Origin of the sequence: Microcoleus sp. Aus8_D2 (assembly GCF_036702665.1) — a bacterium.
GTDB lineage: Bacteria > Cyanobacteriota > Cyanobacteriia > Cyanobacteriales > Microcoleaceae > Microcoleus.
The window spans coordinates 1-57,671 of the sequence record NZ_JAUBUN010000017.1 but is presented as its reverse complement, the minus strand read 5'-3'; the positions used below and the strand labels follow the sequence as shown (position 1 = coordinate 57,671).

Below are 57,671 nucleotides of genomic sequence, written 5' to 3'. Positions count from 1 at the left end.
TTATGCCATTAGGTTGGTTTTGATAAGCCGTAGCCACTACTAGCACCGAGTGCCGATCGAAAGGATCGTTGGCTCCTAACGATTCTACTACCACCGGTTTGAGGGTGGCTAGAGCTTCCTTGATATGAGGTGCTGATGTCAGCGAGATTTCCACTCCCAACATGGGTAAAAATGGTTTTTGGCAGTATTCGGCAGCTACTTTAACTTGCTGGCTAAAACTTGGATAGGGACAAATGGTGCAGCGGCTGACACCTAATGTTTGTCCCAGAGAGTTAACTGTTTGCTGCCAAATGGTATCGAGATCCAAAGTTCGACGAATCTTTCTGCCAATTTGGAGCAAAAGTTTTTGCGATTGAGCTGATATTTGCTGATTCATAGCAACCCTTTTACTACTAGACTGGCAAAAGTCTAACACTCCACCAACACAGCAGAAATTTACTTAATTTGCCAGGTGCAAACTGTCCAAATAGGGGCTTGCGTAATTACACTTGAATGTTGCCACACCCTGTAAAAAAATACTAGGTATTTTTAGTATCTTTACAATATATTTAGAATTCTCACATAAAATTGAATGCGTCAAGTATTTTTAATACAACTTTACATTAGGGGCTGTGGAAGTTAAATCAGTCCTATGGGGGGTTTATTCGCAGGTGCGATCCCCAGGAGACAGATCGAGACGATCTGTTATCCTACCCTCCTCATACCATTGATGCGAATTTTGCGTGGGCTAGGAAGCGGTGGGCGCGATCGGTCTCAGACCAAAACACCGAAGAAGGGATATTGGGTGCGGATAAAGTAAAAATCGATACTGCGGTGGACGATCGAACTATGTTTGGAGGGAAATTATAAAATATGGATTACTTTTATTCACTAATTGGTACTCAGGGATACACTGCTCCCGACATTATTAAGCGAGTAATATACAGATTTGTCATGTCATAATTGGTCATTGGTAATTGGTCAGTGAATTGGTAAGACAACTGGCAATACACCAAAGTTGAGAACAGCTATAGCTGTTTTTTACCTCTTGCTTCTTGCTTATTCCCTCCTTTGGGTGCGGGGAAAAGTTTTGCTTCTTGCTGATTTGCTCTGACTTGTTACCTCGAACTTCCGCTCTCAGCATCCATCCGTTAAATCCGTCAAATCCCTGAAACTGGTTCGTGCCGGCGAGCCAATACGCTTGGGATAAGCTGTATTGCATTTAGTTTGGATATTTGGGGCCGCCAGGATACCGACCCCACAAGAGTTTTTCTCAAATTAGCCTGTGTTTGGGGCGGGCAGGATGCCCACCCCACAAGAGTTTTTCTCAAATTAGCCTGTGTTTGGGGCGGGCAAGATGCCCACCCCACAAAAGTTTTAATAAAATGAGGGTTCCTCTCTTCGGACAACCCAGAACTGAACCATATTGCCCGATTACCAATGACCAATGACCACCCTTCGACTTCGCTCTGGGTAAAATGACCCATGACCCATGACCCATGACCCATGACCCATGACCTATGACCTATGACCGATGATTAATTTTTAAAGAGCGGTTCTTGATAAAGCGGCACAGTAAAAGTAACAGTAGATCCGAGTCCTTCCCCCATACTGTAAAAATTTACTGTACCCCCCATTGCTTCAATCAGTTTTTGAGAAATAGCCAATCCCAAACCGGTACCGCCGTATTGCCTGGTACGCTCGCCGTCTACCTGAAAAAATGACTCAAATAATTTATCTTGTTTGTCCAGAGAAACCCCAATGCCCGTATCAGCAACTCGGATTTTCACTATTCCGGGTAACTCCTGGTTGTTAACAGTGACTTTTTTCTTAATAACTTCGGCACTGATGCGAATTCCTCCTTCCCCGGTAAATTTAATCGCATTTCCCGTGAGGTTCAAAATTACCTGAAGCAGGCGTTGGTAGTTGCCGTACAACATAATCTCGTCCTCGGCAGCGGGTGTTTTGATTTGAAATTGCAATCGCTTTTGCTGCACTTGAACTCGCGTAAAATTCTCAACTTGCTGCAAAAGTTCGCCGAGTTTGACGGGAGCGAAGTCTAACTCCATTTTGCCAGCTTCAATTTTAGCGATCTCCAAAATATCGTTAATCACATTCAACAAGTGTAATGCCGATCGATAAGCTTCTTCGATAAATTGGTGCGCTTCTTCGGGGTCATCTGCCATGCCGTCCATAACCAGTTTCAGGAAGCCGAGGATGCCGTTGAGGGGCGTGCGGAGTTCGTGGGAAGTATTGGCAAGAAATTGACTTTTAAGTTGGGAAAGAGCGACGGCTTCGGCGCGGGCTTGTTCTAATTCTTGGTACAGTGTAGCGTGGGCGATCGCGCTGCCGACTTGAGCAACTAACTCGCGGGCGAATTCGAGTTCGACAGGACTCCATTTCGGGGAATTGCCGCAGCGGTGCAAACTGATTAGTGCATTGGGTTGGTCTTCATAGGAGGTAGCTGCTACGAGTACGGAATGGCGATCGAAGCGATCGGCGATGGGGGAGGCGTAATCGATTGCTACGGGTTTTAAGGTGGCTAAAGTTTGAATCCACCCCGGCTGTTCGGCTGCGCGCAGTTCTAATCCCAGCATCGAAGAGTAAGCTTCTTGGCGGTACTCAGCTACTACTTTAAAAGTTTTCGATTGGAGACTTTCAATTTGAGCAGCAGAAAGCGGGGGCGATCGATCGCTGGCAATTGACTGTTGCAATTCGGCTGCTGGGGCTGGAGAATTTGGTTGATTTTCCGAGGTAGTGAAGGGGGAGGATTCGAGGTTGTCGCTGTCTTTTTTGGAGGAACAGATGATGCAGCGGCTCGCGTTCAAAACTTCACCCAAACTGTTGACTGTTTGCTGCCAAATTGTCTCTAAGTCGAGGGTTCTGTGCAGGTTTTGAGCGATTTGGGAGATGATTTTGCGATCGATTTCCGAGTAGGGAGTGAGGGCTCTACCGATGAGGCTGGCTGGATACAGGATTTGTTGGCTAGCGTCTGAGGAAGATGGCAAAGCTGGATATGGCATGAATTCTGGGGAATCTGCCGGCAATTCTGCGGGTTTGTCAGACAGCAGCCTGCCCATAACTAAGACTTTTGTAGCTTTGCCGTTTGAGTCGATCGCCGGAGTGACTGTCAAGTCGAAGAGAAAATATTGTCCGGCGTGGCAAAATGGATAGCTGAACCGTTGCGGTACGAGGGTTTCGAGCGCCCGCCGCAGCCGATGGAGATAAGGCGCAGGGGCGATCGGTTGCAGGGTTTCCCTGAGAGGGCGATCGACAATTTGCTCTGCTTTAAGGTTATAGTGCTCGGCTTTTTGCCAGTAAAAAGATAGGTATCGACCCCTGGCGTCTTGGGTAAATACTAATTCTGCCCCTAACTCTTGAAAAAAGGCTGTAGAGGCGAGGCTCGATCGCCGGAAATCGGTGTTAGAGTCCATCAGAGTTGGGGATGAAAGTAGTTCTGATTTATTAATTTTATGTTTTTCTAGCAGATGTTGAAGTCAGAAGGCTTTAGTTATCGTCGCGAAATCGGGCTTTAGTTATCCTCGCGAGATCGGCACTCGACCGCAGGGGGAAATGGCCATTAAGAACCTTCTCACCGTCGGGCGCGGTTGCTATAATTCTCAACTCAAGACTCAAAATTGTTTTGGGCTTCGACCGTTAATTTGTGAGCGATCGCAGAAAGAAGAAGTCCTGCAGGTCGGCGGAAGAAGGAATAAACAATATCAGAGTTCATGTTTCAGTAATTAAGAGCTTCCTAACTTTCGGGCGCGGTTGCTATCTTAATTAACTAAAAAGTTGTCGCCTCTTTAATTAATAATTTCACAGCTCAAAACTCACTCTTCACAACTTTTTTACGCTTCTGCCATTGCGTTTTGAGTTATTAATGAACTAAAAAAAATCTGAATTCTTTAATTCACAACTTAACTCAAAACCCACAACTATTTGTTGTCAGCCGTTTTGGGTAATTAACAAAGCAAAATTAAGATTTAGGAATTAGTAGTCTGCACTGATTAACGATCTCGTTTGAAAATTTAGCCAAAATTTGAGGCTGCGAACAATTCAAGTCGAGGACTGCCGATCGCATTTTGTCCGTCACAATAGAAGAGTTCCGAGGTTTTAAGTTAGCCCAGTTCGCTCCGAACAACCTGTAGCTTTCGCCCTGAAATCTGCCGGAACTCGAAGCCGGAGCTCGCGCGATCGAAATTTCACACCCATAAATTTCATAGCCAGCAGATTGGCGCGTCTCCGGCTTTGACAGGAGAGAACCTCAGTCGTTCCACTCGCCACGGGGCGGGACTGGGGGGGTGCGGCGCAAACTCATAGCCTGATCGTCTTCGCGACGCTCGCCTCTGAGCCACTGCTTGATTGCTGTTTCAATGACTTTGCTGGGGTCATTTGTCAAGTGCTTAATTTGGTCTAGCAGTTCAGAATCGATATGGATAGACAGTTCCACTTTTTCTGACGAACTGTGGGAGGGTATACTTGACTCGCTCATAGTTAAAAAATCCTAGTTTTAATTCTTTAGTTTCAATTCCTTCTAGGAATTTACGCCTTTTTGTTTTGAAGGAAGTGTGTTGAAGGAAGTGATGGCCTACCTCTAGTAGAGATGCACAGCGGATGAAAACCTATATTTTTTACACCCTTACCGTCCCGCTTCCGTCATTTGACCAAATTATCTGCTTCTTGTCAAGCGCTAGCAACTTCTCACCAATATTTTTAAGTTGGCGATCGCCCTCTATAGAACAACCTGACCCCAAAAATCGATACCGTGCCACGTACAAGCGTCGTGAGCCGCCCAAAATTTGAGATCCGAGTTCCTGCTCCCAAATTCACGGAGCTGCAAGAAGTAAATCTCAAATCGTTCTCCTCTAGCGTGACTCTCCTCTAGCGCTCGCTAAACGTCTCGCCGAACGTCTCACGCCGAAGTCTCAAATCTCAAATCGAAAAATGGAAAAATGGAAAATCGACTGACTGGGCTGGGGGTGGAGGACGGATGCTGGCGATCGGGAATATTCCCTACCGTTCAACAGCTTTTTGTACAGTAACAGAGAGAAAAGTTTTTTCCTGGGAGGGCGTCTTGGAGCAACAGGGGATAATCAAGATAGCATAAATACAATGGCTATGTCAACCCATAGCCGAGAAAAAATTAAATTGTATCTAAGTCTCTAAATGACTATAAATGACTGTAGATTGAATGAAGTTTTATAATACAACAAAAGTCAATCTTTTGCCGATAGGTTTTATGACAAACGTTCCTGTATCTCGCATTCGTAATTTTTCGATTATTGCTCACATCGACCACGGAAAATCCACTTTGGCCGATCGCCTGTTGCAGGCGACTGGAACTGTGCAAGCACGGGAGATGAAGGAGCAGTTTTTAGACAATATGGATATCGAACGCGAACGTGGCATTACGATCAAGCTGCAAGCGGCTCGGATGAATTACACTGCCAAGGACGGTCAGGAGTACGTGCTGAACCTGATCGACACTCCCGGACACGTTGACTTCTCCTACGAGGTTTCGCGATCGCTCGCTGCTTGCGAAGGGGCGCTGCTGGTGGTAGACGCATCTCAAGGCGTGGAAGCACAAACCTTGGCAAATGTCTACCTTGCCTTGGGAAACAATTTGGAAATTATTCCGGTTCTAAATAAAATTGACCTACCGGGAGCGGAACCGGAACGGGTAAAAGGGGAAATTGAAGAAATTATCGGTCTGGACTGTAGCGGGGCGATTGAGGCTTCGGCTAAGGAAGGAATTGGTATTGATGAGATTTTGGAGGCGATCGTCGAATTGGTGCCGCCGCCGCAGGATACTGTTGACAAACCGCTGCGGGCGCTAATTTTTGACAGTTATTACGATGCTTATCGCGGGGTAATTGTGTATTTCCGGGTGATGGACGGAAGTGTTAAAAAGGGCGATCGGGTGTTGTTGATGGTTTCGGGGAAGGAATATGTCATTGATGAATTGGGCATCCTGTCACCGACACAAGTACAAGTAGATGAATTGCACGCGGGGGAAGTTGGTTATCTAGGCGCGGCAATTAAGGCGGTAGCTGATGCTCGCGTCGGGGATACGATTACTTTGGTCAAAAAGCCTGCACCAGAGCCTTGGCCTGGTTATACGGAGGCTAAGCCGATGGTTTTTTGTGGCTTATTCCCGATCGATGCCGACCAATTTCCCGACTTGCGGGAAGCTTTGGAAAAACTGGAACTCAACGATGCGGCGCTTTCCTACGAACCGGAAACTTCTAGCGCGATGGGATTTGGTTTCCGCTGCGGTTTCTTGGGTTTGCTGCACATGGAAATTGTGCAGGAAAGACTGGAAAGAGAATACAATTTGGATTTGATTGTTACGGCTCCTTCTGTGGTTTATCAAGTCACAACAATCAAGGGAGAAGTGTTAACAATTGACAATCCGAGCCACTTGCCAGATCCTCAGTATCGGGAGAAGATTGAGGAACCTTACGTGCGGGTAGAAATGCTGTCGCCGGAAACTTATGTGGGCGCGCTGATGGAGTTATCTCAAAGTCGGCGGGGCATTTTTATGGATATGAAGTATCTGAGTCAGGGGCGGACTACCTTGGTTTACGAGTTACCTTTGGCGGAGGTGGTGACGGACTTTTTCGATCAGATGAAATCGCGATCGCGCGGTTATGCGAGTATGGAGTATCACATCATCGGTTATCGCGAAAATCCGTTGGTGAAATTGGACATTTTAATTAATGGCGATCCGGTTGATGCTTTGGCGATGATCGTGCACCGGGATAAGGCTTACAATGTGGGGCGCGGCTTGACGGAGAAACTGAAGGAGTTGATTCCCCGCCACCAGTTTAAGGTGCCGATTCAAGCGACTATTGGCGCTAAGGTGATTGCTTCGGAACATATTCCGGCTTTGCGGAAAGATGTGTTGGCGAAGTGTTACGGCGGCGATATTTCGCGGAAGAAGAAGTTGCTACAAAAGCAGGCGAAGGGTAAGAAGCGGATGAAGTCTGTTGGTACTGTGGATGTGCCGCAGGAGGCTTTTATGGCTGTGCTGAAGCTCGATCGCGATTCGTAATTTGTGTGTTGGGGCGATCGCACTTTTTACCGAAGGGCGATCGCACTTTCAGCTAATAAATGATTGCAGATTACTCATCATCATCCTCATCATCCGGGCCAAATAAGTCGCTAGCCTTACTACCCAAAAGTCCAAAAATCGCACCCACGCCCATATTCCAAGTCGTATTGCAACTCTCAAAAATCCGAACTTGTTGGGGAGATAGACTATCCTTAGTACCAAGCGATACACACACGCCTCCAGAAAGTAAGGTAAAACAAATCACGCTGAAGAAGACTTGCTGGAAAACTGGGGGAATTTGAGGAGGAGTATTTTTAGGACTCATTTGAGTAGATTTGGGTTTAGCGGGTGTGATATTAGATTTAGTTTTCACCGTGGCTACCTTTGATTGAATATGTTTTAATCTTAAAGACTCAAAGCTGGAAAGTCAGCCTGTGTATAGGTTTCAGTTACTATGAGTTTGGTATGCGTTTGGGATGTGTTTGGTTGGCGATGCTCGCTATAATACTTAAAAGGTTTGTAATTTGGCTATGGCGTCGCTCAAAGCATCCGAGGCAGGAATCGAAAAAATAAATATACGTTTTACAGACAAAGGCTGGAGTCGCCAAGACTTAGCCGATCGAGTTGTAATAGGGGAGGGCAAAAAGTCCAAGGAAGGGATTGATATTCAAGTTATTCATAAGTTTTTTACCCAGAAGAGTGTCAGCAGCCAGTATTTTGTGGGAATTTGCAAGGCTTTAGAGTTGGATTGGCAGGAAATTCGAGAACCCAATGGAACGCCACCGCCCCCAATACTACCAAATCACAATCCCATCCCAGAAATAGAACAGCCAAATATCAAATACGATAATCCCTTTCGTCCGACAAGTGGCAAAATAGACGATCGCCGCTTTTTCTTTGGCAGACAGCGGGAAATTCGGCGGGTATTCGAGACTCTGAATAGTGGCAGTAGTGTAGCAATTGTTGGCGAAAGAGCGATCGGCAAAAGTTCTCTGCTACAAGCCATTTACCAACAAGCACCAAATCAACTCCGTCCTCCGCGCCAACCCATTTACCTCAACTTGCAAGATGTTTATGATGAAGATGATTTTTACTGTGCTTTGTGCAGCGAAGTCAATATAGATATAGCGAAGGGATATTTACTAAAACGGGCTTTAGAATCGCACCGACTGCTGTTGCTTTTAGATGAAGTTGAGAAAATGAACTGGAATGGATTTACTAACCAAATACGCGGTCAATTGCGGGGTTTAGCGGAGGGAACAAACGCACCTTTGCGTCTAGTTGTCGCCGCCTGCACCTCTCTCGATACGCTGTTTCCTGACAGTCAAGACCAAAATATGACATCTCCTTTCAAAGGAATTTGCATTGAGGAAACTCTGAAGCGATGGGATGATGAAATCAGTCGCAAATTTATTGCAAGCCGCCTCCAGGCTGATTGGTTAACACCTGTTGCCCAACCCGTGAGTTTTACAGAGGATGAAATTGCGAGTTTAATTGCTGAAAGTGGTGGCTATCCTCAGAAATTGATGCAGTTGTGCTATCAAACTTACGATCGCTATCTTTGCGATCGATCCAATATTTTGTAGGGGCAGGTTCACCAACAATAATTGTCGCCAACCAACAATTCTGATAAACCTGCCCCCACCCAACGACAAATCCCAATCTACCAATAACCAAATATCCAGTAGGGGCAGGTTCACCAACAATAATTGCCACCAACCAACAAATCTGATAAACCTGCCCCCACCCAACGATAAATCCCAATCTACCAATAACCAAATATCCAGTAGGGGCAGGTTCGCCAACAATAATTGCCACCAACCGACAATTATCATAAACCTGCCCCCACCCAACGACAAATCCCAATCTACCAATAACCAAATATCCAGTAGGGGCAGGTTCGCCAACAATAATTGCCATTAACCAACAAATCTCATAAACCTGCCCTCACTCACCCAACGACAAATCCCTATCTACCTTCTTTTCAAACACTGAACGGTATTCGAGCATAATACATAGGCCGGGGCGGGTTTTTGAAATTGTCGATTTTTGGCAATGATTGTTGGTGAACCCGCCCCTACGGAAATAACGCTCGATCGACCTGAAATAATCAGTTACAAAATCAGTTGCCGAACTTCCTTCTGCTATATAACCAATCCTAAATTTTATTTATCTCCACCTATTTTATGAATCAAAACCATCACCCCGTTCCTCGATTAGATTTAGCTCCCAAACTGAAGCGTCCTCTTTCTTTGTCGAATCCTTTAGATTACCTGCGATTGTTATATTGGGTGTTTTTCTTTCCTCAAGCTGTGCGGTGGTATGAGTTTATTTTTGGGGGTGAATCTAATTTAAAAGATGCCAAAACGTGGCGAGAAAGGTGGGATTGGTTGCGTCAAAATCCAGTCCAGCGTCAGTTAATTTTGCAAGCTTTGATATTAATACTTGCTATCACTCTAGGTTTTAATATATTTTTTTTAGGCCTCAGTATTCCTATTAATTGGTGGGTTGTAGTGTTAGGCGTAGGGTTCCCTGTTGCCTATGGCGTGGGGTTGGCCGTGGAGTTCGGCGTAGCATCCGGTGTGGCATTCGGCATGGCGTTCGGCATGGTTTTGGGCATGACCTACGGCGCGGCCTCCGGCATAGCGTCCAGCGTGGCGTCCGGCCTGGGGTTAGGCCTGGCATTAGGTATTAGCTTGGGCGTGAGGTCAGGTGTGGGAGTGGGCGTGGCGTCTGCTGTAGGGATGGGTGCGGGGTTGGGTGTGGGTTTGGGCGTATTGTCCGGTGTGGGTTCCGGCGTGAGGTTTGGCGTGGCGTTGGGCTTGGGGTTAGGATTGGCGTCAGTCGTGGCGATCGCACGTCCTGAAAATTGGCTGTTCGCTTTACCGTCTATCCTACTCCAGCGCCAACAGCAAAATAGACAATTTCCTCACATTACCCCGCTTCCCCTTCCTTACCTGTCTGCTCAAATAGCTAATTGGCTGAGGCGGGATTGGGAAACAGGATTGCACAACATTGACGAACTACTAAAATTTACTCTTCAGTTTATCCCGGTTATTAAAGCTGTAAATTGCGTACTAGCAGAGACACCAAAAGACCAAATCATCTATCGCCTCGCTCAATTATCAGAAAATCCTTATGATTGGAATTTAGTGCGTTTTGCCTCAGCTTCTCTTAGTCAAAAAATGAAGTTAGAAGCAGTGGCAGGTTTTTTCAGCTTCATACCTTGGAAACAACAAATTCAAGCTCGTTTTCAAACAGAAATTCGTTTAAATACTCCTGCCCGTGCCTCTGCCGCTGGTTTCTGGTATCTCCACGAACAGGAACCAGACAAAGCTACAGCAGCTTTTGCTGTAGTCCGAGATTTGCTTTATGGAGAGGAGATGTTTGCCTTAGCGCAAATTCTCACAAGTTGTCACCAAACAGCAGAACTAGCCGAGATTGCCGCCTTGAAACTGCCACCTTCCCCAAATCCACCTCTGCTTCGCGGGACTACTTGGGAAGCAATTGCCTCTCTGCGTCGGGTAATAGTCGATGTTCAACTTATCCAGAATAGTGTATCTCTTTTTGCCCGTTCTCTTGCCAGCAACCGAGCATTAGGTCAGCTTAAAACTATCTTAAATCAAGCTGGAGTTATACCTATATCTGAACGAAATTTAATTGTCAAAATAGTCAAAAAATGGTTAGAGATATTACTGCAATTCACAGTTGAAATAGGAGATATTTCAATTACTCAACCTGTCAGCAACCCCTATACCATAGGCGATCCAGTCCAAGGCAATCAGTTTGTCGGCCGCGAAGACATCATCAGAGAGCTAGAGGAGTTGTGGGTACAGGGCGATCGCCTGCAATCTGTTGCTCTCTACGGTCATCGGCGGATGGGGAAAACTTCAATTTTGTTGAATGCTAGCAACTGCCTCGGAGCAAAGGTACAGGTAGCCTATGTCAATGTGTCGCTGGTGGCAGATTGTTCTCAGGGAGTCGGCGAATTGCTCATATTCGTTACCGATGCCATTGCCAAAACAGTCAAAATTGCACCTCCGGGCGATCGCGATTTACTCGATTTGCCCTATATCACTTTTCGACGCTATATCGAACAAGTCATCGGAAATATAGAAGGCGGATTGATCGTTGCTTTAGACGAGTTTGAAAAAATCGAAGAATTGATCGACGCTGGGAAAATCGATCGCGATTTTATCGGTTTCTTGCGCGGCATGGTGCAAATGAGTTCTAAAATAGCCTTTGCGTTTGCCGGATTGCACACCTTAGACGAAATGACCGAGGATTATTTCAATCCTTTTTTTGCTAGCATTATCCCCATCCGAGTCGGTTTCCTGAGTTTGGGTGCAACTCGCCAAGTTTTAGCCAATCCCGATGATGATTTCCTCCTCGACTACAAACCGGAAGCACTCGATCGCATTTACGAACTAACAGGCGGCCAACCCTATCTCACGCAATTAATCGGATTTCTATTAGTCCGCCACTACAACGACCAAGTATTTGAAATGGGACACCCCCGCGATCCAATGTTTAGCATAGAAGATGTGGAAACAGTCATCAATGACCCGGATTTTTTCAGCAGAGGTCGCTACTATTTTACAGGAATTTGGGGTCAAGCAATGGAAGGTGCACCGGGACAACAGCAGATTTTAAGAGCACTAGCACCTCACTTAGACGGAATGAATTTCGACAGGCTGAGTGCAGAAATAGGGATGGATAGAAAAAGTTTAGAGGAAGCATTAAAAACCCTGGAACGTCACGATGTGGTTCAACAAAGTGATGGTTGCTACTGTATTAGTGTGGAACTATTTCGCCGTTGGGTTCAGATGTCATTGGGAGGGAACGGGTAAATAGTTATGTTGGAAGCATCTCAAGCTCTGTAGGGTGTGGATCCATTGACAATTCTCAAGAAAAAAGCGACCATCTAATAGCGACGCACCTCTTTTTTTCAAGCTCTGTAGGGTGTGGATCCATTGACAATTCTCAAGAAAAAAGCGACCATCTAATAGCGACGCACCTCTTTTTTTCAAGCTCTGTAGGGTGTGGATCCATTGACAATTCTCAAGAAAAAAGCGACCATCTAATAGCGACGCACCTGTTCTTTTCAAGAATCCAGGACACAAACCCAACATTTTTGTGGTATCAAGCTTTTTTATAAACCGATTGGTAGGGTGAAGCGACTAAAGTCTGGAAGTGCGATCGCACTTCCACAGTGCTAATACCATTTCCGCCCCTTCCCTTCAAATCCCTTCTTCCTCTTCACCGCTAGACTCGCCTGAAAAAAGTAATTCTATATCCCGATAACCGCTGACTATTCTCACAATTTCAATATTTCCACTGACAGCTCGATAAAAAATCAAGTAATCTTCTACTAAAAAACTCCGCAAACCCAGCTCCAATTCATCCCGACTTCTCCCTATACTTGGAAAATCAACCAATAACTTGCACTGCTGCTTAATCGCTTCCTTGAGTCTTTTCGCAGAATCCGGGTTAAACTGAGCAATATAGCGGACAATCTCTTTCAATTCACGCTTCGCTGAAGGTGCTAAAATATACCGAGTCATTACTTGACCTCCTCAGCTTGCTGCATTTGCGCCTCTATCCGACAAATATCTTCCTCGATTTCATCAAATACCTCTTCGCCATCAATCCCTTCACCGCGATCTAATTCTTCTATCCCTACTCGAATTTTTTCCTTCAAGTCAGCAAGACGCTTCTCCTTAATGCGATCGCGCTCCCACAACAACCGCAAAGCTTCCCCCACCATCTCACTCGCTGAGGAATATTTACCTTTTTTTACCTGTTCTTGGATTAACCGTTCGAGTTCTGAAGTCAAAGATATATTCATCACAATTTGCTCCGCTATCGACATTTTTATGATACCGCTTTTAATATCAGTTGCACAGTTTAATCCTTACTTTTTGGCAGCCTTAAGTAGGTAGGTGCAAATAAACTTTACCGCTGGTTACAGAATGTGTATTGCTGTCATAACCCCTGCGATTGCTTCGTTTCACTGCGTTTCACTCGCAATGACATACATACATATTTTCCGACTCATCTACTTAGCTCAAACGAAGTGCGTAGGCGTAGCCAGCCACAGGCATCGCCCAACCCAGCAAAAGTACGCGCGGCGCAGCTATCCCTCTTCGTGAATCGCCCAACCCACCCGCCTCAACTCCCCAGACTATTCCACCAAATCTTCGATCGAGAATTTCAGTAAATCACACAGCGCCTTCATCTGTACGGGGTAAAGCTTGGGTACGTGTCTGTCAGTCTCCCAGTTGATCACCGTCGATTGCACAACATGGCACGCCTTTGCCACTTGTATCCGAGTTAAACGGAGACTTTCACGTCGTTTTCTTAGCTTTTGTCCCAGCGTCATTATCTATCCCTCATGCAGTTGATTATATGTATTCAGTTGACTATATGTAGTCAACTGAAGATCTACATTAATTGACTATATATAGTTAATTATTTTAGGCAATTTTTGTCAAAAACTATTGACTTTATAGAAAGCCATTGGTAAAAATAGGAACTACAAACAACCTAATTTCTCTAGTCTTCTCTGAAATTAGGAACTAGACGCGCCAAGTCTGAAAAAAAGTCAAAAGCCAGTCCGCGCCCTCGACAAGCATTGAACTGGCTTTGGCGACCATTCCCGTGCAGAAAAATCCAACACTAAATGGAGACCAACTTAATTATGCCTTACAAAGACCGCCTCAACAGGTGGCTGATAGTTCGTTTGCTGCCCAATATGCAGCGAATTACTGTAGCCCATTTTTTCAGGCATTCTGATGCTGACGGCCATCTGCGGATTATCCGACAGTTAATCCCGAATGCTCACTTTGTCATTGTGTTTAATGCTGATGTCAATCCTTACGCTGTTCCTAGCAGTAGCGAAAGCAGCTAGAAGTTTGTCATAAAGGGCGATCGCACTTCTCGATCGCCCGATCGCCCTTTTCTGTCTTAGCTTAAACCAATTGCGAGGGCGATTCACGAAGAGGGATAGCTGCGCCGCGCGTACTTTTTCGACAAAACTTACGCAACTTCTTGAGAGCGCAAAAACTCAGCAAGTCTATTTGTAGCATTTCGTAGGGGCAATCCCCCCGTGGTTGCCCCTATTTTTTTGATCAACCCTAAATCACACTCTCTTCTGATTTTTACTCGGACTTTGTACTTGAGTGTACGACTCATTCGTAAAATAATAATGACTGTGCGGTTCATTCTTCGGACTCACCCCATTCACTACCATACCGAGTACGTGTTGACTAGATTTCTTTAACAAATCTTTAGCAAAAGCCACACTACCAGAATACAGCACTCCCGGCCGCGCCACCAATAAAATACCATCTGCCTTTTTACCCAGGATCAGAGCATCAGCAGCTACGTTCAAAGAAGGACTATCAATAACGACTAAATCGTAATTACTCGAAAATTGTTTAATTAATGAAGTTATCCGCTGCGATTCCAATAGAGCCATTGGGTTAGGCGGAATCACCCCACAACTGAGCACATCTAAATTATCCATCACTTGGGCGATCGCACTTTTCAACTCAGCTTGTCCCACAATCACATTGCTCAAACCCACCTGATTAGCAAGTTCCCAAATTCGGTGCTGAACCGGGCGGTGCATATCCGCATCTACCAGCAAAACCCTTCGTCCCAATTGAGCCACCGTCGCAGCCAAATTAGCAGCTACCGTAGACTTCCCCTCATGCGGGAGTGAACTGCTAACCACAATCACCTTTAGTTGTGTATCCGAACTAAGAAACCTCAGATTTGCTTGAAGCATCCGGTAAGCAGCACTGACATTAGTGTGAGGAGTATCTTTCACAACAATTTGTCGAGAAGATGGTTCCGAATCCCCAGCACCAGAACTAGGCCGCAGGAAATTTCGCCAGCTATTTTTTTGAAATTTATGAGCAGGAATCACGCCCAGCAAGGTGAGTCCAAACAATTCCTTTGCTTCCTCAATAGTTTTGACAGATTTGTCTTGAGATTCTAAAGCTATAGCCGTAGCTATACCTAGCAAGGTTCCCAGCAAACTACCCGAAACTAGCAATAGAGATTTGCGAGAAGCAATTGGTTCTTGAGGAACACTAGCTTTTTGGATAATGCGAGCGTTACCCACTTTCTGACTTTCTGCGATCCGAATTTCCTGAAGTTTTTTTTGCAATTCTGCATAAGCAGATTCGGTTTCTTGCAGTTTTCTGGATAGCTCGCGCTGTTCTTTCTCCAGCTTGGGCAAATTATGTACCCGCTGCTTGTAGCTAGCTAGCGCGTTTGATAAAATAGAAACTCGCTCAGCTAAACCTTGCCGCTCTACATCTACTTTGACAAACTCTTCGATCAGTCTTGGCTTCACTTCTCCTATCTGCAAATTTCCGTCATACCCTTGTTGCTGACCACCCGGAACCTGCTGTATTTGCTTGTCCAGTAGAGCTTTCAGGGTAGATTTCTTAGTTTCTAGCCTAGTTATTATAGGTGAAGTATCCAGATAGCGATTTTGCTCGAGTTTCAACTGCCGTTCTATCTGCTGGTATTCTTTCAAAGCTTCCTGCACAGCACTAGACTGGCTGAGGTTGCTCGCAGTTAATGCCTGCTGCGGATTCATCTGCAATTCTTTTTGGAATGCTTCGGACTTAGCACTTGCTTTGACAAAATCCGACTTAGCGTCATCTATTTGGCTTTCTAAACGCGCCATAACTGACACGGCAGATCTAGCTTCTTCTTCTAAATTAACTACTTTATTGCCTTCTTTAAATCTGCTCAGTTCTGCTGCGGCTTTCCGCATTGAGTTTTCAGCAGTAGGTAATTTTTTTTCAATAAACTGGCGGACAGCCACAGCTTCTAGTCGATTGACTTGGACATTATTTTCTATATAAAAATCCATCATGTTCTTGACAACATCTGCGGCTTCTTTGGATTTTTTACTTTTGTAAGAAACCGTCAGGATATCTGCTCCCCGAATAGTTGTCACTGTCAGGTTTTTCAAAAAGCTTTTGCTTGTTAGAGGGTCGCCTTTTTGATCCTTGAGGTTGAGCTTGTTTATGGTCTTTGCTGCAAGTTCAACAGAACGAATTAGCTCGATTTCGGTAGTCAAGGGGTTGCTTTGCTCTGCTGCTGGAGTCAACTGTCCTATTTCTTTTCCCAATTCTGTTAAAGCAGAGGCAGGATTTGTCTTTTTAAATAAAAGCTTGCCTTCGGCTTCATAGACAGGCTTTTCCTTGAGTACACTATAGCTAGTTAATGCGAGAACCGAGGCAAATACGACTAAGGCGGGCAGCCAGCGCCGCTTGATAATTTGCCAGTATTGCTGAAACCCTATACCAGTTTCTGCGGACTCCATAAATTCCTCCTGAACTTATGACATAAAATGGTTCTATCATATCATATTTCGTCGCCTATGTCAATAATACTTAAGTATTATATTTTTTTGATATATTTAGTATTATTAGAAAAAAAATAATCTGTAGCGGTCAATAAGTGAAAGATTAACCGTGTCTATACTATACGAATTCCATGTAACAGAGGTGCCAATTTATACATATATCTAAATATTATTGGTTTGATAAAGTATTTAACATACTAGAACAACAGCAAGAGGTTGGTGGGATAATAAAGAGCGTACATCAAAGTGGAATCAAAAAGATGGCAGATAGTAGAGCTTCTCTATGCGATCTGGTTTCAGCGATCTGCTTTAGGTTCTCCCCCCGAAGCGGTTAAAAATTTGAGCGTGCGGGTGTGGGTCTACGAATAGCTTATAACAAGTGGCAGTCAAAGGTAGATAAATAGGATAAGTAGGATAAGTAGGATTCTCCCAGACAAGAGGGAAGGAAGATTCTACATTTTAAAGAAGCAATTTGGTACGAGCGTAAGCTGTAGTTGTTGTTGTAGGGCGTGTTATGAACCGGATAATCAGAAAAATCAGCCAAGGTTTGCTGAGATTGAGGAACCGTCATTTTTTGTTGATTGACACGATTTGTTTGGCGATCGCCCCCGTATTGGCGCTAGCTATTCGTTTAGATGATTCTTTTACTCTTGCACCCTACTTGTACGGGCTAGCGGTAGCTACGGTATTGTTCGTTGCAGTAAAGCTAACTGTATTTTATAGCTTCGGGTTCTACAGGCGTTACTGGCGGTATGCCGGTATTGACGAATTGGCACAAATAGCGGTGCTGATCGGTGTGGCTTTAGCCTTAGAAACTATACTGTTCCAAGGGCTGGCTCACCTGAGTATTTTTGGGGTCAACAAACTGCCGCGATCGCTGCCACTGCTCGATGCGATGCTGAGCTTTTTGTTTATTGGCGGCATTCGTTTCAGCATTCCCGCGATCGAAAGGTTGAGCCAAAGACGCCGGAAATTTCAGCGGTGCGATCGCTTGCTGATAGTCGGTGCAGGGAGTGCAGGCATTTCTTTGATGCAGAAAATGCAGCGGAGTTCCCAGCTAGGACTTTACCCCGCAGCTTTCATTGACGACGACCCGAAAAAGCTCAACTTGCGGATTCGCGGAGTAAGTGTAGTAGGCGATCGCCATCAAATTCCCCAAATAGTTAGGTCGTTAAATATCTCTAAAGTTATCATTGCCATACCCACAGCCCCGGGAAGAGAAATTAGAGAAATCGTAGAAATTTGTCAGTCAATTGGAGTGCCAACCAGTACACTGCCCGGTATCAATGAAATCATCAACTGCCGCGTCAGCTTGGGCAGCGTCAGGGAAGTACAAATTGAGGACTTGCTCCGTCGCGAATCCATCCAAACTGATGTCGAGAAAGTTTCCGAATTTATCATAGGCAAAAAAGTTCTAATTACCGGAGCTGGTGGCTCGATCGGCAGCGAACTTTGCCGACAAGTTTTAAAATCAGAACCTGCGGAAATGATCCTTGTAGGACACGGAGAAAACTCTGTATTCAACATTCAACAAGAACTAAACCGGGTGATTTCCCAACTCCAAAAAGCAGGCGAACTCAAAATACATATCCCTCAATTAACAACATTCATAGCCGATATTCGCTTTGTCGATCGCTTAGAGTACGTGTTTGACAAAGTTAGACCAGATATTGTGTTTCACGCGGCGGCTCACAAACACGTACCCATGATGGAATTAAACCCGCCTGAAGCCATTACTAATAATGTGCGGGGAACAAAAAACCTGTTGGATATGGCATTGAAGTACGATGTCGAACATTTTGTGATGATTTCGACTGACAAGGCCGTGAATCCAACTAACATTATGGGCGCCAGCAAAAGAGTTGCAGAAATGCTGGTGCTGCAAGCTGCAAAAAAAAGCGGGAAACCCTTTGTAGTTGTACGTTTTGGCAATGTTCTCGGCAGTCGCGGCAGCGTCGTCCCCACCTTCAAACGGCAAATTGCTGAAGGCGGCCCGATCACCATTACCCATCCAGATATCAGCCGGTATTTCATGACAATTCCCGAAGCAGTGCAACTGCTGTTGCAGGCGGCAGTGCTCGGTGACGGGGGTCAAGTATTCATGCTCGACATGGGGCAGCCAGTCAGAATTGTTGACTTGGCAAAAGATTTAATTCGCCTTTCGGGATATGAGTTGGGCAAAGACATTGATATTGTCTTCACGGGGCTGCGGCCTGGAGAAAAATTGTTTGAAGAACTGTTTATTCCCGGGGAAACCTACGACAAAACTGAACATGAAAAAATTCTGATTCTCGGCAATGCCAGCCGCATTGTCCGAGAAAATATTGAGCAGGACATAGAAGCCCTTTGTCAAGCAGCTCATCGAAATGATGCCAATTTAATTGTGTTTTTGCTAGAGCAGTTAGTGCCTGAATACATACCGGGATATTCAACTGTTAATTTGCACGCCAATATAGCCCAAGAAAAAACGGATATCGCAGAAAATTCTCCGCAGGTTCAGACAAATTCCAACAGTGTTGTATCTGTTGACGTAGAGAATGATTTGAGGCAAGCTCTTAAACTTCAGGAGTTTCGCCTTTACTATCAACCGATAGTATGCCTGGAAACTCATAAGATTACAGGTTTTGAGGGGCTGCTGCGCTGGCAGCACCCGACTCGTGGATTTCTTGTCCCAGACGAGTTTATTCCAGCGGCAGAAGCCACGGGGTTGATTGTGCCTATTGGCGAGTGGGTGTTGCGTCAAGCTTGCAGCCAGTTGCGAATTTGGCAACAGCGATTTGATATTGACGATCCCTTAACAGTCAGCGTGAATCTGACTAGCAAACAGTTTTTCCAACCTGATTTAAGCGAGGTACTCTACCAAATTCTAACGGAAACTAAGCTTGATGCTTCTAGTTTAAAGATAGAGATTCCGGAGCAAGTTGCGATCGACAATTCTGAGCTAGCTACCGCTGTGTTTGTTAAACTCAAAGCTTTAGGGGTGCAATTGCAAATCGATCACTGCGGTTTGAGCGATCGATCTTTAACTCGCCTCCACCGCTTGATACGCATGAAGTATGGGAAGTTCGACAGTTTGAAGCTAGATTGTTCTGTGGTCAGCGGGCTGGAGGGTAATGACGCTAACTTAGAAACTCTCCAAAAAATTATTGCGATCGCGCAGGAGCTAGATATGGGTATGATTGCAACTGGGGTGGAAACCTGCGAGCAAATAGCTCAGCTCAAAGCGCTGAAATGCGTCTACGGCCAGGGATACTTTTTCTCGAAGCCCGTGGAAGGCTCTAAGATAGAGACATTGATTGGCACTATGACTGCTCATAGTTAATGGGGAATTTATTGAGAATTTTCAAACTTACTCAATTTCCCCCATAAAATAGGTTTATCAGTAGGTTAATCCCAGTCTTATGACTTAGCGATCGCAGAATCAACAGTGGAAGGCAGGAAAATTATGAATTTGGCAAAATATATAAAGTTTCCTTTGGGGTCAATCTTGTTGTTTGCGATCGCTTCATACCAACCGACTGTTGCTACTGTTCCTTCTAATCAAACCACAGTAACGTATGAAAGCAGTTCTGAGGATTTTCCCAATCCAGAAAGAGGTTTCTTCGTACCGTTTAACCCTATCGGTAATAACCCAGTTTCTCCCTTGCAGTTATCTGACTTGCAAAAAGTGAGAACTCAGAACATGAGTTTGGTGCGCAGAATTTACCTGCTTTCAGAATTTCGAGAAAAACCGCTATCACAATCTTTCCTAGAGATGATTTCGCAGGACTGCGAGACAGCCCGCCAAGCAGGGGTAAAATTGATTATCAAATTTTCCTACAATTGGCTAGAAGGTGGTTCTGATGCTCCGCGCGACAGAATTATCTCACACTTGGAGCAGTTGAGACCAATTTTGGCAGAGAACTACGACGCGATCGCATACATCCATGCAGGTTTTATTGGTTACTGGGGGGAATGGAATCGTTCGACCAACAATCTGCTAAATACTCAGGACATGAGAACCATTTTATTTAAAATTTTATCGGTACTTCCAGCAGACAGAATGGTAGCGCTACGTTACTCCAAAAATAAAAGAGATATTTATGACAATCAAAATCCCCTTACTCCTGAAGACGCCTTCAACGGTACTTATCGCGCCAGAACAGGTGCTAATAACGAGTGTTTCTTAGCTAGTATAGATGATTGGGGTACATATATGAGTACAGATCCCACAATTGTAGAAAGAGAAAAGAATTTTTTAAACCTGGATAACAGCTATCTAGTTCAAGGAGGGGAAACTTGTAACGCTGACAGAGAAGCACAACCTTATATTGGTTGCCTTAATGCTTTAAAAGATTTACGACAAATGCGCTGGAGTGACTTAAACTCTAGATTTGACCAAGAAGTATTGAAAGTTTGGGAGGATCAAGGCTGTATGCCCGAAATCAAGCGTCGTTTAGGCTACCGCTTTCGTCTTTTGAATTCGGTGATTCCCCACACAATAAAACCTGGTGGTAGCTTTTCAATAAATTTGACACTTGTCAATGATGGATGGGCTAGTCCATACAACCCGCGACGACTAGAAGCGATTTTGCGTAACCGTCAAACCCGAAAAGAATACTATTTGCCAGTACCAGAAGAGCCTCGTCTGTGGATGCCAGGAACTACTAAAATCGTAAATATTAAAGGTGGTATCCCAGCAAATATACCTCCAGGAGTTTATGAAGTATTATTGAACTTACCAGATCCCACTACCAAATTATATAATCGTCCTGAATATTCAATAAGATTTGCTAATCTTAATGTGTGGGAACCATCCACAGGCTATAATTACTTACAAACAAGTGTGATTGTAGCTCCTAAAGCATCAGGAGGTGACTATTCAGGCAAGGATTTTTTTAGGACACGTTAGGCGATCGTGCAAATAGAAGCTCAAGTGGTTGTAACGATGATGCCGCTAATAAAAAATGAGCGTCCAAAATTAACAAAAAACGGATCTGTATTTAATGAAAATTTTGCGCTATAAAAAATGGCTAGATTTTTGGAAAAACTTGACAACTGGGTCTCCCAATCGTCAAATTTTAGGTGCAGCTTTAATAGTTGCTATAGGAACAGCATTAGTCAAATTAGCAGCTTTAGCTAAAGAATTGGCGGTTGCTTGGAAATTTGGCACTACCGATGCCTTGGATGCATTCTTAATTGCTTTAGTGATTCCTTCTTTTATAGTTAATGTTGTAGCCAACTCTTTTAATGTTGCACTGATACCTACCTATATTAAAGTACGAGAACAAGAAGGTATAACAGTAGCTCAAAAACTTTTTTCTGGAGCCACAGTCTGGAGTCTCGGACTACTAGGAATTACGACTCTAGCAATGGTGATGACTGCACCACTGTATTTACCGTGGATTGCAGGTGGGTTCAGTGATGAAAAGTTAGACCTGACATTTAAGCTGCTATGCGCGATCGCGCCAATGGTTCTACTCAGTGGGATGCTCACTATATGGGGTGCTGTTTTGAATGCAGGAGAGCGTTTCGCTTTAGCAGCTATTTCTCCCATTATTACCCCAGCTATTACTATCATATTATTATTGTTAGCCAATTCCTGGGGAGTCTTTGCCTTAGCAGCCGGACTCGTGTTTGGTCAAATATTAGAAATTGTTATTTTAGGAGTGGCATTAAAGAAGCAACACATTTCATTAATGCCAAAATGGTATGGATTTGATACTCATCTGCGTCAGGTAGCTAACCAATATGCTCCGATGATTGCTGGAGGACTTTTAATGTGTAGTGCCGGCTTGGTCGATCAAGCTATGGCAGCACAATTACCATCGGGAAGTGTGGCAGCATTGAACTATGGTAATCGAATAATTGCCTTGCCGATCACCCTAACAACCACAGCCTTAAGCACTGCTGTAATACCATATTTTTCCAAAATGGTTGCGAGTGAAGATTGGAACGCTATACGTCATACATTGAGGCGCTATCTTTTTTTAATCTTTCTCATAACTGTACCATTGGTAGCATTTTTCTATCTGGGATCTGACAAAATTGTTGAGTTCATGTTCCAAAGAGGGACATTTAGTAGCAAAGATACTATTATAGTAGCTCAAATACAAGCATTTTATGCCTTGCAGATTCCTTTTTATGTGGCGAATATTTTGGTTGTAAGGCTGATTTCAGCCTTACAGGCTAATCATATTCTAATGTGGGGATCGGCGATTAACTTAATAGTCAATATCGGCTTAAACTACATTTTCATGAAAGTGCTTGGAATTAGCGGAATTGCATTATCTACAAGTTGTTTATATATGATATGCTTGAGTTTTACATCATACTGGTGTTTCTATTTGTTAAGGAGGCAAAATGACTAATAGTAAAGCCAGCAAAGAATTATGGGATAGCTGGTGGGAAACAGGTGAGCTACCAGAACCAATGAACCCCCACCATCCTCATTTCAGAAATTATCGGGAACTTCGTCTACATCGATATTTTTCTGAGATTTTTTCCAAGTTGGATGCAAAGGAGATGCGATTACTTGAAATCGGCTGTGCTAGATCTGATAAGCTTCCATATTTTGCTAAAGAATTTGATTTTCAAGTTTTTGGTCTAGACTATTCTGAATTAGGGTGTCAACAGGCAGAAAAAATACTGCAAAAAGCTGAAATAAAAGGAAAAATTGTTTGTTCTGACTTTTTCAATCCAGCAGAAAATCTATTGGAAAGCTTTGATGTAGTGATTTCCTTTGGTGTTGCTGAACACTTTCCAGATACCGTTGGCTGTATTACAGCCTTTTCCAGATTTCTCAAGCCTAATGGGATTTTGATTACTCTGATTCCTAACCAGACAGGAAGTATTGGATTTTTCCAGAAAATTTTGGACAGGCAGACGTATGACATACACGTTCTCTTAGATCAGCATCTACTTCAGCTTGTACATGAAGATGCTGGTTTAAAGGTTAACAAATGCGGTTACTTTATGAGTACGCATTTTGGGGTGCTAAATTTAAGCCATCTTAATCCACAACATTCAACAACTAAAATAAAGGCTTTTGTGATGAATAGTCTCAGTCGGATTTCTAAATTGGTTTGGGCTATAGAATACTATACAGCGCCTCTCCCAGAAACTAAGATATTTGCACCATACATTATTTCTGTGGCACAGAAAATAGTTTTGAATCATTAAACTGTGTGTTGAAGCTATCTTATTAACTCTAGTTATCATCTAAAAATAATGCGACTGACTTTACTAACTTCATCCCTTTCCTGTGGCGGTGCCGAGCGAGCAGCGATTTTGATCGCTGAAGGATTGCTTAAAAAAGGTCATCAAGTTTCCTTTGTAACAATTGCTGGAACCGAGAGAGATTTCTACAAAGTACCAGATGGAGTTCATAGATTAGCTCTGGATCTAGCTGGAATTTCACCAACACCATTCCATGCTTTGTGGAATAATCTGTACCGCCTTCGGGTATTAAGACAAACAATTCGAGCGCTTCAGCCAGATGCAGTCATCTCGTTTATGGCTGAAATAAATATCTTGACATTGTTAGCTCTTACCCAGACAAACTATCCTGTTATAGTTAATGAGCAGAATAATCCAGATACTGACACTCAAAACTTGTGGAAGCAATTGCGTCGTTGGATATACCCACGAGCTAACAAAGTGGTGAGCGTCAGTGAAGGAGTCGATAATTATTTTGATGACTGGTTGCCAAAAACACAAAGAGCAGTTATCTTTAACCCGTTGCAACCAATTAACGGTGAGACAGGTACGTTCGATTTACCTCAAGGAGCAGATCCAAATAAAAAATGGGCGATAGCAATGGGTCGTCTGGTATATCAAAAGAATTTTGAACTGCTGCTATCAGCATTTCATAAAATTATCGATCGCTATCCAGACTGGCAATTACTGATATTTGGGGAAGGAGAAATGAGAAAAGAACTTGAACATTTAAGAGATCATTTTGGTTTAGGCGAGCAAGTTCTATTGCCGGGACAAACTAAAAATCCGATCGCAGTTTTCAAATCCTCACAGCTATTCATTTTATCATCTCGTTGGGAGGGATTACCAGCAGTTTTGTTTGAAGCATTAGCCTGTGGATTACCCGTAGTTTCCACAGATTGTCCTAGCGGGCCACGAGAAATTATCCGCGATGGGGTAGATGGTATATTAGTACCAACCGAAGATATGTTAGCCTTAGCTACAGCAATGGATTCTTTAATGTCTGATGAAGAAAAGCGAACAACTCTAGCTGCTCGTGCGCCAGAGGTTAAAGAACGGTTCAGCTTAGAAAAAATAGTAGAAAAGTGGGAAGAATTATTAAAGCAAATTGTGGAGGTTCCGCGATGAGACAAAATGTTGTATTCCTGATCCGGGATTTAAACTATGGTGGCGCTCAAAGGCAATTAGTCACTTTAGTAAAAGGGCTTAACAAACAAAGCTTCGATGTAATAGTCTTATGCTTTTATCGCGGTGGCCCTTTAGAAAAAGAGCTTAAAGACAATGAAATCCCACTAATATGTTTGGAAAAACGGGAACGTTGGGATATATTCGGTTTCTTTTGGCGTTTGTTTCAACATCTTAAACACATACAACCTGATGTCTTGCACGGATACCTCGGCGAATCAAATGTATTAACAATATTCTTAAAGCCATTATTCCCCTCAACCAAAATGATTTGGGGAATCCGTGGCAGCAACACCGATCCCGATCTTTACGGATGGCTGGGGCGTGTACTATCTCAGCTAGAGAGTCTTTTATCTCCCTTTGCCGACTCGATCATTGTTAATTCCCACGCTGGTAAAACCTATTACCTAACACATGGATTTCCATCTGACAAAATGGTGGTAATTCCTAACGGTCTGGATACTAAACGTTTTCAGCCTGATTCAGAAGCTAGGGCAAAAGTAAGAGCAGAATGGAAAATTTCCGAAAACACTATTCTGATTGGCTTGGTGGGGCGATTAAACCCGATGAAAGACCATCCAAACTTTCTCAAAGCAGCAGCATTAATCTGCAAACAAAGACAGGATGTCCACTTTGTTTGTGTTGGTACAGGACTGGAAAACTATGCACAGGAATTGTATGAATTAACGTCTAAATTAGGTATTAATGAACGAGTTATTTGGGCAGGAGCGCGACCAGATATGCCTGCGGTACACAACGCCTTAGATATCGCTACTTCTGCTTCTGCCTATGGCGAAGGATTTGCTAATGTGATTGGAGAGGCAATGGCTTGTGGTGTACCATGTGTAGTAACAGATGTAGGAGATTCCAAGTGGATTGTCGGAGATGCAGGAGTGGTAGTAGCGCCTAGCAATGCTCAAGCTTTATTTGCGGGGTGGTTAGAAATATTACAGATGAATAGAGAAAAGTTATCTATAATGGCTAGAACACGCATTAAGGAAAATTTCCAAACTAAGGTACTTTATGAAAAAACCGAAAACATATTAATATCTGTAATCAGACAAAGGTAGTTTGAAATGCTAGATTCTGCTTACTTGGTTTTGCTATTTATTATACCATTAATTGAAATATTTAGAAGGAAAGAAAATCCCATAGATTTTCTAACCATGTTTAATTGTGCTTTTATAATGTGGTATGTTTTACCTGCTTTTCTAATAGCTTTTGACCCTGAAAATACAGTCACAGGTTCGTGGATAAATATTATTGGTTATACAAACAAAATACAAACTGCTTTAGCAATATTTGTCGGATATTTTTTTGTACTAATTGGCTTTTATTCAAAGTCAGCTAAAAAGTTTGGACAACGTATAGTGGTAAACGCTCGTAACAATTTGATGATTTTGGGATATGCCATTTTTTTGCTTCTATTTTCTGCTATGTCAGTTCAGATATATAGTTCAGCTTTTGGTGGAGTTGTCAATGCAATCACACAGTCAATAGCCGTTAGATCTGGTACAGAACAGGCCGGTTCACTAGGATTTTTCATCAGATTTCTAGGAGCAGCAAGCTTCTCATCTTATTTATTATGTGCTTTTGTATTTACGAAGGATATCAAGACCAAGACAGGAAAATTGTTGATAATTCTATCATTTGCTTTCTCACTAGTCGTAACAGTTTCTTCTTTTTTGGTGAGGGCTGGGCGCTTTGACGTTCTCTACTACTTTCTTGGATTTTACCAAATTTATATACTTAAAACCAGAAAAATACCCTGGTTGTTTAGTGTTATTTTGGTTGTTTTAATGGTGTTATTCTTATTTTATGGTAAAAATCTTTTCTCTAGCTTAGCGGCTATTCCAGACGGTATTGATGCTGTTATTGATAGATTTAACAAATCTGCTGAGGGTAGCACAGATGGTGAAGGATTTAGTTTATACAAGTTTATGGACAACTTTTTTTTTACCGTTTTTTCGCTGGACACAGCTTTTGGTGCAGACTATGAAATACGCTGGTTCGTAGATTTGATCTATGGGTTTCTTTCTTTAGTCCCAGATCGTTTACTAGGTACGGAATCACCGGAAACAATATTAGCTTATAACACCAGGTATATTACAGGAGCATTTGATTATTCGATACCAACAGGCTTTCTTGCTTTTGGTATATATAGTCTGTGGTGGCCAGGACTGATTATAGTTTGTTTAACTTATGGGTGGTTAGGTGGGTACTTACAATCTGTGATGGAAAAGCATATCCAAGATGTATTTTGGATGCCGTCTTTTTATACAGCAGTAGCTCAAATATGGGCAATCATGCAAACAGCCGATCCAGAAACATTTTTGCAATCTCAATTCATATTATTAGTATCAAGTACGTTATTGATATTGGTAGGAACTAAAATATCTATTCTGCGACAGAAAAGTTAATATATAACCAAAGCTATGTATAGCCTTTCTCACAAAGGTGAGGTATGCCAGATTCTATGTACATCAAGGTTTTCGACCTTTGATATATACCTCATCTATCTGAGAACCGCTATATGTTCTTTATTGGCCCAGCAAAATAAGTCCTTTTTGTATTAAAATTAATATCAGACAAATCGATGTATGCTAAGATAGTGCAGAAATAAAATTAAAACTATGGGTAATAAAAATATTTCCGAGAAAAAAGTGTCAATTATATATATCACTACCGGACTGTCAACAGGTGGTGCAGAGAGAATGCTCTACAATTTGCTGTCCAGAATAAATCGGGAGCGGTTTAGTCCTGTTGTGGTTTCTTTAATGGATCGTGGGACGTGGGGCGATCGCATTGAAGCTTTAGGCATCCCTGTCTATATAATGGGCATGAAGCAAGGTAAACCTACACCAAAATCTATTTGGCAATTTATTCATCAAATCCGCCAATTAAAACCTGACCTTATACTAGGCTGGATGTATCATGCTAATTTAGCGGCACAGTTAGCTGGTATTTTTACCTTAAAATCTATACCTGTAGTGTGGAACATTCGTCATTCTATTTACTCATTGGATTACGAAAAACCAGCTACATCAGCTATAATTAAGATTCTAGCTAAAATTAGTAGTTTTCCTGAAAAAATCTTATATAACTCAAAAACAGGTGCTAGTCAACACGAACAACTTGGATACCAAGCCTCTAAAACCCTTGTAATTTCCAATGGCTTTGATCCAGAAAATTTTATGCCTTCACTTGAGTTTCGGACTAGTCTTATAAAAGAACTCGGACTAGAAAGTGATACTTTTTTAATTGGTCGGTTTGCTCGCTATCATCTAATGAAAGACTTTGCTAACTTCCTTGAAGCGGCAGCAATCTTACTCAAAGATTATCCCGACGTACATTTTTTATTGGCTGGGGATGAAGTTAATTGGGAGAACCAAATATTATCTCAACTAATCCATGAGTTAAAAATTGTCGATCGCATTCACTTACTTGGCGATAGACAGGATATTCCTCGTCTTACTGCGGCCTTAGATATCGCTTCTTCTTCTTCATTCTATGGAGAAGCTTTTCCTAATGTTATTGGTGAAGCCATGTCCTGTGGCGTACCTTGCGTTGTCACGGATGTTGGCGATTCAGCTTGGATTGTCTCTAATACTGGAAGAATAGTATCTCCAAAGAATCCAAAGGCATTGGCTGATGCTTGGAAAGAGTTAATCAAAGTTGGTTTAGAAGGCAGGAATGCTTTAGGAAAGGCGGCAAGAACCAGAATTATCGAAAATTTTTCCTTAGATTCTATTGTAGCTCAGTATGAGGAATTGTATGAAAGTGTGTTAATTAAAAAAAAATAAAAATTTACCACCACATTGAATTAGTTGTCATCCAAAGGTGAATAATATGATAGGTAATTTTTTTTATGCTACATATCATCAGAGAACTTTCAACAGGCGGTACAGATAAAATGCTTTATAATTGGCTATTCTGGGATAAATTTGCTCAATTTTTATAGGTTTAGAGAATTAAATGTGTGGAATAACTGGTTTGTTTGATGCCGTTCAGCAAATGTCTGCTCAAGAAATGGGGTCTGTAGCTGAAAAGATGTCGGATAGCCTCGAACATCGGGGACCAGACGATCGTGGCATTTGGGTAGATGCCCAGAAAGGTATTGCTTTGGGACATCGACGCCTCGCTATTATTGATATCTCGCCGGAAGGACACCAACCGATGGTATGTGCGGACGGTCGTTATGCGATCGCGTTTAATGGCGAGATTTATAACTTTTTAGAGTTAAGAGGCGAACTTGAGCGGTTAGGTCACCGCTTCCGGGGTCATTCTGATACTGAGGTAATGCTGGCTAGCTTTAGCGAGTGGGGGCTAGATCGGGCAATTCGGCGTTTCAACGGAATGTTTGCCTTTGCCTTGTGGGACTGTCAAGAGGGGGTTCTGCATTTGGGGCGCGATCGCTTAGGAGAAAAACCCCTTTATTACGGCTGGGTGGATCAAACTTTTTTGTTTGGCTCTGAACTAAAAGCTCTGAAAGCTTATCCTCATTTTCAGGCGGAAATCAACCGAGATGCTTTGACATTGTTTCTTCGGTATAGCTACATTCCTGCGCCCTATTCAATCTACCAAGGCATCTACAAGTTACCTCCCGGAACAATCCTCACTTGTAAAAGTGCAGGTACTCATCAGGAGCCAGTACCTTATTGGTCTATCAAGGAAGTGGCGACATTCGGTGTTGCCAATCCTTTCACAGGTTCGGAATCGGAAGCAGTGGCAGAGTTAGATGCGCTCCTGTGGAATGCAGTGGGGCTTCGAGTAGTTGCAGATGTACCTTTAGGCGCTTTCCTTTCAGGAGGGATTGACTCCTCCACAGTGGTAGCTTTGATGCAGGCTCAAAGTAGTCAACCAGTGAAAACTTTTAGTATCGGTTTTGATGAGGATGCCTACAATGAAGCCAAGTATGCCAAGGCTGTAGCACAGCACCTGGGTACAGACCACACAGAACTTTATCTGACTCCAGAAGAGGTGCTGGGAGTCATCCCGAAGTTGCCAAGTTTATATGATGAACCCTTTTCCGATGTCTCTCAAGTACCTACCTTTCTGGTATCACAGTTAGCTAGACAGCAGGTAACAGTAAGTCTTTCAGGCGATGGTGGCGATGAAATCTTTGCTGGGTACGAACGCTATTTTTTGGCTAACAGCATTAGGCAGAAGATAGACTGGATACCCTCAGGACTGAGATCGATGGTCGCGCATAGCTTGACTAGCTTATCTCCTCAAACTTGGGATCGAATTCTGCCTAACTTTAGTGCTTTACTGCCACTGAACCTTAGAAACTCTGTCTCAGGTGATAGATTGCACAAACTCGCTGAAATTGTGGCAGATGCCAATTACAAAGCTATGTACAGAAATTTTGTTTCTCACTGGAAAGACCCAGCAGAATTAATTATTGGTGGCTCAGAGCCACTGACAGCTATGAACGATCGCTTTGACAGAGCTGATTTCCCAAATTTCATAGAATGGATGATGTATCTCGATACCGCCACCTTTTTACCGGACGATATCCTTGTCAAGGTAGACCGAGCTAGCATGGGTGTGAGTTTGGAAGTTCGCGTACCGCTATTAGACCATCGGTTGGTGGAATTAGCTTGGCGAATGCCACTATCTATGAAAGTCCGTCATGGTCAAAGCAAATGGTTGTTGCGTCAGGTATTATACAAATACGTGCCTAGAAACTTGGTAGAGCGGCCAAAAATGGGATTTGGTGTTCCGATTGATAGCTGGTTGCGCGGTTCTTTGCGGGATTGGGCAGAAGCGTTGCTAGATGAAAAACGGTTGCGCAGAGAAGGGTTTTTTAATCCACAGCCAATTCGCCAAAAGTGGGCAGAACACCTGGCGGGCGATCGCGATTGGAAATACTGTTTATGGAATGTGTTGATGTTCCAAGCTTGGTTAGAGGAAAATTATTAAGTCACAAAGCCAACTTATGAATAGCCTTTTGATTGTCACTACCATTCCAGCTACTCTCCAGGCATTTCTTCTCCCTTTTGCTCTTCACTTCCGCAAAAAAGGCTGGAAAGTAGATGCAATGGCTCAAGGAATTTCTGAGTCTGCTGAATGCTTGCAAGCATTCGATCGCGTCTGGGATGTAAAGTGGTCTCGCAATCCTCTAGATCCCCGCAATTTAATTCTTGCTCCTCAAATAATTAGAGAGGTCGTCGCCCAGGAAGCATACGACATAATTCACGTACACACCCCTGTAGCAGCTTTCGTTACCCGGTATGCCCTCAAAGATTTGAAAAAGCAGGCAAAATTCAAAGTAATTTACACGGCTCACGGCTTTCACTTTTATCGCGGCGGGAAACCTCTAAAAAATACCGTCTTTCTCAATTTAGAAAAATTGGCTGGAGCTTGGACTGATTACTTAGTAGTAATTAATCGCGAAGATGAAGAGGCTGCAAAGCGCTATGGTATCCTGCCATCAGAACGAGTCCGCTATATGCCGGGAATTGGCGTAGATATCGATTATTACAGTCCCGATGCTATTTCTGAAACTGATGTTAAACAAGTACGTCAGGAAATGGGAATCACCCAAGAAAATCCTCTATTCCTGTCAGTAGCCGAATTTATTCCCCGCAAGCATCATCGGGATGTGATCCTAGCGTTTGCTAAGTTAGAGCGATCGCAAGTCCATTTAGCCTTGGCCGGCGACGGCCCGCTGATGTCAGAAATGCGGCAATTAGCATCTGATCTAAAAGTAGAAAAACGGGTGCATTTTCTAGGGGAACGCCGGGATATTCCCACTTTGAGCCGTGCCTCAGCAGCTACGCTGCTGGCTTCTGAACAAGAAGGACTTCCCAGATGTGTAATGGAGTCTTTTTGCCTCGAAATTCCGGTCATCGGAACAGACATTCGGGGTATCCAGGATTTGCTGGAGGGAGACTGTGGCTTTTTGATTAAGGTAGGAGATGTGGAAAAACTTGCTGAAGCAATGGCTTGGATATTAGATCACCCAGAAGATGCCTTGGCGATGGGCAAGCGTGGGCGATCGCGCATGGCTACACATGATTTGCAGAACATTATCAAACTGCATGAAACTTTGTATAACGAGGCGATGCACTTATCATAAATTCTGCAAAATTATGATGAGCGGTTAGTCTTCCAGCGACCAGCAGAATTTTATCGGGAATTAGGCGTATCCTATCTTGAAATTGCTGACTTATGAGTACAGAGATGAAGCCCATAGTTAGGTCAAGGAAGTTTTTTCCAAGTTTATGTTTTATTTGATAGTGGCACAAAAAATGTTGGGTATTAAATATTTTGCAACAACTCTTATGTATTGCCTTGGGAATAAACCTAGCACTTTTTCACAGACTTCAAAATAGAAATTAGGCATTCTGAATTTTATGCTTTTTGCGCACCAATATGAATCAAGTTTTGAATACCCTAACTGGCTCAGGATTTGATGTAGTTCGGCATAAGTCCACTCTTTCAAATGAAAGCATTCTGGCTCATCGGAAAAATAGGCAGATACATCATGCGGACCTCTGAATGCGTGTGGTGTTATAAATATGTACTTGCCACCTTTTTTGAGAATACGATATGCTAATTGAAAATGAAGCTGAGTTTCTTCGGGATGAAAGTGTTCGATTATTTGATCGCTAAACAAGATGTCAATGGAATTTTCTTCGATCCCTTCAAGAGAGTAACCATCATATATAATTAATTTGAAATTATCAGGCGCATTGTGGTTTGGGTTGCGCTGATCTGAAATATCTATGCCATATGCACAGTTAACATATTTGGCAACTTCCATAGCAAATCGGCAGTCCCCAGGACCAAATTCTGCGAAGACAGTTGATTGATCTATAAGCCCACTGAGGGTAGCCAATTTGTTCTTATTTGCTATTAGAGTAAGTTGTTCATTGTCTCTTCTAGTCAATCTTGGGTGATCTGGTACTTTACCAAATAATTCATCATACATCGTGGCATAGATAAGTTTTCGGTCTTCAAGACTAGATACCTTGATTCTGTCGGCAATGGCTTTCTCCACCAAATAGTGATTTTGAATTTGTTCAAAACTCCGATTAGGAGGTAATGTTTTTTTTAATTTCATGGTAGTTTTTTTGTAAACTTATACTCTTGATTGTTTGCACCTAATCTTAACACGTCCGTGAAATTGTCGGAGCGAGAATTCGTTACTCATTACCAAAATTTAATAATTCTTAATATTTTTGACTTGCGTAAATAATTTGATACAAAAAATAACTATTTTTGACATAAATCAACTTAGCTTGTGCAATGATTTACTCATTTGCCTCTATAATGGTAATTGTTTGTGGGTATCGCCATTTGTTTTTTTTACTGCAATACTTAGATATATAGCGGTTCTCACCAACATGAGGTGTACCAGATTCTATGAATTTCAGGATTTTCGAGCATTTGTCTGTACCTCACCTACCTGAGAAAGGCTATAGTGGCGATCTCGATTTACATCCATTTACATATGTATCGTCCTGAAGATGCTTCCATCATGGCAAAGCGCGGACGAGAAGGAATGACGGAGTATGGATTGCCACAGATCCTGAAAGTATATGAAGCTCTTTATACTGAAGCTCTATCGGTGTAAATTATGCAGTCTTTTATTAAATTAAGAAACTTAGATATTAGAAATGACCAATGATTCAATAGCGATTCAACCGAACATGAAATTACTTATTATTTAGGAGTGCATAAAATGCAAATTCAAGTAATTGGTTTATCAGACTCTTTGTGGTTAGAGACTCTGCAAAAAATTCGCCACGATATCTATCATTTGCCTGAATATCTATATTTGGAGTCGATTCGGAACAACGCCCTAGCAGAAGCTATTGTGATAGCTGAAGATGACAAAATCTTTTTTATACCTTATTTTTTGCGTCCGTGCTATGATATATTTGACCAAAGCTTGGCAACACAAGATGTTTTTGATGTTGTCTCCCCTTATGGTTATCCAGGAATTCTGTTGAGTGAGAAGGCAGCTAGTACAAAAGATTTTTTAGAGTTGGCAATGAATCAGCTAATCTCTGTATTGCGTGCCAAGGGAGTCTGTTCGGCATTTTTTCGGCTGCATCCGATACTTAACAGCGGATTTAAGGAAATTTTATCGCCCGATATTTGCAAATTAAATGGAGAAACTGTATCTGTGAATTTGAAACTCTCCGAAGCGGAAATATGGAGTCAAACTAGATCGGAACACCGCACGAGTATTAATAAGTTAAAGCGCTCTGAGATGACAGCAAAAATCGTTCCATTTCAGGACTATATCAGCGAGTTTATTTCGATTTACCATGAAACAATGGATCGGGTAGAGGCTGGGCGATCGTACTATTTTGATGATGAATATTTTTCACATTTCTCTAAACTAGGTGAAAAAGTTCACTTGTGTATAGTATAATTAGAGGATAAAGTTACTTGTTCAGGGATATTTACCGAGTGTTGTGGAATAATTCAATATCACTTGGGAGGAACCAGAAGCGAGTTTTTTAAACAAGCACCTAGCAAACTGATGTTTGATTATATTCGATTCTGGGCTAAAGAACGCGGCAATCAACTTTTTCATCTAGGGGGAGGTTTAGGAGGTTTCCAGGACAGTCTCTACCATTTCAAGGCAGGTTTTTCCAAGCAAAGACATACTTTTTTGACGCTGCGGATAATTACAGAGCGAACTAAATATCTCGAACTGATTGAACTGCGTGCAAGATTTTTGAACACAGAAGCAGATAAACTGCTAGTTACGGATTTTTTTCCGGTCTATCGTTCTCTTTATTGATGGTAAGTTTATGAGTGACAACAAGGAAGTTTACAGCACTGTAGCATTTGAGGAGTGGGCTTATAAAAAACGTTTACTCACTCAGGAAAAATTTTTGCTCGAAAACTATTTAGATAAAAGAGCAAAAACTTTAGAAGCTGGAACCGCAGGAGGAAGAATTTTGTTAGAGATGAAAAAAATTGGTTTTACATCTCTTTACGGTTATGACTACGTGCCAGAATTCATTGAGCAGGCAAGACAGAAAGATTCGAGCGGCAGTATTTATTTTGAGGTGGAGGATGCAACTAGATTAAATTACAAAGATAATGATTTCGATCAGATCATTTATTTACAGCAAATAATTTCTTCTATTGATGATGCCGAAGCCAGGTTAAAAGCCCTGAAGGAGGCTTATCGAATTCTCAAAAATGAGGGAACGGCTTTATTTTCGTTTCTAAGTTTTGATGCCAGAAAGAGCAGTGTTATGTATTCGTTGTTCTTGATGTATTTGGGTATGTTTAGGAATTTGCGGGGATCGAATCGGACAATTCAGTATCTGCCTTGGCTTAAGCATGGTGGGAAAGTAAACTTGTCGGCGCTTGTCGATCGGGAACCTTATGTCTATTGGTACAAGGTTGAAGAGGTTTACCAGCTTTTAAGAGAAGTCAATTTTGAAGTGGTTGCTATTGGTTCTGATTTTCAGATTAAACAAGGCAAAATGCACCAGTCAATTGAAACATTAGTCAAAGAACCGATTGCAGGGATGCTTTACTTTGTGTGCAAAAAGTAAATTTTAGTTAATTAAGACTTTCGCACACCAAACATAGGCAAAAAATAGTTTAAGGTGGTATTAACTTGAGTTAAAGTATCAGGAATTACGCAGATACGCTATATACAACATATTCGATGTATATGTGATGCACAATCTTTTGGATCTACCTATGTAGCGGGTTTGCCAATAGTTGCTACTGTACTTCATAAACCTGGGATATGCTGTATATAGTGTTTTGTAGGGTAATCCGTGCGCGAGCGCCCCTATCCGTCAATGGAAAATAATGGTTTCAGACTACGAAATAAAAACTGTCCGAACTATTGATAAAGTGATATTCATAGTGTAGCAAAAGAAGGAGTAGTAACAACAGAGATTTTAGACCATCCAGAGGAAGCTCAACATATGGGCAAGCGCGGACGAGAAAATATGGTTAATTATGACCTACCACATATCCTCAAGCAATACGAGGCTTTGTATGCTGAAGTCAACAATCAACAATCAACAATCAACAATCAACCCATGAGTAATATTGTTACAGGCGCGGCAGGTTTTATCGGCTCTAACTTAGTCGAAACTCTTTTAAACCAAGGTGAACAAGTAATCGGTGTTGATGAAGTCAACGATTACTACAATCCCGAATTGAAGAGAAAAAATCTCGCTCATTTTGAAAAAAATCCGAATTTTCAACTAATTGAGGGCAATATCTTATCTTTGGATTGGAAACCGCTATTAGCAAATGCAGAAGTCATTTACCACCAAGCAGCCCAAGCAGGAGTCCGTGCTAGTTGGGGAGACGGTTTCCGCAGCTATACGGAACGCAATATCAATGCAACTCAGGTACTCCTAGAAGCCGCAAAAGATGCACCGCAACTGAAAAAGTTTGTATTGGCTTCGTCTTCGTCGGTGTACGGCAATGCTGAAACTTTTCCTACTTCCGAAACTGCCTGCCCTCAACCAGTTTCTCCCTACGGGATTACCAAATTAGCCGCTGAACGTTTGGCTTCGCTTTATCATCACAATTTTGGCGTTCCCGCAACCATGCTGCGGTATTTCACTGTTTACGGGCCTCGCCAGCGTCCCGATATGGCATTTCACATATTTTTTAAGTCAATTTTGCGCGGCGAAGCGATTTCAATTTACGGAGACGGACAGCAAACGCGAGATTTTACATTTATCAGCGATTGCGTTGCCGCTAATTTAGCTGCCGCTAAAGTGCCGGAAGCTGTCGGGGAAATATTTAATATTGGAGGGGGAAGTCGAGTTGCTTTGGCGGAAGTTATTCAGACTATGGAAAGCATTGTCGATCGCCCGATTCGCATCAATTACCTAGAATCGAGCAAAGGAGATGCGCGAGATACTAGCGCTGACGTATCGAAAGCTCAGAAAATCTTGGGATATCAGGCACAGGTTTCTTTGAGGGAAGGGTTGAAGCAAGAATGGGAATGGGTGCAGTCTTTGTACGGCTAGAAGGTGCTGAACCTACTCATCTGCTGAAGTGCTAAGTCAGCAGATGAGGTTATATGCACAGTAAATCTTCGCGAATAATCAACTTAAAATTATCAAGCCATGAAAATCCAATTTATTGATTTAAGCAGTCCTTTGTGGCTAGAAACTCTGGATAATCTCAGACATGATTTTTATCATTTACCTGGCTATGTGGATTTAGAAGCAAAAAGAACCGAAGCAACCGCAGAAGCTATTTTGATTGCTGATGATGACAAAATATTCTTTTTGCCTTATTTATTGCGAAAGTGCAATAATTTATTTGCAGAGACAGTAGAAGTTTTTGATGTTATATCGCCCTATGGCTATCCGGGATTTTTGTTAAATGAAGCCGCAGCTAGCACTCCTGATTTTTTTATCTTGGCAATCGAAAATTTAACACAGGCCTGGCGCGATCGCAATATTTGTTCGGCTTTTTTACGGCTGCATCCTATTCTCAACAAGGATGTTAATACTTCGATAAACAATGACTTGTTTACACTCAATGGAGAAACAGTTTCTGTAGATTTAACACTCGAACGAAGTGAAATATGGAGTCAAACTCGCTCTGAACATCGCAATAAAATAAATAGATGCGTCCGCGAAGGTTTTTCGGCTAAAATGGTTCCTATTCAGGAATATATTAATGATTTCAACGCGATTTATGAGGAAACAATGGCTCGGGTTGGGGCTGCAAAGTTATATTATTTCGGAACTAATTATCTGGTAAAACTCATCGATGTATTAGGAGATAAATTGCATTTATGTATGGTAGAATTGAATGGAGAAATTACCTGTGGTGGTTTGTTTACTGAGTGCTGCGGCATCGTTCAGTATCATCTGGGTGGTACGAAGTCAAGCTTTTTGAAACAAGCACCCACTAAACTAATGTTTGATTATGTTCGATTCTGGGCTAAGGAACGCGGTAATCAAGTTTTCCATCTAGGCGGTGGTTTAGGAGGTTCGCAAGATAGTCTCTACCATTTCAAAGCAGGTTTCTCTAAGCAAAGACACACTTTTTTCACCCGACGCTTAATTACAGATGAAGAAAAATATCTTCATTTAGTTAACCTACGTGCAAAATATCTGAAGATCGAGGTGGAGCATCTACTGAATACCAATTTTTTCCCTGCATATCGCTCTAACTGATTAGGAGAATTGTATGATGGACAACAAGCAAGTTTACAGCACAGTAGAATTTGAGAGTTGGGCAGACAAAGAACAATTGATTGAGGAAGAAAAGTATCTAATAGAAACTTATTTAGCTCGAACAGGAAAAATACTCGAAGCTGGAACAGCAGGAGGAAGAATTTTATTAGAAATGAAACAGATGGGTTTTACATCTCTTGCCGGTTATGATTACGTGCCAGAATTTATTGAGCAGGCAAAAAAAAGAGATGCGACGCAGAGTATTTCTTTTGAAGTTCAGGATGCAACTAGCTTAAACTACGAAGATGCTAGTTTCGATCAGATAATTTATCTTCAACAAATTATTTGTTTGATCGAAAATGATTCAAGCAGATTAAAGGCGATGGAAGAGGCTTATCGTATCCTCAAAATGGGGGGGATTGCATTATTCTCATTCCTCAGCTTTGAAACGAGAGTTAGAAGTCCCATCTACAAGTCATATTTATCTTATCTCAGCCTGATACGGAAGCTTCGCGGCTCAAATCGTTCTCTTCAATATATTCCTTGGCTGAAGCTTGGTGGAAAACCAAACTGGTTATGCCTTCTGGATCGAGGCCCTTATCCTTATTGGTATCAAGTTGCAGAGGCTGAACAGATTATAAAAAAAGTTGGTTTTCATGTAGTTGCTGTGGGTTCTAGTTATCAGATCAAACAAGAAGGAAGAATGCCAGAATCAATTGAAACATTAGCGAATGAACGCCTACAAGGAATGCTTTACTTTGTCTGTAAAAAATGAATGATGAGCAATGAACCATGAATAATCACCGATCGCCAATCACCAAATTCAGCAGATTAGTTAAGTGGGTATTAGATAGATTAGTTGCCGCGATCGCCCTACTAATTTTCTCTCCCATCGTTTTAATAGTGGCGATCGCCATTTACATCCGCATGGGTTCTCCCGTTGTGTTCACACAACCGAGGCCAGGTAAAGATAGCCACGTCTTCAAGTTCTACAAATTTCGCACGATGACGAGCGATCGCGATCGCGAAGGAAACTTGCTCCCCGACGAACAACGCCTGACTGCGATCGGTCAATTCTTGCGAAAAACCAGTTTGGACGAACTTCCCCAACTGTGGAATGTTCTCAAAGGCGACATGAGCTTTGTTGGCCCTCGTCCCTTGTTAGTACGATACCTAGAACGCTACAGCCCAGAACAAGCACGCCGCCATGATGTGATGCCCGGAATCACCGGGTGGGCCCAGGTGAACGGTCGCCGACTTCTAGATGGTAATTGGCCGGAGAAATTTAGGCTCGATGTTTGGTATGTGGATAATTGGAACCTGTGGCTGGATTTGAAAATACTTTTCCTGACAGTAGGTCAAGTCTTGGGACAAAAAGAAATCAGCCAAGAAGGTCATCTTACAAGTGAAGAGTTTAAAGGTAATGAATGAAGTCTCCCCAATGACCAAACAAATCCTCCTCTCAACGCCGCACATGGGCGAACTAGAACAAAAGTTTGTCCAAGAAGCCTTTGACACCAACTGGATCGCCCCCGTCGGCCCCCATGTCGATGCTTTCGAGCGGGAATTCTGCGATGTTGTCGGTTCCAGCCACGCCGCTGCTCTGAGTTCGGGCACTGCGGCTTTACATTTAGCTTTACAATTAATTGGTGTCAGTGCAGGCGATGAGGTTTTTTGCTCGACTCTGACGTTTATTGCTACGGCGAGTCCGATTACTTATTTAGGCGCCAAACCGGTTTTCATTGATAGCGATCGCACTACATGGAACATGAATCCAGAATTGTTGCGAGAAGCCCTGGACAAACGAGCCAAATTAGGAAAGTTGCCCAAAGCTGTGGCGATCGTACACCTCTACGGTCAAAGTGCCGATATTGACCCTATTTTAGCAGTTTGCAATGACTATGAAATACCCCTAATTGAAGATGCGGCCGAATCCCTAGGAGCTACTTACAAAAACCGTTCTCCGGGAACTTTTGGCAAAATCGGGATTTTCTCATTCAACGGTAATAAAATTATCACCACTTCCGGCGGCGGAATGTTAGTTTCTGACGACCAAAAACTGGTAGAAAAAGCCCGTTTCTTGGCGACGCAAGCCCGCGATCCTGCTCCTCACTACCAACACACCGAAATCGGCTATAACTACCGCCTCAGCAACGTTTTAGCGGGGATTGGGATTGGTCAATTGCGGGTTTTGGAGGATAGAGTTGAGGCGAGACGGCACAATTTTGAGGTTTACAAACAAGCTTTGGGAAATTTGCCGGGAATCGAATTTATGCCGGAAGCTGATTTCGGACGCGCTACTCGCTGGCTGACTTGTTTGACAATTAATCCTGCTGCTTTCGGTGCGGATAGAGAACTTGTTCGCCTCGCACTGGCGAAGGAGAAAATAGAAGCGCGTCCGGTTTGGAAACCTTTGCATTTGCAGCCAGTATTTGCTGAGTGTGAATCTATCGGAGGCGAAGTTGCTGAAGAGTTATTTGAACATGGTCTTTGCTTGCCTTCTGGCTCGAATTTAACTGAAGAAGATTTAGAACGAGTCACCAGTGCGATCGCAGAAATTCATCGAACAGCTTGAGGGATGAAAGGCGATTCAGCTCAACGAAAAAAAACCTGTTTCTTCAAGAAACCGGGTTTTGAGATGGTCTCGAAGTTGGTCGCTGAATTAGGCTGAAAGAATGCGATCGGTTTCCGGTACTCTATTTAAGTTTAAGCGATCGCGCACTTCTGCCAGCGGCGTTTCCCACAGCTTATTCCACTCAATTCCAAATAGCAGTTTAGCCTGTTTTCCCCGCAACCAACCTCGGCATAGCGCATCCATATAATCGCCGCTGGTTTCAATGTCTTGTAATGTAGATTTTAACAAATTTTTAGCAAGGAGTGCCAGCCAAAAACGAGAAGCCGACATCTGCGCCACATAAAAAGCCTCTAACTCAATTTCTCCTGTTATATGGGTGCTGCAACCGGTGACGACGTGCCAACAGTCATGGGTTTCAGTAGTATGCACAGCCAAAAATGCCAAGTCATCATCAGGGATTTCTTTGGCTGACAAAACTTTGAGGTTATTGCTTAGCATATGAACTGCATAATGATAACCGAGCGTATTTTTCGGCAATTGGTGGAGTGCTTCCAAATCGACATTTCCCAAACGCGGACGTTCTTTAAATGCCCGTTTTGCTTGAGGTTCCTGGGAAAGAATATCTATTATTAGCTGGAGGCTATAACCATCGCTCGCAGCTTTGAACAAGTGTCCGAGAGCCTCAAAGTCTCCGTCAGGAGATTTCACCATGTTAATAAAAGCTTCCAGAAGCTGCGCTTCCCGCTGCTGTTTTTCTGTGACGATGTTCTCCATTTGCTCATCCTCCTTTGCTAAAAATATTTCTGGTAACTGATGCAGTATTTTAGCACGCATTTTTATTTGATAACAATAGTCCGGACAGTTTGCGATCGCCAACGGTAGAATGAGGGTTTCAGTTTCATCAGAATCAGAAATATTAACGGTAGAATGCGGGTTTTAGCGGCTAATCTCAAAACAGTCCGGAGTATTGATTTGATAAGTGCCCGCCAAGTTACACCATTCTATTGTATATTGAGAAATTTTGAGATTTTTATCACTTCTAGCTAAGGACTTGACGGGAGCATCTAATACCATGCGTGAAAAAATGTTGCAACAATAAAATTTTGGGGTTTGTTTCGTTCACCTAATGTGTAAGGTGCGGAGCTATTAGATTTTCACTCTTTTTTAGAGATTGTCGATGGCTCCACACCCTACATATACTGTTGCATTAATGCATGAAAATTGGTATAACTTGAGACTTGAGGATAGGGTTATACCAATTTAGATTTGAGATTAAAGAATGGATATTAAAGAATTGAATAATGGGGAATCACTTACTGCATAAGGGTTCGGAGCAGGAGCCTACAGTTGCATTATTTTTGGGGAAACTGGTATTAGATGCGATCGCCCGTCATGTTCTCAAAAAAGTACGCGCGGCGCAGCATCCCGTAGGGCATCGCCCTGTTATTGATTAGCCCTCGCAAAAGTACGCGCGGCCCAGCTATCCCCCAAGGCTGAATTGCCCAACCCACCCCGCCTCAACTCCCCAGACTATTCTACCAAATCGGCGATCGAGAACTTCAGTAAGTCACACAGCGCCTTCATCTGTGCTGGGTAAAGCTTGGGTAGGTGTCTGTCTTCGAGTCGATCGCCGTGGACTGCACAACATTATACGCTTCTACTTTGGTCGATCTAAACTAGATCAACATTTTCATCCATGAGATATTTGAGCATTGTTCGCCAAATTGACTTCTCTTTCTGCCTTTAACTGCATCAGAATGTGGGTGGGTGGCGGCGCGGTTAAGATTTATCTATTTGTTACCCCATTCCATCGCCTCACCCAACTCACGCTACAATAGGTTCTGTTGGCTAACTATATTTTTTTAAAATAAAAATATATTATATATTCACTTTGAAGATCGTGTCAAGAGTATTGTTGGAAAAATATCGAAGTCTCCGTAAAATTAACGAGCTTAGCTCCAGTGTCGATCGCACTCAGGTGAATATATTTTAAAATGCTAAGTTAATTAAAGATTGTATGAAGGTTGCGGATAAGTCTTTACATTGTCGCTCTAAATTTTGTTATTGTATTAGCAAGTTTGATTCGATCGACTGAATTATTGTACCACAGTCTTGCACTCTAAACAGAACGGCAGTTTCCCCCATGAGAATTTTAGTCACAGGCGGTGCGGGTTTCATCGGTTCCCATCTGATCGATCGCTTAATGGCCCAAGGACACGAGGTAGTCTGCCTGGATAACTTTTACACCGGGACTAAGCGCAATATCCTCAAATGGCTGGACAACCCCTATTTTGAGCTGATCCGCCACGACATCACGGAACCCATTCGGTTAGAGGTAGATCAGATTTACCATCTGGCTTGTCCGGCTTCGCCAGTACACTATCAGTTCAACCCCGTCAAGACAATCAAAACGAATGTCATCGGGACACTAAATATGCTGGGATTGGCGAAACGGGTAAAAGCAAGATTTTTTCTGGCTTCCACATCAGAAGTTTACGGCGATCCGGATGTCCATCCCCAAACAGAAGACTATCGCGGCAACGTTAATTGTATCGGTATTCGGAGCTGTTACGACGAGGGGAAGCGAGTAGCTGAAACCCTATCTTTTGACTACCACCGCCAAAATGGGGTAGACATTCGAGTTGTACGAATTTTTAATACCTACGGCCCGCGAATGTTAGAAAATGATGGCCGAGTTGTCAGCAATTTTATTGTTCAAGCTTTGCGCAATCAACCGCTGACTGTGTATGGCGATGGTTCCCAAACACGGAGTTTTTGCTACGTTTCTGATTTGGTGGAAGGATTTATGCGCTTGATGAATAGCGACGAAATCGGGCCGATGAATTTGGGGAATCCCGGCGAATACACTATCTTGGAACTGGCCCAGAAAATTCAAAACATGATTAATCCTGGGGCGGAAATCATCTTCAAACCGCTGCCACAAGACGATCCAAAACAGCGACAACCGGATATTACTCGTGCTAAAAGTTGGTTGGGGTGGGAGCCAACTATTCCGCTGGATCAAGGTTTAGAGTTGACTGTGAAAGATTTTCGCGATCGTATCGAGGGAAACCAAAAGTAGATACTGGGGGATTGTAGGGGCTTTCCCCCCGTGGTTGCCCCCTGCTGCTGCAGAAGAGTGGTTGCCCCCTGCTGCTGCAGAAGAGGGTAGGCACGGCGAGGCACTACCCCTACAAATTGTTCGCAATTCATAATTGAGGACTATACCAATTCCCAATTCCCAATTCCCAATTCCCAATTCCCAATTCCCAATTCCCGATTCCCAATTCCCATTCCTACCTGATTTATTTACTAACTTTGAGGAGATTTCTATGCGTGTTTGCGTCATCGGTACAGGATACGTTGGCTTAGTCACCGGCACTTGCTTGGCCCACATCGGACATCATGTCATTTGTGTAGACAACAACGAAGAAAAAGTTAAATTAATGAAGTCCGGACAGTCTCCTATTTTTGAACCCGGACTGTCTGAATTAATGTCCTCTGCTTCTCAATCGGGAAATCTAGAATTTACTTCAGATTTAGCAGCAGGAGTGGCTCACGGGGAGATTTTATTCATTGCGGTAGGGACTCCTCCTTTGCCCACTGGAGAAAGCGATACTCGCTACGTGGAAGCGGTTGCGCGCGGCATTGGCGCTCATCTCGACGGCGATTACAAAGTGATCGTAAACAAATCAACTGTACCCATCGGTTCGGGGGATTGGGTGCGGAGGATTGTATTAGACGGTTTGGCTGAACGTCAAAAAGCTCAAAGCGGTGAGGGCGTTACAGGTGAGGAAGTAGCAGCAAAAATAGGTGCTGATTTTGATGTGGTTAGCAATCCAGAGTTTTTGCGGGAGGGTTGCGCGGTTTTCGATACGTTTAATCCCGATCGCATTGTTCTCGGCAGCAACTCTCAGCGGGCGATGGATATGATGCTACAATTATACACGCCAATTGTCGATCGCAAGTTTGCAGAAAATCCGTCTTTGCCTGTGGTACCTGTAGTGATGACTGATATCAGTTCGGCGGAGATGATTAAGTACGCAGCTAATGCTTTTTTGGCGACTAAGATTAGCTTTATCAATGAAGTGGCTAATATTTGCGATCGTGTCGGCGCAGATGTTACCCAAGTAGCCAAAGGTATCGGTTTAGATTCGCGAATTGGCGGCAAGTTTTTGCAGGCTGGTATCGGTTGGGGCGGTTCTTGTTTCCCCAAAGATGTCTCGGCATTAGTTCACACTGCTGAGGATTACGGCTACGAGGCGCATTTGCTGAAAGCGGCGGTGGAAGTTAACGAACGCCAGCGCTTGATTGCAATTGAAAAGTTGCAGCAAGTTTTGAAGATTCTCAAAGGTAAAACAGTCGGACTTTTGGGTTTGACTTTCAAGCCGGATACTGACGATTTGCGGGATGCCCCAGCGCTGAATTTAATCGATAATTTGAACAGATTGGGAGCGAAAGTTAAAGCTTACGATCCGATTGTTTCTCAAACTGGGATGCGTCACGGTTTGTCCGGTGTTTTGGTGGAAACCGATCCGGAAAGGTTGGCTGATGGTTGCGATGCTTTGGTGTTGGTGACTGACTGGGAACAGTTTCGTAATTTAGATTACGATAAAATGGCCAAATTGATGGCTCATGCAGTGATGATTGACGGCCGCAATTTCTTGGACAAGAAGGTTTTAGAAGCTGCTGGTTTCCAATATGTAGGGATTGGAAGATAAGAAAGAGTTTTGAGGATAATATCTATCCTGTAGGGTGCGCTATGCGCACCTTACAAAACTCGCAGCCAACAATCGCGCGTTTGCTCGCCCCGCCTGCTTTAGAAACTTTCCATTAAGGTTTTTTCTTGAGCGTAAACATCTCGTAGTTGTTGCAGTGCTGAGGCAGAAATTACCGATTTAACTGTAGCGACTAATGTACCCCATTCCAGCAAGCTGTCAACTGAAACAGCGGCTTTGAAGTTGTACGTATAGAATTTAGTCCAAAATTCTGGTGCTTGGGTGCGTTTCCAGCGTTTGTACCAGCCGAGAAAATCTTGAGCGCAGGCTGGTTTTACTTCTAAGATTGGGGGGAAATCGGCGTAGCTGACAAATCTACTCAGGCCTTTGGCGTGTACGTACACCATGTTGTGACAGCATTCGATTCGGTAAATTTGGTCGGGCGTGATGTTGAACAAAAGTGCTACTGTTTCTTCGGTGACAAATCTCGATCGCGGATTGACTATTGACGATTTGTGAATAATTTTTGAGGCGCCGATCGCTGACGACCTTAACTGATTCTCTGATATCATTGTAGTTGCATCTGGTGGTGGTAGCTCAATCTATCTGCTAGGTGCGACCGACTGAAATTATCTGTCAGAATTAATTTTAACAGGCGATCGCCTTTAGTTTCGCTGACCGGGGGCGATCGCTTTTTGCTATATTATACTAAATCCAAAATTTTGTAAATAGTTTATATGAGTAAAGGTTTAGTCAGGTTGCGGGTTCGAGAGTTGGCGGCCGAGAAGGGATGGACGCTGAAGGAGGTTGCGGAGCGATCGGGCGTCGGCTACAGTACGATTAGCAATTATGCCCGCTCTCAGGGGATGGCGATGGTTGACTTTGCGGCAGTGTACAAGTTGGCCCGCACCTTTGATGTGCTGATTGAGGATTTTGTGATCATCATGGAAAAGTAGGTGCTTTTTGGCGATCGAGTTTTGTTTTTGCGATCGACCTTTTTGTCGAAATTATAGCAGTTTTAAATCGGATCAACAATTGCCCCGAAATTCGGACACGGTAGTAATCGTAGGGTGTGTCGCCTGCGAAGAATCCCTAACTAAATATCGAAAATCTCAAAGCTCCGCACCTGTCAACTCGCCCGATCGCCAATAAAGTCGATCGCCTACAATCAAGTATTCGGGTGTGTCGCCACAAAAAATCCTTAGCCAAACATGAAAAATCTCAAAGCGACGCACCTGTGAACTCGCCCGATCGCCAATAAAGTCGATCGCCTACAATCAAGTATTCGGGTGTGTCGCCACAGAAAATCCTTAGCCAAACATCGAAAATCTCAAAGCGACGCACCTGTCAACTCGCCCGATCGCCACTAAAGTCGATCGCCTACAATCAAACTAACCCGCTTCGAGCAGCGCATCAGGAGAACCGTCAAATGTCAGATCCGATTACCTTGGGCTTGCTTTTCACAGTCGCTTGGCAAGGCATACTAGGAACTCAAGTTAATGATGCAGCAAAACATCTCTGTTTGACAGGCATTAAAAAGATATCGCGAAACGGTAAAATTGTCAATCACGATTTAGAAAAAGCGCTGAAAACATCTTTCCTGAAAGCTCAGCAGCAAATCGCCTCAGAATGCAAGCAGGAAATCGATCCGAAAAATAGCGCTAACCGAGAGAGTTTTAGCTATTCGCTGCAAGACAGGCGGCGCGATTTTGATTGGTTGAAACGAAAGCTCGAAAAGCTCAAATTAGATTTAGAACAGGTTAATAAAGAAACAGTCCCGTCTGGGATTCCGATTGAGGGTTTAGATGAGATAGAATTGCTGCTGACTGCCACAGATGAGTTAAAGCAGAATCGGGTAGCAGCAGTTGAGCAAAAATTGCTGGAAGTTGCCCTCGAAAATTGCGATGTCGCACATTACAAAACGAAGTTAGAGCAAGAGTTGTTTGCCTTGGTGGCTGCATACTTTGCTCAAGAAATCAAGGAAAATGAAAAGGTTTTTCAGATATTCACCGGGCAAACTTTGACGCGAATTGATACCACAACCCAAGAGATGTATGCTTGGCTTGAGGAGATTGTGCAAAAGAGCCGCATTGTTTACCAACCGATTGACTGGCGGGCTATTTGTCAGCAGATTTTAGACGAGAAAGAACAGCAGCGGCTCAGTAGCAATCAGCTAACTTTTGGCGATCGTCAAATTGATGATGTTTATGTGCCGCTGGGATTGGTTGAACGGCACAAAGTGACTCAGCGCCGGGAGGATTTGGCGGCGGAGGAAGGTTCGGATTTGTACCGGGAAAAAGAAGTAACTCAAACCTTTGAAAATAAGGAGTTTCTGGAGCAAGTTTTGCGGGGAGGAAGTAGCCCGAAGAGCAATGGGAAGCGGTTAGCAATTATTGGGGAACCGGGGGCGGGGAAAACTACGCTGTTGCGGCAGATTGCTAATTGGGTGGCGGAGGAAATTTCCGAGGCGATTGTTATTTGGGTTGCTTTGGCGGATTTGCAGGGGAAAGATTTAGAATCGTATTTATTTGATACTTGGTTGCTGGCGGCAATTAAGAGGGTTGGGAAAGCTGAGGCGACGGCGGATATTAAAGATGATTTTTTAGCACAGTTTAATGCTGAGCGGGTTTGGTTGGTGTTGGATGGCGCGGATGAGATGGCTGCGGGTGATGGGAATCCTTTGGCGGAAATTCAGCGACAAGTTAGAACGGGCGGCTGTGTTCAAAGGGCGCGGATTGTGCTAAGTTGTCGGCAGAATGTTTGGGATGCGATCGGCTCTGCCTTGGATACTTTTGATACTTATCGTACTCTGGAGTTTTCCTATCCCGAACAGGTGGAAATGTTTATCGATAAGTGGTTTGGAACCCCCCCTAACCCCCCCTTGCTAAGGGGGGGGACAAGAGAAGAAGGGGATACTTTTGCTCGTGGTTTATCAACGCAGGCGACAGGAGAAGGGAACACTCTTACTCCCCCCTTAGCAAGGGGGGCTGGGGGGGTTCTTCCTCCCTCCATCCCAACCCAAAATACAGAAGAAACTCTTACTCCCCCCTTAGCAAGGGGGGCTGGGGGGGTGCTTTCCCAACAGCTACGGGAAGCATTAGCAGCATCGGGGAAAGAGCGAATTCAAGACTTAGTAAAAAATCCGCTGAGATGTTCGCTGCTGTGCGGTACTTGGCAGTCGTTGGATGGGGATTTGCCGGATACTAAGGCTAAGCTTTATCGGCGGTTTGTGACTGCTTTGTATCAGTGGAAGGAACCGCGCCTGAATTGGAGTCAGCAGCAGGATTTGAATGCGGCTTTGGGGAAATTGGCTCTGGCTGGGATGTTAAATGAAACGGATCGGTTTCAGTTACGAGAAAGTGTGGGATATCGGGTGATGGGTGCATCGCAGTTTGAGATAGCTTGCCGCTTGGGTTGGCTGAATTTGGTGGCGAGGGATGCGGAGACGGCGGAAGGGATTTATGCTTTTTATCATCCGACTTTTCAGGAATATTTTGCGGCGTTGGCGGCTGAGGATTGGCATTTTTTCTTGAATCATTTTCCTGGGAATCCGCAGCATCCTGATGCTCGATATCGGATTTTTGAGAAGCAGTGGAAGGAGGTTATTTTGCTGTGGTTGGGCCGTGAGGAGGTTGGGAAGGAGGAGAAGGAAGCGTTTATTAAGGCGTTGGTTGAGTTTGAGGATGGGTGTGGTAAATTTTATGGAGATCGGGCATATTTTCTCGCGGCTGCGGGGATTGCTGAGTTTAAGGATTGCAGTTTTGCTGATGAGATTGTGTCGCAGGTTATTAAGTGGGGGTTTGGTTATTTTGATGAGGAAAAGCAGGAGTGGCAAACATTTATCGCTCCACTGGCAGAGAGTTCATGGGATATACTGAAGGAGACGGATCGGAAAAGGGCGATCGTAGCTTTAGTTGAGTCAATCCGCAATTCAGGTAATGAAAAAACCCGGTGGATAGCGGCAAATATATTAGGGGAAATAAGCAAAGATAATCCAGTTGCGATCGAAGCTTTCGTCGAGTTAATCCGTAATTCTCAGGATGAAAATACCCGGAGGGAGGCGGCAGCTAGCTTAGGAACAATAGGCAAATCTAACCCTGTTGCGATCGAAGCTTTAGTCGAGTTAATCCGTAGTTCTCAGGATGAAGATACTTGGAAGCAAGCGGCAAAAAGCTTAGGAGAAATAGGTGAAGATAACCCAGTTGCAATCTCCGGGTTAGTCAAGTTAATTCGCAATTCAGGCGAACAAAATACCCGGATGACAGCGGCAAATAGCTTAGGAAAAATTGACATAAATAACTTAGTTATACTTGTAAATTTTGATGAACTGAGTGCTACTTCTGAAGATGACAATACGATGATTAAATTGGCATATAGCTTGTCAAAATCAGTAACAAACAACTCTCTGATACTCGCAAATTTAGATAATTGCGACGAGCTTATTGGTACTTCTGAGGATGACAATACCTGGAGAAATGCCCTAAATATCTTAGGAAAAATCGAAAAAGATAACTCAGTTGCGCTCTCAGCTTTAGTCGAGTTAATCGGTACTTTTCAGGATAAAAATACCCGGAGGAGAGCGACTGTAAGCCTAGGGCAAATATGCAAAAACAACCCGGATGCGATCGCCGCTTTAGTCGAGTTAATCAGCAATTCAGGTGATAGACATATCCGTAGTATAGCGGCAGATAGCTTAGGTGAAATCATGAAAGATAAACACTTCGCGATCGCAGTCTCTGGTTTGAAAGATTGCCTAACTTCCGAAATCTACAAAAACGACTTTACTCTTTATCACAAGTGCTGCCTCGTCATCTCTGACTGTGCCCAAAGCAAGACTTACCCAGAATTTTATCAAGCATGGCACACTCAACCCACCAATTCCCCAATACCGGACAACCACCCACAAAATCCAGATATCCCCACACTCCTAAAACAACTCAAACCCACAGATAAAACCTTCCCCGTACCCCTCAACATTCGCGCGTTAGAAGGCGAAACCGATATAAGCCCGATCGCCCAAGAACTCTGTACCCAACTATATCAAACAATCTTCCCCGCAGATACAGACATCCCCGCCATCCGCAACGCCCCGGAATTCAAGCGATTAATCCCCCAACTCAAACACCGGCTGCAAAAACCGCACATCGCCTTAATCTTGCACTCGTGCCCGTGCGAAAATGCGCTTTCGTCTTTCACCCGCAAACTCGCCGACTCTCACATGGGTATTCATATCGCCTGGATTAGCGATTAAGCAGGCGAAAACCATGTTATACTGATTTTATGGTTTAACCCCTTAAATAAGGGGTTAAATACCAGGCACATTCTAGTCATTATCTAGAAAGTATCTAGAAACCCAGAACCTTGACAAACCAATAGTCACAGAGAGAACCTACCATGAAAGCTCAATCTCAAAAGGCACAGTCCGCTTGTGATGTATCTGTTTACTCTGACAAAGGGTCACTCGCCTTGCGCTTCCCCAAGCGCCATAGCACCCTGTGGGAGCTACTAGACGGTAAATCACTCAAGGGTAAGCCTAAGTGCTTAGGAATAGGCAAATACGGCTACTCTGATACCCCAGAGGATTGGAAGCGGGCTAGCCAAATTGCTGCTGCGATGGAGGCTGATTTAGACCATCCAGAGTGGGAAAAGCTGTTTGACCCTACCCTTGCTAAATATGGCTTAGGAGGGGGCAAATATGCTAAGTTAGCTGATGTACTTCAATTGCCGGGTACGACTCAAACCGTACCTGAGATAACCGTAGGTGCGATGTGGGAAGCATATCTATTGTGGAAAAAAACAACCATAGAAGAAACTACTTTTGACACAACGTACAAAAAATATGGCAACATAATTTACGGTAAAATTTTTCAAAACAAGGGTAGTCAGTTGACACTATCTGACAACCCGCTAGCTACCGTTCATTTAAATGACAAACAGGGTATTGAAACCGCGCTTGATTCAATAACATCCAAACTCAAAACTTTGAGTTTGAGAGCGTTAAATCAAGCCTTTGAGTATGCCCAATCAAAAGGATTAATCGTTAATTCGGCTACTAACAATCCTTTTGCTACTAACAAATTTAGCGTACCTGTTGTCACAACACAGCAAAAGTATGCTGACAAAGTAGTTAATGGTGAGATTGTAGAATGGCATGAAGTAGAGGATGAGAAAGCTTTAGAGAATGATAAGCGTGCCTTTACTAAGGATGAACGTGATATCATCATCAAAGCGTTTTATGAGTCTGATAGCAATAGAACTCGCAAAGGTTCTATCATGTTTGCACCGTTTATCGAATTTCTGTTTTTAACGGGTTGTCGCCCTAGCGAAGTTTATGCACTAACTTGGCGTGACGTTAATTTTGAACGTCATGTTATCAAAATTAGTAAGTCACTAGGTGCTTCTACTCGCAAGGTTAAAAACACTAAGACGGGCGAGAGCCGCTTGTTTTATTTTGAAGATTTTGAACGTTTAAAAGCTTTGTTGTTAGAAATTAAAGGCGACAAAACAGAGGGTTTAATTTTTTCAAATGCCAATGGGGGGTATATAGATACTTCTTCCCTAGGGAGAGTTTGGCGTGATTATGTAAAAAAACAAACTCTCAAATCAGGGGAAGAAGTAACGTATTTCTATCCCGGTATAGTCTCACAATTGGCTCGTGAAGGCAAAATTAGTGGTTATTTAGCGTCCTATCATTGCCGTCACACTTACATCACGCTAACCGCGCAAGCTAATAGCCACAATAACAACGCTCTGTTACGCATAGCTAGCAGTTGTGGCAACAGTGTGGATGTGATTCTAAGACATTACTTAGGTATTAATGAGTCAACAGAGTTAGTAGTAGTCTAACCCTACCCAGTACATACCTACCTACCCTAACCCGGTAGGTTTTTTTGTGCCTACTTACTGAGTGAACCTGTAGGTCATATCATCAGTAAATATATAACTTTATCCCCCCCAATATGGGGGGATAAATAATAAAAATATTACAGCTACTAATCAAAACTGAACCCCCCTATATTTAAATAGATAAGTTTTATTAATGAAGTGAGTCGCTATCCTTTCCCTTCATTTTTTGCAATTTATAATCACTCATGCTCTTAATCGCCACAGAAACAGCCATTTTTGCCTCCTTTAAGGCTTGAAAGGTACAAAACCCTGGGGGGGATTTATTTTTCTTTACTACCTCTTTCTACCCACTATTTTTGTATCTCTCTGTTCATGTTTTTTATCTAGTTAGTTAGTTCTAATGCAATATTTCCGTTACATTGATTTACAATTACTCTAATTTTAATATTAATAAAACTTATCTATTGTACTCCCCTATACTCGTAAATGTTTACAAATCTTACATATGTACATCACTTAAATAACACTGTTTAATGTTGACAACGATGTTACCAACCTATAAAGTTCCGTAATCCTGTACTACTAAATCCGCTTTATTTACCCACAAAAAAGTAGACCAACTGAGATTGACCTACTTTGATTTACGGTTTAATAGTGCTTTAGCCGTTACAGTAAACAAAACGGATAATAGCACCTTGTGGTTTCAAATGTTGGTTGTGTTCGTCTAATTTAATTTTCCACCATCTCCGACGGCATCTATCAATTATGCTATCGCCATCCTTAAGCGCTTCTAGCTTATAAGCAGGGACGTACCTATTCTTTGTCAGGTAATGAGATGTTACTATGTGTTCCCAATAATGGGGCATAGAGACGGGTGTATTCTCGTAATTCACAATCATTCTGCCACTTCCTTGTTCAGAATACTTTGCGCTTAAATCGCTGGCTGTTTTCAGTATATGTCAAAATATTTCAAAACCATATAGGTTTACAAAATCAGTATAGCGTTAAAATGGACTAAAACAGGGTGTAAATAGTAAATATAAAAATAGCCAATAAAAAACCCTCCTATTCAACTTTTTTGTACCTTTTAGTCTAATTAAGTAAGCTATAATAAATAAACCATATTAGCGACTTACGCTACAAACAAAGGTTATATAACGAACTTTTATTTTTTCTGTACCATTACCCGTAACAAAACTTTACAGAACTTAACGGTTATACCGTTGACAAGCGGCTGCAAACCTGCAATCGTGAGTAACTAAGGAAGATTGATGCGCGGTAATGCGGTTTTGACGAACCACACTAACCACGACTTCCCCAAACGTTTACAACCAACGATTGGAACAGAATAACTATGACAGATTTACCGTTATCAAGTGATTTGCGATCGCAAATCGTAACGTCCGCGTTAGAAGAGCGAGAAGAATACTGTTCGGCACGTAAAAGCCTAGGTTTCAACTCAGGTTTTGTTTTTGGTAACTTGGGTGCTGGGAGTTTCGAGTTCTACAAACAGCTTGCTAAGAAACTAAATATAGATTCCTATGCAAAATGTTTCGGCAATGTAACCATGACTGAAACATGGAAACGTCTAGTGCATTATGAGGGTGAGTTTCCTCCTCCTGAATCGATAGAGCGAACAGAGCGAAAAGCGAAGTTACCGAATGAGAGTCCACATATCGCTCTTAAAAAAGCGACTGTAATGGAGGAATACTTAGGGAATTCCGACAAAGCTCAAATAAACATGGTAACTGACATCACCCCACAAAGTATTTTACAGTTACCGATATTGCCTCTTTCTTCACTCCATTTTTTACCTCCTTCTCGTGGTTTGTTCTTTGTGATGGTAAGCAAAACAGAACCAAAAGTTATTTATGTAGGCAAATCTCAAAACTTAAAAGTTTCTTGGGAACCTGTTTATACCCGTAGCAGGTGTCCAATTGCAGGACACAGAAAGCGATAGGTAACTACCTTGACCAACTTAGGACTTGACTTGTATATTAGGTGGATACTTTTACCCGGCGGTAACGAACCTTCTGTGTGGCAAGAAGACATTGACAGTAGCCAACTTTCTTTGTGGCAAGCTCACGCCAACAAAGTGCTTAGTCCCTTCTTTTTGGGTAGGGAAATAGGAGATGAAATTACTTTAGACTGGGATTTACCAATGCCTCGCCACTGGCAACAAATCTCTAGAAAAGAGTAAGTTTGTCAGGTTAGGTAAAGTTAATATGCTAATGAGTCCTTTGGGTAGGGGGACTCATTTTTATTGTTTATCCCCTTATTTAAGGGGTTAAAGTTAAATAATAGATTATCAATTATCCTACATATTTTTACTCTCACCAAGTCGAAAATCACTACTCTAGAGTCTGCCAAGCATAGCGATATTTGTACTTTGTGTTATGGCCTAAAATCAAAACCGGGTTTTTCACCCCAAAACGTCATTTTAATTTTTTATAAATGGGGGTTTTGGGAGTGTTTATGATTTATCCCCTTATTTAAGGGGTTAAAGTTAAAGTGCAAGATACTAAGCTAGATTTTAGAGGGTGTGGTGTCTAGATTATGCCTAGAAAGTGACAAGCCACAATTAAGCAATCTCAACAACTAGGATAACGTAAATAGGTTAAATGACTAGAAAGTATCTAGAAATCAAGGATAGGATGGCTGAAAGCATTGGTAAATGGTAACTAATCTGGATTAGCGCCACACCGCTGGAATTGCCGTTAACAGGTTTTGCGGTGGATGCAGAGGATTTGTTGGAGGCGGTGCAGGATTGGATTGCGGGGATTGGTGCGTGATATGATGTTATGCCTTTGGGGCGGGCTAGAAGCCCACCCCACAAGAGTTTATACTCGTTACCAGGCTCTGCCTGGTAACGCAGATCCGGGAGGCTCTGCCTCCATTTTACCAGCCGAGGCAGAGCCTCTGAATATGGGTTCCAAGGCTCTGCCTTGGAACCAGTTAAGTTTTAATTTCTTCAACCCCTCTGAGCTCGGGTTTTGTCTGTGTCGGCGCGATTTCAATCGCCCGCAACCGCCCCACTACCGCAATACTACTGCAATACTAATGGTAAAGATACAATCGAGCCTCCCCAAGACTCCCGCAAACCATGTCCAAGCAAAAAAAGACCCCAGCCAAAACCTACACCGAAATCAACCTCAGCGACCCGCAATACTACTTCAACCGAGAACAAAGCTGGCTAGAATTCAACAACCGCGTGCTCCACGAAGCCCTAGACCCCCGCACGCCCCTCCTAGAAAGACTCAAATTTCTCGCTATTTTTAGCTCAAACTTAGACGAATACTTCATGGTGCGAGTAGCCGCACTCAAACAGCAAGTAGAAGCAAAAGTCAGTAAATTGACCTCCGACGGCCGCACGCCCCAAGAACAGCTAGATGCCATCAACAAGCGGCTTTTGCCGATGGTTACTCAGCAACACTCGTATTTTGAGCAAACTCTGCGGCCCAAATTAGCAGCAAACGGCATCCACATTCTCGACTACATTGACCTCAATCAAGAACAGCGAAATTACTTGCATCGCTACTTCAAAGAACAAGTATTTCCTGTGCTCACACCCCTAGCAGTTGACCCCAGTCATCCCTTCCCATTTCTATCCAATCTCAGTCTTAATTTAGCAGTAGTTGTCAGAGACCCCGACACCCGCGAAGAACTATTTGCGCGCGTCAAAGTACCGCAGGTTCTGCCCAGATTTTTGCCCTTACCGGAGGACTTGCAGTGGCAGCAGAGGGGCAAATCTCCTGTGTGGACGGGGGTACCTCTCGAACAGGTAATCGCCCACAATTTAGAGGCTTTGTTTCCGGGGATGGACATTCAGGAATATCACCCGTTTCGGATTACTCGCAATTCCGATTTGACTGTGGAGGAAGATGAGGCAGATGATTTGCTGCTGGCCATTGAACAGGAACTCCGCAAACGCCGATTTACAGGTTCTGCGGTGCGCCTGGAAATTCCAGCGATTATGCCGCCTGCACTGCGAGATATGTTGATGGACGAGTTGGATCTCGGCGAGCAGGATGTTTACGCCGTGGAGGGGCTGCTAGGCCTCAAGGATTTGATGTCTTTTGTCGGGTTGCCGGTACCGGAACTCAAAGATCCGCCTTGGACTCCGGTGGTGCCGCCCCGCTTGCGGAACTCGGAACCGCCCAGGATGGTAGGTAAATCGATGTTGGATGTTGAGGAGGGTGAGGATATTTTCACGGCCATCCGCCAGGGCGATTTGATGCTGCACCATCCCTATCACTCGTTTGCAGCCACTGTCCAGCGGTTTATTACTGAGGCGGCGAACGATCGCTCGGTGTTAGCGATTAAGATGACTTTATACCGCACTTCTGGTGATTCGCCGATCGTCAGTTCTTTAATTCAAGCTGCGGAAAACGGCAAGCAAGTAGCCGTTTTAGTCGAGCTCAAAGCCCGGTTTGACGAAGAAAATAACATTAATTGGGCGCGCAAGTTAGAACAAGCGGGCGTGCACGTTGTCTACGGTTTGGTGGGACTCAAAACCCACACCAAGGTGGTGATGGTAGTCCGGCGCGAGGACAGTTGCATTCGCCGCTACGTCCACATCGGCACGGGAAATTACAACCCGAAAACTGCTGGACTGTATACGGATGTGGGTTTGTTGAGTTGTCGCGAAGATTTGGGTGCGGATTTGACGGACTTGTTTAATTATTTAACCGGTTATTCCCGACAGCTATCTTATCGTAAATTGTTGGTGGCGCCTGTCAATATGCGCGAGCGTTTTTTAGCATTAATCCGCCGCGAAGCCGACTTCTGCCGCTTACAGGCCGAAGGCGGCACCGGTAGCTGCGGCCGGATTGTCGCTAAAATGAATGCTTTAGTTGACCCTCAAATTATTGTTGCTTTGTACGAAGCTTCCCAAGCGGGTGTTAAAATTGATTTGATTATCCGGGGGATTTGTTGTTTGCGTCCGGGCGTTGAGGGTGTTAGCGAAAATATCAAAGTTATCAGTATTATCGGCCGCTTTTTAGAGCATTCTCGGATGTTTTATTTTTTCAACGGCGGCAACGAAGAGGTGTATATTGGTTCTGCTGACTGGATGCAGCGCAATCTCACAAGGCGGGTTGAGGCGATCGTGCAAGTGGAAGATCCGACTATAGTGATGGAGTTGCAAGAAATTTTGGGTGTGATGTTGGCGGACAACCGCCAAGCTTGGGATTTGCAGTCTGGGGGACACTACTCTCAGCGACGCCCGCCTGCTAATAACCCGGAGGTGAGCTCTCAGCAAATTTTGATGGATATGGTAAATTAACCATTTACCAATGCTTTCAGCCATCCTATCCTTGATTTCTAGATACATTCTAGTCATTTAACCTATTTACGTCATCCTAGTTGTTGAGTTTGCTTAATTGTGGCTTGTCACTTTCTAGGCATAATCTAGACACCACACCCTCTAAAATCTAGCTTAGTATCTTGTACTTTAATTTTACCCCCTTAAATAAGGGGATAAACCATAAAAATGAGTCCCCCTACCCAAAGGACTCATTAGCATATTAACTTTACCTAACCCGACAAACTTGATACTTAGAGCGGCATAGCCTCA

The 57,671-nt window shown here is 43.3% G+C and carries 41 protein-coding genes (1 of these 41 running past the window's edge); 30 read left to right on the top strand and 11 right to left on the bottom strand.

The window, feature by feature from the left end; genetic code table 11:
- The 3 genes from QUB64_RS15450 to QUB64_RS15440 all read right to left on the bottom strand — a co-directional run.
- Positions 1-376, bottom strand: the beginning of a protein-coding gene (locus QUB64_RS15450; protein WP_333271357.1) for a GAF domain-containing sensor histidine kinase. 437 nt of this gene lie to the left of the window's left edge; only the first 376 of its 813 coding nucleotides appear in the window; its start codon is at positions 374-376; the stop codon falls past the left edge of the window.
- A 1,141-nt stretch (positions 377-1,517) separates the two neighbouring features.
- The gene (locus tag QUB64_RS15445; RefSeq protein ID WP_333271355.1) at positions 1,518-3,413 is read right to left on the bottom strand and encodes an ATP-binding protein; all 1,896 of its coding nucleotides are present in this window, start codon (positions 3,411-3,413) and stop codon (positions 1,518-1,520) included.
- Positions 3,414-4,246: 833 nt separating this feature from the next.
- Complete coding sequence (locus QUB64_RS15440; RefSeq protein WP_333271352.1) at positions 4,247-4,474, bottom strand: type II toxin-antitoxin system CcdA family antitoxin; 228 nt, start codon at positions 4,472-4,474, stop codon at positions 4,247-4,249.
- Positions 4,475-5,221: 747 nt separating this feature from the next.
- On the opposite strand from QUB64_RS15440, the gene lepA reads away from it, so the two are divergent.
- The gene (gene lepA, locus QUB64_RS15435) at positions 5,222-7,036 is read left to right on the top strand and encodes a translation elongation factor 4 (protein WP_333271349.1); all 1,815 of its coding nucleotides are present in this window, start codon (positions 5,222-5,224) and stop codon (positions 7,034-7,036) included.
- A 70-nt stretch (positions 7,037-7,106) separates the two neighbouring features.
- On the opposite strand, the gene QUB64_RS15430 is transcribed toward lepA, so the two are convergent.
- A complete protein-coding gene (locus QUB64_RS15430) occupies positions 7,107-7,361 on the bottom strand; it encodes a hypothetical protein (protein WP_333271347.1) in 255 nt (84 codons plus the stop codon).
- Positions 7,362-7,566: 205 nt separating this feature from the next.
- Here QUB64_RS15430 and QUB64_RS15425 point away from each other — a divergent pair, with 205 nt between their 5' ends.
- Together QUB64_RS15425 and QUB64_RS15420 are read left to right on the top strand one after the other, a co-directional pair.
- Entirely contained in the window at positions 7,567-8,622 is a 1,056-nt protein-coding gene (locus QUB64_RS15425; RefSeq protein ID WP_333271345.1) for an nSTAND1 domain-containing NTPase, read from the top strand.
- A 600-nt stretch (positions 8,623-9,222) separates the two neighbouring features.
- Complete coding sequence (locus QUB64_RS15420) at positions 9,223-11,886, top strand: AAA family ATPase (RefSeq protein ID WP_333271343.1); 2,664 nt, start codon at positions 9,223-9,225, stop codon at positions 11,884-11,886.
- 390 nt (positions 11,887-12,276) lie between these two features.
- Here QUB64_RS15420 and QUB64_RS15415 read toward each other — a convergent pair whose 3' ends face one another.
- The 3 genes from QUB64_RS15415 to QUB64_RS15405 all read right to left on the bottom strand — a co-directional run bounded on the left by QUB64_RS15415 (position 12,277) and on the right by QUB64_RS15405 (position 13,418).
- Positions 12,277-12,600 (bottom strand): type II toxin-antitoxin system RelE/ParE family toxin, encoded by a 324-nt coding sequence (locus QUB64_RS15415; protein ID WP_333271339.1) that lies wholly within the window; start codon positions 12,598-12,600, stop codon positions 12,277-12,279.
- Complete coding sequence (locus tag QUB64_RS15410; RefSeq protein ID WP_333271337.1) at positions 12,600-12,884, bottom strand: type II toxin-antitoxin system ParD family antitoxin; 285 nt, start codon at positions 12,882-12,884, stop codon at positions 12,600-12,602. The genes QUB64_RS15415 and QUB64_RS15410 overlap by 1 nt, the downstream gene beginning before the upstream one ends.
- A gap of 336 nt (positions 12,885-13,220) precedes the next feature.
- Positions 13,221-13,418 (bottom strand): helix-turn-helix transcriptional regulator, encoded by a 198-nt coding sequence (locus tag QUB64_RS15405; RefSeq protein ID WP_333271334.1) that lies wholly within the window; start codon positions 13,416-13,418, stop codon positions 13,221-13,223.
- Positions 13,419-13,718: 300 nt separating this feature from the next.
- Here QUB64_RS15405 and QUB64_RS15400 point away from each other — a divergent pair, with 300 nt between their 5' ends.
- Positions 13,719-13,946: a hypothetical protein gene (locus QUB64_RS15400; protein ID WP_333271331.1), complete on the top strand. Its 228-nt coding sequence runs from the start codon at positions 13,719-13,721 to the stop codon at positions 13,944-13,946.
- 231 nt (positions 13,947-14,177) lie between these two features.
- On the opposite strand, the gene QUB64_RS15395 is transcribed toward QUB64_RS15400, so the two are convergent.
- Positions 14,178-16,385 carry a GumC family protein gene (locus QUB64_RS15395; protein ID WP_333271329.1) on the bottom strand — a complete coding sequence of 736 codons (2,208 nt, stop codon included), beginning with the start codon at positions 16,383-16,385 and terminating at the stop codon, positions 14,178-14,180.
- A gap of 556 nt (positions 16,386-16,941) precedes the next feature.
- On the opposite strand from QUB64_RS15395, the gene QUB64_RS15390 reads away from it, so the two are divergent.
- The 10 genes from QUB64_RS15390 (at position 16,942) to QUB64_RS15345 (ending at position 31,893) form a co-directional block, all read left to right on the top strand.
- Positions 16,942-19,749: a polysaccharide biosynthesis protein gene (locus QUB64_RS15390; protein ID WP_333271326.1), complete on the top strand. Its 2,808-nt coding sequence runs from the start codon at positions 16,942-16,944 to the stop codon at positions 19,747-19,749.
- 123 nt (positions 19,750-19,872) lie between these two features.
- The gene (locus tag QUB64_RS15385) at positions 19,873-21,318 is read left to right on the top strand and encodes a DUF4832 domain-containing protein (RefSeq protein WP_333271323.1); all 1,446 of its coding nucleotides are present in this window, start codon (positions 19,873-19,875) and stop codon (positions 21,316-21,318) included.
- A gap of 94 nt (positions 21,319-21,412) precedes the next feature.
- Positions 21,413-22,777, top strand: coding sequence for a murein biosynthesis integral membrane protein MurJ (gene murJ / locus QUB64_RS15380; RefSeq protein WP_333271320.1), 1,365 nt, complete (start codon positions 21,413-21,415; stop codon positions 22,775-22,777).
- Positions 22,770-23,588 carry a class I SAM-dependent methyltransferase gene (locus tag QUB64_RS15375; protein ID WP_333271317.1) on the top strand — a complete coding sequence of 273 codons (819 nt, stop codon included), beginning with the start codon at positions 22,770-22,772 and terminating at the stop codon, positions 23,586-23,588. Before murJ ends, QUB64_RS15375 begins: the two co-directional genes overlap by 8 nt.
- 48 nt (positions 23,589-23,636) lie before the next feature.
- Positions 23,637-24,752 carry a glycosyltransferase family 4 protein gene (locus tag QUB64_RS15370; protein ID WP_333271315.1) on the top strand — a complete coding sequence of 372 codons (1,116 nt, stop codon included), beginning with the start codon at positions 23,637-23,639 and terminating at the stop codon, positions 24,750-24,752.
- Positions 24,749-25,879: a glycosyltransferase gene (locus QUB64_RS15365; RefSeq protein WP_333271312.1), complete on the top strand. Its 1,131-nt coding sequence runs from the start codon at positions 24,749-24,751 to the stop codon at positions 25,877-25,879. Before QUB64_RS15370 ends, QUB64_RS15365 begins: the two co-directional genes overlap by 4 nt.
- Before the next feature lie 6 nt (positions 25,880-25,885).
- On the top strand, positions 25,886-27,229 hold the full coding sequence (locus QUB64_RS15360; RefSeq protein WP_333271309.1) for a hypothetical protein: 1,344 nt from the start codon (positions 25,886-25,888) through the stop codon (positions 27,227-27,229).
- Positions 27,230-27,442: 213 nt separating this feature from the next.
- Positions 27,443-28,612 (top strand): glycosyltransferase family 4 protein, encoded by a 1,170-nt coding sequence (locus QUB64_RS15355; protein ID WP_333271307.1) that lies wholly within the window; start codon positions 27,443-27,445, stop codon positions 28,610-28,612.
- Positions 28,613-28,784: 172 nt separating this feature from the next.
- Positions 28,785-30,734 carry an asparagine synthase (glutamine-hydrolyzing) gene (gene asnB, locus QUB64_RS15350; protein ID WP_333271304.1) on the top strand — a complete coding sequence of 650 codons (1,950 nt, stop codon included), beginning with the start codon at positions 28,785-28,787 and terminating at the stop codon, positions 30,732-30,734.
- A gap of 16 nt (positions 30,735-30,750) precedes the next feature.
- Positions 30,751-31,893 (top strand): glycosyltransferase family 4 protein, encoded by a 1,143-nt coding sequence (locus tag QUB64_RS15345; RefSeq protein ID WP_333271301.1) that lies wholly within the window; start codon positions 30,751-30,753, stop codon positions 31,891-31,893.
- Positions 31,894-32,043: 150 nt separating this feature from the next.
- Here QUB64_RS15345 and QUB64_RS15340 read toward each other — a convergent pair whose 3' ends face one another.
- Positions 32,044-32,880 carry a class I SAM-dependent methyltransferase gene (locus QUB64_RS15340; RefSeq protein WP_333271298.1) on the bottom strand — a complete coding sequence of 279 codons (837 nt, stop codon included), beginning with the start codon at positions 32,878-32,880 and terminating at the stop codon, positions 32,044-32,046.
- A gap of 621 nt (positions 32,881-33,501) precedes the next feature.
- On the opposite strand from QUB64_RS15340, the gene QUB64_RS15335 reads away from it, so the two are divergent.
- From QUB64_RS15335 to QUB64_RS15305, 7 genes are all read left to right on the top strand, one after another.
- The gene (locus QUB64_RS15335; protein ID WP_333271296.1) at positions 33,502-34,200 is read left to right on the top strand and encodes a hypothetical protein; all 699 of its coding nucleotides are present in this window, start codon (positions 33,502-33,504) and stop codon (positions 34,198-34,200) included.
- A 385-nt stretch (positions 34,201-34,585) separates the two neighbouring features.
- Positions 34,586-35,344: a class I SAM-dependent methyltransferase gene (locus tag QUB64_RS15330; protein WP_333271294.1), complete on the top strand. Its 759-nt coding sequence runs from the start codon at positions 34,586-34,588 to the stop codon at positions 35,342-35,344.
- 501 nt (positions 35,345-35,845) lie between these two features.
- A complete protein-coding gene (locus QUB64_RS15325; RefSeq protein ID WP_333271562.1) occupies positions 35,846-36,793 on the top strand; it encodes an NAD-dependent epimerase/dehydratase family protein in 948 nt (315 codons plus the stop codon).
- Positions 36,794-36,892: 99 nt separating this feature from the next.
- Positions 36,893-37,957 carry a GNAT family N-acetyltransferase gene (locus tag QUB64_RS15320; protein WP_333271292.1) on the top strand — a complete coding sequence of 355 codons (1,065 nt, stop codon included), beginning with the start codon at positions 36,893-36,895 and terminating at the stop codon, positions 37,955-37,957.
- A 13-nt stretch (positions 37,958-37,970) separates the two neighbouring features.
- Positions 37,971-38,732, top strand: coding sequence for a class I SAM-dependent methyltransferase (locus tag QUB64_RS15315; RefSeq protein ID WP_333271289.1), 762 nt, complete (start codon positions 37,971-37,973; stop codon positions 38,730-38,732).
- 17 nt (positions 38,733-38,749) lie between these two features.
- Positions 38,750-39,388, top strand: coding sequence for a sugar transferase (locus QUB64_RS15310; protein WP_333271286.1), 639 nt, complete (start codon positions 38,750-38,752; stop codon positions 39,386-39,388).
- A 10-nt stretch (positions 39,389-39,398) separates the two neighbouring features.
- Positions 39,399-40,532, top strand: coding sequence for a DegT/DnrJ/EryC1/StrS family aminotransferase (locus tag QUB64_RS15305; RefSeq protein ID WP_333271284.1), 1,134 nt, complete (start codon positions 39,399-39,401; stop codon positions 40,530-40,532).
- 87 nt (positions 40,533-40,619) lie between these two features.
- On the opposite strand, the gene QUB64_RS15300 is transcribed toward QUB64_RS15305, so the two are convergent.
- A complete protein-coding gene (locus QUB64_RS15300) occupies positions 40,620-41,366 on the bottom strand; it encodes a Coq4 family protein (protein ID WP_333271281.1) in 747 nt (248 codons plus the stop codon).
- A gap of 467 nt (positions 41,367-41,833) precedes the next feature.
- Here QUB64_RS15300 and QUB64_RS15295 point away from each other — a divergent pair, with 467 nt between their 5' ends.
- The 3 genes from QUB64_RS15295 (at position 41,834) to QUB64_RS15285 (ending at position 45,253) form a co-directional block, all read left to right on the top strand.
- Positions 41,834-41,986, top strand: coding sequence for a hypothetical protein (locus QUB64_RS15295; RefSeq protein WP_333271280.1), 153 nt, complete (start codon positions 41,834-41,836; stop codon positions 41,984-41,986).
- Positions 41,987-42,675: 689 nt separating this feature from the next.
- Positions 42,676-43,614 carry a UDP-glucuronic acid decarboxylase family protein gene (locus tag QUB64_RS15290; RefSeq protein ID WP_333271277.1) on the top strand — a complete coding sequence of 313 codons (939 nt, stop codon included), beginning with the start codon at positions 42,676-42,678 and terminating at the stop codon, positions 43,612-43,614.
- A 250-nt stretch (positions 43,615-43,864) separates the two neighbouring features.
- Entirely contained in the window at positions 43,865-45,253 is a 1,389-nt protein-coding gene (locus QUB64_RS15285) for a UDP-glucose dehydrogenase family protein (protein WP_333271559.1), read from the top strand.
- A 98-nt stretch (positions 45,254-45,351) separates the two neighbouring features.
- On the opposite strand, the gene QUB64_RS15280 is transcribed toward QUB64_RS15285, so the two are convergent.
- Positions 45,352-45,822 carry a hypothetical protein gene (locus tag QUB64_RS15280; protein ID WP_333271274.1) on the bottom strand — a complete coding sequence of 157 codons (471 nt, stop codon included), beginning with the start codon at positions 45,820-45,822 and terminating at the stop codon, positions 45,352-45,354.
- 165 nt (positions 45,823-45,987) lie between these two features.
- On the opposite strand from QUB64_RS15280, the gene QUB64_RS15275 reads away from it, so the two are divergent.
- The 6 genes from QUB64_RS15275 to ppk1 all read left to right on the top strand — a co-directional run bounded on the left by QUB64_RS15275 (position 45,988) and on the right by ppk1 (position 57,380).
- Complete coding sequence (locus tag QUB64_RS15275; RefSeq protein ID WP_333271272.1) at positions 45,988-46,206, top strand: helix-turn-helix domain-containing protein; 219 nt, start codon at positions 45,988-45,990, stop codon at positions 46,204-46,206.
- A gap of 473 nt (positions 46,207-46,679) precedes the next feature.
- Positions 46,680-50,501 carry an NACHT domain-containing protein gene (locus tag QUB64_RS15270; RefSeq protein ID WP_333271270.1) on the top strand — a complete coding sequence of 1,274 codons (3,822 nt, stop codon included), beginning with the start codon at positions 46,680-46,682 and terminating at the stop codon, positions 50,499-50,501.
- 143 nt (positions 50,502-50,644) lie between these two features.
- A complete protein-coding gene (locus QUB64_RS15265; RefSeq protein ID WP_333271267.1) occupies positions 50,645-52,096 on the top strand; it encodes a tyrosine-type recombinase/integrase in 1,452 nt (483 codons plus the stop codon).
- A 1,354-nt stretch (positions 52,097-53,450) separates the two neighbouring features.
- Positions 53,451-54,056 (top strand): hypothetical protein, encoded by a 606-nt coding sequence (locus tag QUB64_RS15260; RefSeq protein ID WP_333271264.1) that lies wholly within the window; start codon positions 53,451-53,453, stop codon positions 54,054-54,056.
- Positions 54,057-54,065: 9 nt separating this feature from the next.
- On the top strand, positions 54,066-54,296 hold the full coding sequence (locus QUB64_RS15255; RefSeq protein WP_333271261.1) for a hypothetical protein: 231 nt from the start codon (positions 54,066-54,068) through the stop codon (positions 54,294-54,296).
- Between the two features lie 903 nt (positions 54,297-55,199).
- Positions 55,200-57,380 (top strand): polyphosphate kinase 1, encoded by a 2,181-nt coding sequence (gene ppk1, locus QUB64_RS15250; RefSeq protein ID WP_333271259.1) that lies wholly within the window; start codon positions 55,200-55,202, stop codon positions 57,378-57,380.
- The last annotated feature ends 291 nt before the right edge of the window (positions 57,381-57,671 follow it).

Coding starts and splice junctions, on each gene's coding strand:
- QUB64_RS15445 (WP_333271355.1), bottom strand. CDS start 3,413: ATGGACTCTAACACCGATTTCCGGCGATCGAGCCTCGCCTCTACAGCC.
- QUB64_RS15440 (WP_333271352.1), bottom strand. CDS start 4,474: ATGAGCGAGTCAAGTATACCCTCCCACAGTTCGTCAGAAAAAGTGGAA.
- lepA (WP_333271349.1), top strand. CDS start 5,222: ATGACAAACGTTCCTGTATCTCGCATTCGTAATTTTTCGATTATTGCT.
- QUB64_RS15430 (WP_333271347.1), bottom strand. CDS start 7,361: ATGAGTCCTAAAAATACTCCTCCTCAAATTCCCCCAGTTTTCCAGCAA.
- QUB64_RS15425 (WP_333271345.1), top strand. CDS start 7,567: ATGGCGTCGCTCAAAGCATCCGAGGCAGGAATCGAAAAAATAAATATA.
- QUB64_RS15420 (WP_333271343.1), top strand. CDS start 9,223: ATGAATCAAAACCATCACCCCGTTCCTCGATTAGATTTAGCTCCCAAA.
- QUB64_RS15415 (WP_333271339.1), bottom strand. CDS start 12,600: ATGACTCGGTATATTTTAGCACCTTCAGCGAAGCGTGAATTGAAAGAG.
- QUB64_RS15410 (WP_333271337.1), bottom strand. CDS start 12,884: ATGAATATATCTTTGACTTCAGAACTCGAACGGTTAATCCAAGAACAG.
- QUB64_RS15405 (WP_333271334.1), bottom strand. CDS start 13,418: ATGACGCTGGGACAAAAGCTAAGAAAACGACGTGAAAGTCTCCGTTTA.
- QUB64_RS15400 (WP_333271331.1), top strand. CDS start 13,719: ATGGAGACCAACTTAATTATGCCTTACAAAGACCGCCTCAACAGGTGG.
- QUB64_RS15395 (WP_333271329.1), bottom strand. CDS start 16,385: ATGGAGTCCGCAGAAACTGGTATAGGGTTTCAGCAATACTGGCAAATT.
- QUB64_RS15390 (WP_333271326.1), top strand. CDS start 16,942: ATGAACCGGATAATCAGAAAAATCAGCCAAGGTTTGCTGAGATTGAGG.
- QUB64_RS15385 (WP_333271323.1), top strand. CDS start 19,873: ATGAATTTGGCAAAATATATAAAGTTTCCTTTGGGGTCAATCTTGTTG.
- murJ (WP_333271320.1), top strand. CDS start 21,413: ATGAAAATTTTGCGCTATAAAAAATGGCTAGATTTTTGGAAAAACTTG.
- QUB64_RS15375 (WP_333271317.1), top strand. CDS start 22,770: ATGACTAATAGTAAAGCCAGCAAAGAATTATGGGATAGCTGGTGGGAA.
- QUB64_RS15370 (WP_333271315.1), top strand. CDS start 23,637: ATGCGACTGACTTTACTAACTTCATCCCTTTCCTGTGGCGGTGCCGAG.
- QUB64_RS15365 (WP_333271312.1), top strand. CDS start 24,749: ATGAGACAAAATGTTGTATTCCTGATCCGGGATTTAAACTATGGTGGC.
- QUB64_RS15360 (WP_333271309.1), top strand. CDS start 25,886: ATGCTAGATTCTGCTTACTTGGTTTTGCTATTTATTATACCATTAATT.
- QUB64_RS15355 (WP_333271307.1), top strand. CDS start 27,443: ATGGGTAATAAAAATATTTCCGAGAAAAAAGTGTCAATTATATATATC.
- asnB (WP_333271304.1), top strand. CDS start 28,785: ATGTGTGGAATAACTGGTTTGTTTGATGCCGTTCAGCAAATGTCTGCT.
- QUB64_RS15345 (WP_333271301.1), top strand. CDS start 30,751: ATGAATAGCCTTTTGATTGTCACTACCATTCCAGCTACTCTCCAGGCA.
- QUB64_RS15340 (WP_333271298.1), bottom strand. CDS start 32,880: ATGAAATTAAAAAAAACATTACCTCCTAATCGGAGTTTTGAACAAATT.
- QUB64_RS15335 (WP_333271296.1), top strand. CDS start 33,502: ATGCAAATTCAAGTAATTGGTTTATCAGACTCTTTGTGGTTAGAGACT.
- QUB64_RS15330 (WP_333271294.1), top strand. CDS start 34,586: ATGAGTGACAACAAGGAAGTTTACAGCACTGTAGCATTTGAGGAGTGG.
- QUB64_RS15325 (WP_333271562.1), top strand. CDS start 35,846: ATGAGTAATATTGTTACAGGCGCGGCAGGTTTTATCGGCTCTAACTTA.
- QUB64_RS15320 (WP_333271292.1), top strand. CDS start 36,893: ATGAAAATCCAATTTATTGATTTAAGCAGTCCTTTGTGGCTAGAAACT.
- QUB64_RS15315 (WP_333271289.1), top strand. CDS start 37,971: ATGATGGACAACAAGCAAGTTTACAGCACAGTAGAATTTGAGAGTTGG.
- QUB64_RS15310 (WP_333271286.1), top strand. CDS start 38,750: ATGAATAATCACCGATCGCCAATCACCAAATTCAGCAGATTAGTTAAG.
- QUB64_RS15305 (WP_333271284.1), top strand. CDS start 39,399: ATGACCAAACAAATCCTCCTCTCAACGCCGCACATGGGCGAACTAGAA.
- QUB64_RS15300 (WP_333271281.1), bottom strand. CDS start 41,366: ATGCGTGCTAAAATACTGCATCAGTTACCAGAAATATTTTTAGCAAAG.
- QUB64_RS15295 (WP_333271280.1), top strand. CDS start 41,834: ATGGGGAATCACTTACTGCATAAGGGTTCGGAGCAGGAGCCTACAGTT.
- QUB64_RS15290 (WP_333271277.1), top strand. CDS start 42,676: ATGAGAATTTTAGTCACAGGCGGTGCGGGTTTCATCGGTTCCCATCTG.
- QUB64_RS15285 (WP_333271559.1), top strand. CDS start 43,865: ATGCGTGTTTGCGTCATCGGTACAGGATACGTTGGCTTAGTCACCGGC.
- QUB64_RS15280 (WP_333271274.1), bottom strand. CDS start 45,822: ATGATATCAGAGAATCAGTTAAGGTCGTCAGCGATCGGCGCCTCAAAA.
- QUB64_RS15275 (WP_333271272.1), top strand. CDS start 45,988: ATGAGTAAAGGTTTAGTCAGGTTGCGGGTTCGAGAGTTGGCGGCCGAG.
- QUB64_RS15270 (WP_333271270.1), top strand. CDS start 46,680: ATGTCAGATCCGATTACCTTGGGCTTGCTTTTCACAGTCGCTTGGCAA.
- QUB64_RS15265 (WP_333271267.1), top strand. CDS start 50,645: ATGAAAGCTCAATCTCAAAAGGCACAGTCCGCTTGTGATGTATCTGTT.
- QUB64_RS15260 (WP_333271264.1), top strand. CDS start 53,451: ATGACAGATTTACCGTTATCAAGTGATTTGCGATCGCAAATCGTAACG.
- ppk1 (WP_333271259.1), top strand. CDS start 55,200: ATGTCCAAGCAAAAAAAGACCCCAGCCAAAACCTACACCGAAATCAAC.